This is a genomic window from Pseudomonas pharyngis, from assembly GCF_021602345.1.
Lineage (GTDB): Bacteria > Pseudomonadota > Gammaproteobacteria > Pseudomonadales > Pseudomonadaceae > Aquipseudomonas > Aquipseudomonas pharyngis.
In genome coordinates, this window is record NZ_BQID01000010.1 from 113,961 (window position 1) to 167,813 (window position 53,853).

Annotated in this window: 63 protein-coding genes (2 of these 63 running past the window's edge); 9 read left to right on the top strand and 54 right to left on the bottom strand. The window is 60.7% G+C overall.

Features of this window, described 5'->3' with window-relative positions:
• From L6D74_RS20840 to tsaA, 4 genes are all read left to right on the top strand, one after another.
• A protein-coding gene (locus L6D74_RS20840) for an rRNA pseudouridine synthase (protein ID WP_236190228.1) crosses the window boundary here: on the top strand, positions 1 to 656 show its 3' portion. The gene continues 55 nt to the left of window position 1, outside the view; the window shows 656 of its 711 coding nt (coding positions 56-711); its start codon lies beyond the left edge, outside the window; the stop codon is at positions 654 to 656.
• Positions 657 to 730: 74 nt separating this feature from the next.
• On the top strand, positions 731 to 1,198 hold the full coding sequence (locus L6D74_RS20845; RefSeq protein ID WP_236190230.1) for a YehS family protein: 468 nt from the start codon (positions 731 to 733) through the stop codon (positions 1,196 to 1,198).
• 127 nt (positions 1,199 to 1,325) lie between these two features.
• Complete coding sequence (locus L6D74_RS20850) at positions 1,326 to 2,096, top strand: SDR family oxidoreductase (protein WP_064593878.1); 771 nt, start codon at positions 1,326 to 1,328, stop codon at positions 2,094 to 2,096.
• Positions 2,097 to 2,254: 158 nt separating this feature from the next.
• The gene (gene tsaA / locus L6D74_RS20855; RefSeq protein WP_236190233.1) at positions 2,255 to 2,953 is read left to right on the top strand and encodes a tRNA (N6-threonylcarbamoyladenosine(37)-N6)-methyltransferase TrmO; all 699 of its coding nucleotides are present in this window, start codon (positions 2,255 to 2,257) and stop codon (positions 2,951 to 2,953) included.
• Positions 2,954 to 3,022: 69 nt separating this feature from the next.
• Here tsaA and fpr read toward each other — a convergent pair whose 3' ends face one another.
• On the bottom strand, positions 3,023 to 3,802 hold the full coding sequence (gene fpr / locus L6D74_RS20860) for a ferredoxin-NADP reductase (protein ID WP_007908723.1): 780 nt from the start codon (positions 3,800 to 3,802) through the stop codon (positions 3,023 to 3,025).
• A 144-nt stretch (positions 3,803 to 3,946) separates the two neighbouring features.
• On the opposite strand from fpr, the gene L6D74_RS20865 reads away from it, so the two are divergent.
• Entirely contained in the window at positions 3,947 to 4,873 is a 927-nt protein-coding gene (locus L6D74_RS20865; RefSeq protein WP_011332748.1) for a LysR family transcriptional regulator, read from the top strand.
• Here L6D74_RS20865 and L6D74_RS20870 read toward each other — a convergent pair.
• The 3 genes from L6D74_RS20870 to L6D74_RS20880 form a co-directional block, all read right to left on the bottom strand.
• A complete protein-coding gene (locus L6D74_RS20870) occupies positions 4,870 to 5,232 on the bottom strand; it encodes a diacylglycerol kinase (RefSeq protein ID WP_236190235.1) in 363 nt (120 codons plus the stop codon). The genes L6D74_RS20865 and L6D74_RS20870 overlap by 4 nt on opposite strands.
• 75 nt (positions 5,233 to 5,307) lie before the next feature.
• Positions 5,308 to 5,958, bottom strand: coding sequence for a response regulator transcription factor ErdR (gene erdR / locus L6D74_RS20875; RefSeq protein ID WP_007954938.1), 651 nt, complete (start codon positions 5,956 to 5,958; stop codon positions 5,308 to 5,310).
• A gap of 224 nt (positions 5,959 to 6,182) precedes the next feature.
• Positions 6,183 to 6,926: a tRNA-uridine aminocarboxypropyltransferase gene (locus tag L6D74_RS20880; RefSeq protein ID WP_064593874.1), complete on the bottom strand. Its 744-nt coding sequence runs from the start codon at positions 6,924 to 6,926 to the stop codon at positions 6,183 to 6,185.
• 189 nt (positions 6,927 to 7,115) lie between these two features.
• Here L6D74_RS20880 and L6D74_RS20885 point away from each other — a divergent pair, with 189 nt between their 5' ends.
• A complete protein-coding gene (locus tag L6D74_RS20885) occupies positions 7,116 to 7,541 on the top strand; it encodes a PA3611 family quorum-sensing-regulated virulence factor (RefSeq protein WP_064593873.1) in 426 nt (141 codons plus the stop codon).
• Here L6D74_RS20885 and L6D74_RS20890 read toward each other — a convergent pair whose 3' ends face one another.
• Positions 7,542 to 7,736 (bottom strand): hypothetical protein, encoded by a 195-nt coding sequence (locus tag L6D74_RS20890; RefSeq protein WP_011332745.1) that lies wholly within the window; start codon positions 7,734 to 7,736, stop codon positions 7,542 to 7,544.
• 352 nt (positions 7,737 to 8,088) lie between these two features.
• Between L6D74_RS20890 and L6D74_RS20895 the strand changes: the two genes are divergently transcribed.
• Positions 8,089 to 9,207 (top strand): LOG family protein, encoded by a 1,119-nt coding sequence (locus L6D74_RS20895; RefSeq protein ID WP_236190237.1) that lies wholly within the window; start codon positions 8,089 to 8,091, stop codon positions 9,205 to 9,207.
• An 80-nt stretch (positions 9,208 to 9,287) separates the two neighbouring features.
• On the opposite strand, the gene recX is transcribed toward L6D74_RS20895, so the two are convergent.
• The 44 genes from recX to L6D74_RS21115 all read right to left on the bottom strand — a co-directional run bounded on the left by recX (position 9,288) and on the right by L6D74_RS21115 (position 45,492).
• Positions 9,288 to 9,758, bottom strand: a complete 471-nt coding sequence (gene recX, locus L6D74_RS20900) for a recombination regulator RecX (RefSeq protein ID WP_039771298.1) — start codon at positions 9,756 to 9,758, stop codon at positions 9,288 to 9,290.
• A gap of 8 nt (positions 9,759 to 9,766) precedes the next feature.
• Complete coding sequence (gene recA / locus L6D74_RS20905; protein WP_003222269.1) at positions 9,767 to 10,825, bottom strand: recombinase RecA; 1,059 nt, start codon at positions 10,823 to 10,825, stop codon at positions 9,767 to 9,769.
• An 83-nt stretch (positions 10,826 to 10,908) separates the two neighbouring features.
• Positions 10,909 to 11,409, bottom strand: coding sequence for a CinA family protein (locus L6D74_RS20910; protein ID WP_085605305.1), 501 nt, complete (start codon positions 11,407 to 11,409; stop codon positions 10,909 to 10,911).
• 68 nt (positions 11,410 to 11,477) lie between these two features.
• Positions 11,478 to 12,008: a lysis system i-spanin subunit Rz gene (locus L6D74_RS20915; RefSeq protein ID WP_064593867.1), complete on the bottom strand. Its 531-nt coding sequence runs from the start codon at positions 12,006 to 12,008 to the stop codon at positions 11,478 to 11,480.
• Entirely contained in the window at positions 11,990 to 12,553 is a 564-nt protein-coding gene (locus tag L6D74_RS20920; protein ID WP_236190238.1) for a glycoside hydrolase family 19 protein, read from the bottom strand. The genes L6D74_RS20915 and L6D74_RS20920 overlap by 19 nt, the downstream gene beginning before the upstream one ends.
• Positions 12,554 to 12,609: 56 nt before the next feature.
• Positions 12,610 to 12,852 (bottom strand): hypothetical protein, encoded by a 243-nt coding sequence (locus L6D74_RS20925; RefSeq protein ID WP_064593864.1) that lies wholly within the window; start codon positions 12,850 to 12,852, stop codon positions 12,610 to 12,612.
• Between the two features lie 11 nt (positions 12,853 to 12,863).
• Positions 12,864 to 14,066, bottom strand: coding sequence for a carbohydrate binding domain-containing protein (locus L6D74_RS20930; protein WP_236190239.1), 1,203 nt, complete (start codon positions 14,064 to 14,066; stop codon positions 12,864 to 12,866).
• Between the two features lie 29 nt (positions 14,067 to 14,095).
• Positions 14,096 to 14,536, bottom strand: coding sequence for a phage tail assembly chaperone (locus L6D74_RS20935; RefSeq protein WP_064593860.1), 441 nt, complete (start codon positions 14,534 to 14,536; stop codon positions 14,096 to 14,098).
• Between the two features lie 2 nt (positions 14,537 to 14,538).
• Positions 14,539 to 15,459: a gp53-like domain-containing protein gene (locus tag L6D74_RS20940; RefSeq protein ID WP_011332735.1), complete on the bottom strand. Its 921-nt coding sequence runs from the start codon at positions 15,457 to 15,459 to the stop codon at positions 14,539 to 14,541.
• Positions 15,460 to 15,473: 14 nt separating this feature from the next.
• The gene (locus L6D74_RS20945) at positions 15,474 to 16,040 is read right to left on the bottom strand and encodes a tail fiber assembly protein (protein WP_064593856.1); all 567 of its coding nucleotides are present in this window, start codon (positions 16,038 to 16,040) and stop codon (positions 15,474 to 15,476) included.
• Positions 16,041 to 16,047: 7 nt separating this feature from the next.
• Positions 16,048 to 17,127, bottom strand: coding sequence for a phage tail protein (locus L6D74_RS20950; protein ID WP_064593854.1), 1,080 nt, complete (start codon positions 17,125 to 17,127; stop codon positions 16,048 to 16,050).
• Between the two features lie 128 nt (positions 17,128 to 17,255).
• Positions 17,256 to 17,771 carry a hypothetical protein gene (locus L6D74_RS20955; protein WP_064593851.1) on the bottom strand — a complete coding sequence of 172 codons (516 nt, stop codon included), beginning with the start codon at positions 17,769 to 17,771 and terminating at the stop codon, positions 17,256 to 17,258.
• On the bottom strand, positions 17,768 to 18,919 hold the full coding sequence (locus tag L6D74_RS20960; RefSeq protein WP_236190240.1) for a phage tail protein: 1,152 nt from the start codon (positions 18,917 to 18,919) through the stop codon (positions 17,768 to 17,770). Before L6D74_RS20960 ends, L6D74_RS20955 begins: the two co-directional genes overlap by 4 nt.
• A 111-nt stretch (positions 18,920 to 19,030) precedes the next feature.
• Positions 19,031 to 19,432 carry a hypothetical protein gene (locus tag L6D74_RS20965; protein WP_064593847.1) on the bottom strand — a complete coding sequence of 134 codons (402 nt, stop codon included), beginning with the start codon at positions 19,430 to 19,432 and terminating at the stop codon, positions 19,031 to 19,033.
• A 2-nt stretch (positions 19,433 to 19,434) separates the two neighbouring features.
• Positions 19,435 to 20,370 (bottom strand): P1/P2 acidic ribosomal protein, encoded by a 936-nt coding sequence (locus L6D74_RS20970; protein ID WP_064593845.1) that lies wholly within the window; start codon positions 20,368 to 20,370, stop codon positions 19,435 to 19,437.
• 14 nt (positions 20,371 to 20,384) lie between these two features.
• Complete coding sequence (locus tag L6D74_RS20975; protein ID WP_011332730.1) at positions 20,385 to 20,984, bottom strand: YmfQ family protein; 600 nt, start codon at positions 20,982 to 20,984, stop codon at positions 20,385 to 20,387.
• Positions 20,972 to 22,015, bottom strand: a complete 1,044-nt coding sequence (locus tag L6D74_RS20980; protein ID WP_236190241.1) for a baseplate J/gp47 family protein — start codon at positions 22,013 to 22,015, stop codon at positions 20,972 to 20,974. The genes L6D74_RS20975 and L6D74_RS20980 overlap by 13 nt, the downstream gene beginning before the upstream one ends.
• Positions 22,005 to 22,403 carry a phage GP46 family protein gene (locus tag L6D74_RS20985; RefSeq protein WP_007954906.1) on the bottom strand — a complete coding sequence of 133 codons (399 nt, stop codon included), beginning with the start codon at positions 22,401 to 22,403 and terminating at the stop codon, positions 22,005 to 22,007. Before L6D74_RS20985 ends, L6D74_RS20980 begins: the two co-directional genes overlap by 11 nt.
• Positions 22,403 to 22,912, bottom strand: a complete 510-nt coding sequence (locus L6D74_RS20990; protein ID WP_236190242.1) for a phage baseplate assembly protein V — start codon at positions 22,910 to 22,912, stop codon at positions 22,403 to 22,405. Before L6D74_RS20990 ends, L6D74_RS20985 begins: the two co-directional genes overlap by 1 nt.
• A 158-nt stretch (positions 22,913 to 23,070) precedes the next feature.
• Positions 23,071 to 24,114 carry a phage baseplate assembly protein gene (locus L6D74_RS20995; protein WP_236190243.1) on the bottom strand — a complete coding sequence of 348 codons (1,044 nt, stop codon included), beginning with the start codon at positions 24,112 to 24,114 and terminating at the stop codon, positions 23,071 to 23,073.
• Between the two features lie 3 nt (positions 24,115 to 24,117).
• A complete protein-coding gene (locus L6D74_RS21000; RefSeq protein ID WP_039771262.1) occupies positions 24,118 to 25,353 on the bottom strand; it encodes a DNA circularization protein in 1,236 nt (411 codons plus the stop codon).
• Positions 25,340 to 27,325 carry a phage tail tape measure protein gene (locus L6D74_RS21005; RefSeq protein WP_236190244.1) on the bottom strand — a complete coding sequence of 662 codons (1,986 nt, stop codon included), beginning with the start codon at positions 27,323 to 27,325 and terminating at the stop codon, positions 25,340 to 25,342. Before L6D74_RS21005 ends, L6D74_RS21000 begins: the two co-directional genes overlap by 14 nt.
• A gap of 130 nt (positions 27,326 to 27,455) precedes the next feature.
• The gene (locus L6D74_RS21010; RefSeq protein WP_003222226.1) at positions 27,456 to 27,752 is read right to left on the bottom strand and encodes a phage tail assembly protein; all 297 of its coding nucleotides are present in this window, start codon (positions 27,750 to 27,752) and stop codon (positions 27,456 to 27,458) included.
• The gene (locus L6D74_RS21015; protein ID WP_085697365.1) at positions 27,749 to 28,096 is read right to left on the bottom strand and encodes a phage tail tube protein; all 348 of its coding nucleotides are present in this window, start codon (positions 28,094 to 28,096) and stop codon (positions 27,749 to 27,751) included. The genes L6D74_RS21010 and L6D74_RS21015 overlap by 4 nt, the downstream gene beginning before the upstream one ends.
• A gap of 67 nt (positions 28,097 to 28,163) precedes the next feature.
• Entirely contained in the window at positions 28,164 to 29,660 is a 1,497-nt protein-coding gene (locus L6D74_RS21020; protein WP_085683329.1) for a phage tail sheath subtilisin-like domain-containing protein, read from the bottom strand.
• On the bottom strand, positions 29,660 to 29,839 hold the full coding sequence (locus tag L6D74_RS21025; protein ID WP_039771254.1) for a DUF2635 domain-containing protein: 180 nt from the start codon (positions 29,837 to 29,839) through the stop codon (positions 29,660 to 29,662). The genes L6D74_RS21020 and L6D74_RS21025 overlap by 1 nt, the downstream gene beginning before the upstream one ends.
• A complete protein-coding gene (locus L6D74_RS21030; RefSeq protein WP_064593834.1) occupies positions 29,836 to 30,420 on the bottom strand; it encodes a phage tail terminator protein in 585 nt (194 codons plus the stop codon). Before L6D74_RS21030 ends, L6D74_RS21025 begins: the two co-directional genes overlap by 4 nt.
• Before the next feature lie 59 nt (positions 30,421 to 30,479).
• Positions 30,480 to 31,508, bottom strand: coding sequence for a phage tail protein (locus L6D74_RS21035; protein WP_085647814.1), 1,029 nt, complete (start codon positions 31,506 to 31,508; stop codon positions 30,480 to 30,482).
• Between the two features lie 9 nt (positions 31,509 to 31,517).
• Positions 31,518 to 31,730, bottom strand: coding sequence for a tail protein X (locus L6D74_RS21040; RefSeq protein ID WP_236178364.1), 213 nt, complete (start codon positions 31,728 to 31,730; stop codon positions 31,518 to 31,520).
• Positions 31,723 to 32,106, bottom strand: coding sequence for a phage tail protein (locus L6D74_RS21045; RefSeq protein WP_064379038.1), 384 nt, complete (start codon positions 32,104 to 32,106; stop codon positions 31,723 to 31,725). The genes L6D74_RS21040 and L6D74_RS21045 overlap by 8 nt, the downstream gene beginning before the upstream one ends.
• Positions 32,103 to 34,400, bottom strand: a complete 2,298-nt coding sequence (locus L6D74_RS21050; RefSeq protein ID WP_236190245.1) for a phage tail tape measure protein — start codon at positions 34,398 to 34,400, stop codon at positions 32,103 to 32,105. Before L6D74_RS21050 ends, L6D74_RS21045 begins: the two co-directional genes overlap by 4 nt.
• Positions 34,401 to 34,528: 128 nt before the next feature.
• Complete coding sequence (locus L6D74_RS21055; protein ID WP_064593827.1) at positions 34,529 to 35,110, bottom strand: phage tail assembly protein; 582 nt, start codon at positions 35,108 to 35,110, stop codon at positions 34,529 to 34,531.
• 100 nt (positions 35,111 to 35,210) lie between these two features.
• Entirely contained in the window at positions 35,211 to 35,717 is a 507-nt protein-coding gene (locus tag L6D74_RS21060; RefSeq protein WP_007954868.1) for a phage major tail tube protein, read from the bottom strand.
• A complete protein-coding gene (locus tag L6D74_RS21065) occupies positions 35,717 to 36,883 on the bottom strand; it encodes a phage tail sheath protein (protein WP_074691321.1) in 1,167 nt (388 codons plus the stop codon). The genes L6D74_RS21060 and L6D74_RS21065 overlap by 1 nt, the downstream gene beginning before the upstream one ends.
• Positions 36,884 to 36,885: 2 nt before the next feature.
• Positions 36,886 to 37,071: a hypothetical protein gene (locus L6D74_RS21070; protein ID WP_064593825.1), complete on the bottom strand. Its 186-nt coding sequence runs from the start codon at positions 37,069 to 37,071 to the stop codon at positions 36,886 to 36,888.
• Between the two features lie 101 nt (positions 37,072 to 37,172).
• Positions 37,173 to 37,718, bottom strand: coding sequence for a DUF4376 domain-containing protein (locus tag L6D74_RS21075; protein ID WP_236190246.1), 546 nt, complete (start codon positions 37,716 to 37,718; stop codon positions 37,173 to 37,175).
• A gap of 9 nt (positions 37,719 to 37,727) precedes the next feature.
• Positions 37,728 to 40,718, bottom strand: coding sequence for a phage tail protein (locus L6D74_RS21080; RefSeq protein WP_236190247.1), 2,991 nt, complete (start codon positions 40,716 to 40,718; stop codon positions 37,728 to 37,730).
• Positions 40,719 to 41,354, bottom strand: a complete 636-nt coding sequence (locus tag L6D74_RS21085) for a phage tail protein I (protein ID WP_236190248.1) — start codon at positions 41,352 to 41,354, stop codon at positions 40,719 to 40,721.
• Complete coding sequence (locus tag L6D74_RS21090) at positions 41,351 to 42,346, bottom strand: baseplate J/gp47 family protein (protein WP_085612308.1); 996 nt, start codon at positions 42,344 to 42,346, stop codon at positions 41,351 to 41,353. Before L6D74_RS21090 ends, L6D74_RS21085 begins: the two co-directional genes overlap by 4 nt.
• The gene (locus L6D74_RS21095; RefSeq protein ID WP_007954853.1) at positions 42,343 to 42,675 is read right to left on the bottom strand and encodes a hypothetical protein; all 333 of its coding nucleotides are present in this window, start codon (positions 42,673 to 42,675) and stop codon (positions 42,343 to 42,345) included. Before L6D74_RS21095 ends, L6D74_RS21090 begins: the two co-directional genes overlap by 4 nt.
• Positions 42,676 to 42,689: 14 nt before the next feature.
• On the bottom strand, positions 42,690 to 43,298 hold the full coding sequence (locus L6D74_RS21100) for a phage baseplate assembly protein V (protein ID WP_064593819.1): 609 nt from the start codon (positions 43,296 to 43,298) through the stop codon (positions 42,690 to 42,692).
• A 3-nt stretch (positions 43,299 to 43,301) separates the two neighbouring features.
• Entirely contained in the window at positions 43,302 to 43,823 is a 522-nt protein-coding gene (locus L6D74_RS21105) for a hypothetical protein (RefSeq protein WP_236190249.1), read from the bottom strand.
• Positions 43,824 to 43,896: 73 nt separating this feature from the next.
• Positions 43,897 to 44,235 (bottom strand): phage holin family protein, encoded by a 339-nt coding sequence (locus tag L6D74_RS21110; protein WP_064593815.1) that lies wholly within the window; start codon positions 44,233 to 44,235, stop codon positions 43,897 to 43,899.
• A gap of 522 nt (positions 44,236 to 44,757) precedes the next feature.
• The gene (locus L6D74_RS21115) at positions 44,758 to 45,492 is read right to left on the bottom strand and encodes an XRE family transcriptional regulator (protein WP_041475154.1); all 735 of its coding nucleotides are present in this window, start codon (positions 45,490 to 45,492) and stop codon (positions 44,758 to 44,760) included.
• A gap of 210 nt (positions 45,493 to 45,702) precedes the next feature.
• Between L6D74_RS21115 and mutS the strand changes: the two genes are divergently transcribed.
• Positions 45,703 to 48,285, top strand: a complete 2,583-nt coding sequence (gene mutS / locus L6D74_RS21120) for a DNA mismatch repair protein MutS (protein ID WP_236190250.1) — start codon at positions 45,703 to 45,705, stop codon at positions 48,283 to 48,285.
• A 163-nt stretch (positions 48,286 to 48,448) separates the two neighbouring features.
• Positions 48,449 to 48,772, top strand: coding sequence for a ferredoxin FdxA (gene fdxA / locus L6D74_RS21125; protein WP_007908827.1), 324 nt, complete (start codon positions 48,449 to 48,451; stop codon positions 48,770 to 48,772).
• Between the two features lie 489 nt (positions 48,773 to 49,261).
• Here the strand turns inward: fdxA and rpoS are convergent, their stop codons facing one another.
• The 5 genes from rpoS to truD form a co-directional block, all read right to left on the bottom strand.
• Positions 49,262 to 50,269 carry an RNA polymerase sigma factor RpoS gene (gene rpoS, locus L6D74_RS21130; RefSeq protein ID WP_007954831.1) on the bottom strand — a complete coding sequence of 336 codons (1,008 nt, stop codon included), beginning with the start codon at positions 50,267 to 50,269 and terminating at the stop codon, positions 49,262 to 49,264.
• Between the two features lie 106 nt (positions 50,270 to 50,375).
• Complete coding sequence (locus L6D74_RS21135) at positions 50,376 to 51,257, bottom strand: peptidoglycan DD-metalloendopeptidase family protein (protein WP_085647803.1); 882 nt, start codon at positions 51,255 to 51,257, stop codon at positions 50,376 to 50,378.
• 211 nt (positions 51,258 to 51,468) lie between these two features.
• Positions 51,469 to 52,104 carry a protein-L-isoaspartate(D-aspartate) O-methyltransferase gene (locus tag L6D74_RS21140; RefSeq protein ID WP_170844894.1) on the bottom strand — a complete coding sequence of 212 codons (636 nt, stop codon included), beginning with the start codon at positions 52,102 to 52,104 and terminating at the stop codon, positions 51,469 to 51,471.
• Positions 52,105 to 52,145: 41 nt separating this feature from the next.
• The gene (gene surE, locus L6D74_RS21145; protein WP_236190251.1) at positions 52,146 to 52,895 is read right to left on the bottom strand and encodes a 5'/3'-nucleotidase SurE; all 750 of its coding nucleotides are present in this window, start codon (positions 52,893 to 52,895) and stop codon (positions 52,146 to 52,148) included.
• A protein-coding gene (gene truD / locus L6D74_RS21150) for a tRNA pseudouridine(13) synthase TruD (RefSeq protein ID WP_011332702.1) crosses the window boundary here: on the bottom strand, positions 52,883 to 53,853 show its 3' portion. It continues 88 nt past the right edge of the window; 971 of the gene's 1,059 nt are visible here — the last part of the coding sequence; its start codon lies off the right edge, out of view; the stop codon is at positions 52,883 to 52,885. Before truD ends, surE begins: the two co-directional genes overlap by 13 nt.

Here is a 53,853-nt window from a genome sequence, read left to right on the forward strand (position 1 = left end):
GCCGGGAGGCCGAGCTGTTCATCGAGGGCGGCTGGGTCACCGTGGACGGCGAAGTCATCGACGAGCCGCAGTTCAAGGTCGGCGACCAGAAAGTCGAGCTCGACAAGGACGCCAAGGCCACCGCGCCAGAGCCGGTGACTATCCTGCTCAACGTGCCGGCGGGCATGGATGTCGATAGCGCCATGCAGTCGCTGAACGCCGAGACCCTCAGCGAAGAACACCGCTACGGCAAGCGTCCGCTGCGCGGGCATTTCCTGCGCCTGACCGCCAGCGCCGACCTGCAACCCAAGGCCAGCGGCCTGCTGGTGTTCACCCAGGACTGGAAGGTGTTGCGCAAGCTCACCGCCGACGCGGCCAAGATCGAGCAGGAATACGTGGTCGAAGTCGAAGGCGACATGGTTGCCCACGGTCTCAATCGCCTGCAGCACGGCCTCACCCACAAGGGCAAGGAGCTGCCGCCGGTCAAGGCCAGCTGGCAGAACGAAAACCGTCTGCGCTTCGCCATGAAGAACCCGCTGCCGGGGATCATCGCCCAGTTCTGCGAAGCGGTCGGCCTGAAGGTCATCGGCATCCGCCGCATCCGCATCGGCGGCGTGTCCATCGGCAAGGTGCCGGTCGGCCAATGGCGCTACCTGTCCGGCAAAGAGAAATTCTAAGGCTCGCAAGCCACCCTACATTTCCGGCATCGCGCCCGTGTGATGCCCACAGCGAAAAGATCAGGATTGCACACATGGTTCACAACGACGTTCTGCGCAGCGTGCGCTACATGCTCGACATCAGCGACAAGAAAGTTGTCGAGATCATCAAACTGGGCGGCCTGGACGTCACGCTGGCTGATGTCGTGAAGTACCTCGACAAGAAAGAAGAAGACGAAGAAGGTTTTGTACGCTGCCCGGACGAAGTCATCGCGCACTTCCTCGACGGTCTGGTGATTTTTAAGCGCGGCAAGGACGAAAGCCGTCCGCCGCTGCCGATCGAACTGCCGGTGACCAACAACATCATCCTGAAAAAGCTGCGTGTGGCCTTCGAACTGAAGGAAGACGACATGCACGCGATCCTCAAGGCCGCCGAGTTCCCGGTGTCCAAGCCTGAGCTGAGCGCGCTGTTCCGCAAGGTCGGCCACACCAACTACCGCCCGTGTGGCGATCAGTTGCTGCGCAATTTCCTCAAGGGCCTGACCCTGCGCGTTCGCGGTTGACCCATTCGATCACGGCGACTTCGGTCGCCGTTTTCATGCATGCCCCTCCATTCCCTCGAAAAATAGTGGCTCCGCTTTTTGCGGGCGGCGACTAGGGTGTACTGAACCCTAGCCCTCAGGATTCGCCATGCACCCGTATTTCTCCCTGCAAGGCCGCACCGCCCTGGTGACCGGCGGCACCCGCGGTATCGGCAAAATGATCGCCAAGGCCTTTGTCGAAGCCGGCGCCCGCGTGTACGTCTGTTCCCGTGACGCGGAAGCCTGTCATCAAACCGCTGAAGAACTCAGTGCTCTGGGCACTTGTCAGGGCATGGCGGCGAATCTGGCGACCGAAGAAGGCGTGAAAGAGCTGGTTGCGCGAATGGGCGAGCAGATCACTCATCTGGACATTCTGGTGAACAACGCCGGCACCACCTGGGGCGCGCCGCTGGAGAGCTACCCGGTCAAGGGCTGGGAGAAAGTCATGCAGCTCAACGTGACCTCGGTGTTCAGTTGCATCCAGCAATTTCTGCCATTGCTGCGCAAATCCGGATCGGCGGCCAATCCGGCGCGGATCATCAACATCGGTTCGGTGGCGGGGATTTCTTCCTTCGGTGAACAGGCCTATGCCTACGGGCCGAGCAAGGCTGCCCTGCATCAACTGTCGCGGATTCTCGCCCGGGAACTGGTGAGCCAGCACATCAACGTCAACGTCATCGCACCGGGGCGTTTCCCGAGCAAGATGACCCAGCACATCGGCAGCGACCAGCAGGCGCTTGCCGAAGACACCGCGCTGATCCCGATGAAACGCTGGGGCCGCGAGGAAGAGATGGCGGCGCTGGCGATCAGCCTGGCGAGTACAGCCGGGGCCTACATGACCGGGAATATCATTCCGCTGGATGGAGGGTTCAGCCTCTGATATCGGCGGTGCGGCTATCGCGAGCAGGCTCGCTCCCACATTTGGAATGCGCTCCCCTGTGGGAGCGAGCCTGCTCGCGAAGAGGCCACAACTGTCGGCACCAGACTTGAAGCCTGCCGGGTTATCATGCCCGCCCTGCTCCGCTTCGAATGCACACCATGACTTACAGCGTCTCCCCCATCGGCTTCGTCCGCTCCTGCTTCAAGGAGAAGTTCGCCATCCCGCGCCAGCCGCAACTGGCCCCCGCCGCCCGTGGCGTGCTGGAACTGGTGGCGCCGTTCGATCAGGGCGACGCTGTGCAGGGGCTCGAGCAGGTCAGTCATGTCTGGCTGCTGTTCCTGTTCCATCAGGCGCTGGAAGAAAAACCACGCCTCAAGGTCCGCCCTCCGCGCCTGGGTGGCAACAAGTCCATGGGCGTGTTCGCCACCCGCGCCACGCACCGGCCGAATGGCATCGGCCAGTCGGTGGTGAAGCTGGACAAGGTCGAGGCAAATCGCCTGTTCATCTCCGGCATCGACCTGCTGGACGGCACGCCGATTCTCGACATCAAACCCTACGTGCCGTACGCCGACATCATTACTGACGCCTCCAACAGCATCGCCAGTGCCGCGCCGCACCTGATCGACGTGCAGTGGATGGACGCGGCGCTGCAACAGGCGCACACGCACGCTCAGCGCCTGGCCGAGCCCCTGGTCGAGCTGATCGAGCAATGCCTGGCCCAGGATCCGCGCCCGGCGTATCAGACGCCCGTGCCAGAGCGCGAATACGGCGCGCAGTTCTGGGATCTGGACGTGCGCTGGCACTATCCGACGCCCGAACAGATCCGCGTCCTGGAAGTTATTCCCGCCGCTGACTGAATCGCGAAAACGAAAAAGCCCGCGCTGCCTTCTCAGGCAACGCGGGCTTTTCTGTCGGCATCGTCGGGATTACTTCTCGACGAATGCCCGCTCGATCAGGTAGTCACCCGGCTCGCGCATCCGCGCCGAGATCTTCAGGCCGAAGCTGTCGAGCACTTCGCTGGTCTCGTCGAGCATGCTCGGGCTGCCGCAGATCATCGCGCGGTCGTCCTGCGGGTTGATCGGTGGCAGGCCGATGTCGCTGAACAGCTTGCCGCTGCGCATCAGGTCAGTCAGACGGCCCTGATTTTCGAACGGCTCGCGGGTCACGGTCGGGTAGTAGATCAGCTTGTCACGCAGCGCTTCGCCGAAGAACTCGTTCTGCGGCAGGTGCTCGGTGATGAATTCGCGGTAGGCGACTTCGTTGACGTAACGAACACCGTGAACCAGGATCACTTTCTCGAAGCGCTCGTAGGTTTCCGGGTCCTGGATCACGCTCATGAACGGCGCCAGACCGGTGCCGGTGCTCAGCAGGTACAGGTGCTTGCCCGGGTTCAGGTCGTCCAGCACCAGGGTGCCGGTCGGTTTTTTCGAGATGATGATCTCATCGCCTTCCTTCAGGTGCTGCAGCTGGGAGGTCAGCGGACCGTCCTGCACCTTGATGCTGAAGAACTCGAGATGCTCTTCCCAGTTCGGGCTGGCGATCGAGTAAGCGCGCATAAGCGGGCGGCCGTTTGGCTGTTGCAGGCCGATCATCACGAACTGACCGTTCTCGAAGCGCAGGCCCGGATCGCGGGTGCACTTGAAGCTGAACAGAGTGTCGTTCCAGTGATGAACACTGAGGACACGCTCGTGGTTCATGTTGCTCATGTACGTGGGACTCCTGGAGATTGATCTGCGCCTGCCCGGCTGGTGTTGAAGAATGCCGACGGTGCGCAATTGCATCGCATTCTAATAGCGCCGACAATATCTGTTAACTGGATTATTAAGATAAGGGTTATCGGTTATATCGATATGCGATTTACTCTTCGTCAACTGCAAGTCTTCGTCGCTGTCGCCCAGCAGGAGAGCGTGTCCCGTGCTGCGGGTCTGCTCAACCTGTCGCAATCGGCCGCCAGCACGTCCATCACCGAATTGGAGCGACAGTCCAGCTGCCAGCTGTTCGATCGCGCCGGCAAACGCCTGAGCCTCAACGCCCTCGGCAAACAGTTGTTGCCGCAAGCGGTGGCCCTGCTCGATCAGGCCAAGGAAATCGAAGACCTGCTCAACGGCAAATCCGGTTTCGGCTCACTGTCGGTGGGCGCGACCCTGACCATCGGCAATTACCTGGCGACGCTGCTGATCGGCGGTTTCATGCAGCGCCACCCGGAAAGTCAGGTAAAGCTGCATGTGCAGAACACTGCCAATATCGTGCAACAAGTGGCGCATTACGAAATTGATCTGGGTCTAATCGAGGGCGATTGCAGCCACCCGGACATCGAAGTGCAGAGCTGGGTCGAGGATGAATTGGTGGTGTTCTGCGCCCCACAACATCCGTTGGCCAAACGCGGCAGCGCGACCATGGAGGAACTGACCCATGAAGCGTGGATTTTGCGGGAACAGGGTTCGGGGACGCGCCTGACGTTCGATCAGGCGATGCGGCATCACCGCAGCGCGCTGAACATCCGGCTGGAGCTGGAACACACCGAAGCGATCAAACGCGCGGTGGAGTCAGGTCTGGGGATTGGCTGTATTTCGCGTCTGGCGCTGCGTGACGCCTTCCGGCGCGGCAGCCTGGTGCCGGTGGAGACGCCGGATCTGGATCTGGCGCGGCAGTTCTATTTCATCTGGCACAAACAGAAGTACCAAACCTCCGCCATGCGCGAATTCCTCGATCTGTGCCGCGCCTTCACCGCCGGGGTGCAGCGCAGCGACGAGATCGTTCTGCCGAGCATCGCTTAAAGCAGAATCACCGCCCACACCAGCGCGATCATGCTCAGTGCCACGAATTGTGCGGCACTGCCCATGTCCTTGGCGTTCTTGGACAGCGGGTGCAACTCCAGCGAGATGCGGTCGATAGCCGCCTCCACCGCCGAATTCAACAGCTCGACGATCAGCGCCAGCAGGCACACCGCGATCAGCAGCGCCCGCTCGACCCGGCTGACATTGAGGAAAAACGTCAGCGGAATCAGCACTACGTTGAGCAGCACCAGTTGGCGGAAAGCCGCTTCGCCGGTGAAGGCGGCGCGCAAGCCGTCCAGCGAATAACCGGAAGCGTTGAGGATGCGTTTCAGGCCCGTCTGGCCCTTGAAAGGTGACATAAAGTAGATAACCGACCGAAAGGAAGTGGGGAAGCTAGATCAACGAAAGTCAAAAAAGCGTGAAGACGCCAGTGCTTACTGGCTCGGAATTGACTCAAGTTGTTGCAGCAGTAAAGCTGCCTGGGTCCGGGTCCGCACGTTCAACTTGCGGAAAATCGCCGTGACGTGGGCCTTGATGGTCGCTTCCGACACACTCAGCTCGTAGGCGATCTGCTTGTTCAGCAAGCCTTCGCAGACCATGGTCAACACCCGGAACTGCTGCGGTGTCAGGCTCGCAAGGCCATCGCTGGCGGCCTTGGCTTCATCCGAAACGCTGACCGCCTCGAATGCCTGGGGCGGCCAGAACACGTCGCCATCCAGCACTTTGCGCACCGCTTCCTGAATCACGCTCAGGTCGCTGGATTTGGGAATGAAGCCACTGGCGCCGAATTCCCGGGACTTGACCATCACCGAGGCTTCTTCCTGGGCCGAAACCATCACCACCGGAATCTGCGGGTATTGGCCGCGCAGCATCACCAGCCCGGAAAACCCGAAAGCACCCGGCATGTTCAGGTCCAGCAGCACCAGATCCCAGTCAGCCTTTTCGGTCAGGCGGGTTTCCAGCTCCGCGATGCTCGCCACCTCCACCATGCGCACGTCCGGGCCAAGGCCCATCGTCACCGCTTGGTGCAGTGCGCTACGAAAAAGAGGGTGATCATCGGCAATCAGGATGTCGTATGTGGCCATTTTTCAAATGATCCTGTTTTTGATGGCAGGCCCGCGCATTCGGGCCGTGCCAAAGCAAATCCAGATACCGCCCGGCAGCGGCATCCACAGGGGCACGTTCAACGCCAATCACGAACAAAAGCGGCGTTTCAAACCTTGGCCGCACCCCAATCGGCGCCAAGCATGACCAGCGAAGCCGGGGTGGTCAAGCCGCACGGCCACTGCTTTAGCAGTATGGGCCAGGATCAGGCCGGTACTGGCGCCGCGTTTCGGATATAGGGCAGCAATTCGGCGTGGGCCGGCGTCGACACATCGACGTCCAGTTGCTGCTTGGCCCCCAGGTAATGCTGGCTGAACACATCGAAATAGGCATCCAGCGCCGACGCCGCGTCCGAATCGCCGGCCAGCTCCAGGCACAGCGCCGCCACTTCGGCGGTGCACAGGTGCTCGCTGCGGGTCGAGCGGCGCAGGCGATAGCGCGACAGTTTGTCGGGCAACAGGCTGAGGATCGGCAAACGGTCGAAATACGGGCTCTTGCGGAAAATCTTCCGGGCTTCGGTCCAGGTCGCGTCCAGCAGAATGAACAGCGGGCGCTTGCTGCTATCGAGATCCACGGTGTTGGTCACCCGCGAAGGTTCGACGTACTCGCCGGGAAACACCAGATACGGCTGCCATTGCGGGTCGTTCAGCAGCGCCAGCAGTTGCTCGTCGGGCTCGGTCCGCGACCAGATAAAGGCATGGTTGTCGCGCACGATGTCGGCGATCAACCAGCCGGTGTTGCTGGGTTTGAACACTTCCTTGCCGGTCATGATCAGGCAAACGCCCGAGCGCGCATCGACCGTGGGCCGCCAGGCACACAGGCAATGGCTGATGATCACCCGGCAATCGCGGCAGCGCGGGGAGCGAAAGCCACGGGCCTGGATCGGCTTGATGCCTTCATCCTCGCGCTGGTCGCGCAGGCGGGCCACGGCGTTGGGGGCATGATTCATCGCAGGCGGCACCGGCAGACAGGAAAACTCGACACGAACGACACTCGGCAGGGCAATAAAGGGCGGCAGTTTACCAGAGCGACGGGCACAAGCCTGTACCCTCCCGACCGGCTCCCCTATAATTCGCCGCCACTGAACGCACAGTCACGTGGCTGGTCGAACCACCAGTCACTGAACCAGGAGAGTTTCATGCTGCGCCTTATCGTTCCCACCGCTGCCATTCTGCTGGCTTCGTCCTTCAGCGCTCAGGCTGCATCCCTGAGTGAGCAGAATCTGAACCGAGAGCTGCGCAATGTCGCCGCACAAAGCAGCGTCGGCACGCCACGGGCGATCAACGAAGACATTCTTGATCAGGGCTACACCGTCGAAGGCACCACGCTGGTCAATCACCTGAGCGTGCAAAAGAGCCACGCCGACAAAATGCGCGCCGATCCCAAAGCCGTGTATTTCCAGTTGGGCGCCTCGGTCTGCAACAATCCGTCGTACCGTAAGCTGATGGCCAAGGGCGCGATCATGCGTTACGACTTCACCGAAGTGAAAAGCAACAAGGCGATCGGCTCCGCCAGCTACCAGGAATCGGATTGCCCGAAAGCGGCTCCAGCGAAGAAGAAGTAATCATCTCGACGTGGCGCGCCGCTGTTCATCCTCGGCGCGCAGTTCGGCCAGCAAGGCCTGCAAGTAACGCGAGCGGCGCTCCCCTCCCGCCAGGCGTCGGCAGCACTCCTCTTCGAGACTCACATGGTTGGTCTCGGCTGATGCTTTCAACAATCGATACAGCTGCGCATCGATCTCCAGAATGACTCTGGTCATGTGTCCCGCCTCCTTGCCAACCGCAAATCCTTGAATAGCGTGCACCTTGCGTACGCTCGTTGACGCAAAGTTGTCGTACGGCGCCTTTAACTTAGTAAATCAGAGCATTCAGCCCTCGACGCTGCATCGGACGAGCGGTGAAAACACTTCGCAAAGCGGCAATAAGCAGTTGCCAGCAAAGACTTTGCGGCGCGATGCTCAATGAGCGAAAAATGCATTGAGGGTCTAGATTCAACGTATTCCCGATCTTTTATTAACGGCAGGAAAGGAGCTGCCGGCTGATTGTTTTCTTGCAGCGCGGCACTGACGTCGCACGTCAGGGCCGGAAGCTCTGTGCAGAAGGAGAAGTTGCATGCCTTACCAACCGAATGACCTGCTCAGCCGTCATTTTCAGGAAAGCGGCCACGACCTCATCAGCAAGGTCGAAGAACAACTCAACCTGGTGTCACCCAACAGCCCGAATTCCCCCATCTACCGCGACATGATCCTGACCGTGCTGCGCATGGCCCAGGAAGATCACAACCGCTGGAATGCCAAGATCACCCTGCAAGCCCTGCGCGAACTGGAGCAGGCCTTTCGCACGCTCGAACAGTTCAAGGGACGACGCAAGGTCACGGTGTTCGGCTCGGCTCGTACACCGGTCGAACATCCCCTTTACGCCATGGCTCGGGAACTCGGGGCATCGCTGGCTCGCTCGAACATGATGGTCATCACCGGTGCCGGCGGCGGAATCATGGCCGCCGCCCATGAAGGGGCCGGCCGCGATCACAGCCTGGGCTTCAACATCACCCTGCCCTTCGAACAACATGCCAACCCCACCGTGGACGGCACCAACAACCTGCTGCCGTTCCATTTCTTCTTCACCCGCAAGCTGTTCTTCGTCAAGGAAGCCGATGCGCTGGTGTTGTGCCCGGGCGGGTTCGGCACCCTGGACGAAGCTTTGGAAGTGCTCACGCTGATCCAGACCGGCAAAAGCCCTCTGGTGCCGGTGGTGCTGCTGGACGCACCGGGCGGAACGTTCTGGCAAGGCGCACTGGATTTCATCCGTCAGCAATTGGAGGAAAACCGCTACATCCTGCCGACCGACCTGAAGCTGATGCGCCTGGTCTACAACGTTGAGGAGGCGGTGGAGCAGATCAACCAGTTCTACGGCAACTTCCACTCCAGCCGCTGGCTCAAGCGCCAGTTTGTCATTCGCATGAATCACAAACTTAGCGATCAGGCCCTCGACCATATGCAGGAGGCTTTTGCCGATCTGTGCCTGAGTGATCAGTTCCATCAACACGCCTACGCCGGCGAAGAGCACGACGAAGCTCAATTCAGCCACCTGACGCGCCTGGCATTCGCGTTCAATGCCCGAAACCACGGGCGTCTGCGGGAGCTGGTGGACTACATCAACCAGCCGGAAAACTGGGCCCAGTCAAAACCCCAGACCGCGCAACGCACCCGCGAACCGTCGAAGGTAACGTGAAGGCAAAAAAAAACGGCCCGCTATCGAAATAGCGGGCCATTTTTACTTTTTAGATGAAGCTGAGCTGAAGCTGGAGCGATTTAATCGTCCATCCCTCTTCCGCTGAACAAACGGTTGATCATCTCCATCGAGAATCCCCGGTACGCCAGGAATCGACCTTGTCTGGCGCGTTCCTTGGCATCACCGGGAAGCTGTCCGGAGAACTTCCGTTGCCACGTGTCCGTTAGCTGCTCCTGCCAGTTGATACCGCTCTCACGCAAGGCGAGTTCGATATCGGCGCGTTGCAAACCGCGCTGGCTCAGTTCTTCGCGAATCCGCAGTGGGCCGTAACCGGAGCGGGCGCGATAGGAAACAAAGCTTTCAAGATAGCGGGCTTCGGAAAGCAGCCCTTCCTCCGTCAAACGGTCGAGGGCGGTTTCGATCATCTCGGGGGGAGCGCCACGCTGACGCAGTTTGCGCGTCAGCTCGACTCGACCATGCTCGCGGCGTGCGAGCAGGTCCATGGCGGTTCGCCGCACCGCGACGAGGGTATCGAGTACGGCGGTTGTCATCGGTGCAATCAGATGTCGGCGTCAGCCAGGTCGTCTTCGGTCTCTTTGACCGCAGAAGCCTTGGAATCAGCAATCACAGCTGGCGACAGCAGTTTGTCACGCAGTTGCTTCTCGAGCTTGGCCGCGACTTCCGGGTTGTCCGCCAGGAACTTGGCCGAGTTGGCCTTGCCCTGACCGATCTTGGTGCCTTCGTAGGCATACCAAGCGCCGGACTTCTCGACGAAACCGTGCAGTACGCCCAGGTCGATCATCTCGCCGTTCAGGTAAATACCCTTGCCGTAGAGAATCTGGAACTCGGCCTGACGGAACGGCGAAGCAACCTTGTTCTTCACAACCTTGACGCGGGTTTCGCTGCCGACCACTTCGTCGCCTTCCTTCACCGCGCCAGTACGGCGGATGTCGAGACGAACCGAAGCATAGAACTTCAGCGCGTTACCACCGGTGGTGGTTTCCGGGCTGCCGAACATCACGCCGATCTTCATGCGGATCTGGTTGATGAAGATCACCAGGCAGTTGGCGTTCTTGATGTTGCCGGTGATCTTACGCAGCGCCTGGGACATCAGACGGGCTTGCAGGCCCACGTGCATGTCACCCATTTCGCCTTCGATTTCAGCCTTCGGTACCAGCGCGGCCACGGAGTCGACGATGATCACGTCAACGGCGTTGGAGCGCACCAGCATGTCGGTGATTTCCAGGGCCTGTTCGCCGGTGTCCGGCTGGGAAACCAGCAGGTCGTCGACGTTGACGCCCAGCTTGCCGGCGTACTCAGGGTCGAGGGCGTGTTCGGCGTCGACGAAGGCGCAGGTCGCACCGGCTTTTTGAGCCTGGGCGATCACGGACAGCGTCAGCGTGGTTTTACCGGAAGATTCAGGACCGTAGATTTCAACGATACGGCCTTTTGGCAGGCCGCCGATGCCGAGTGCGATGTCCAGACCCAGAGAGCCGGTGGAAATGGCCGGGATCGCCTGACGGTCCTGATCGCCCATACGCATTACGGCACCCTTGCCGAATTGACGTTCGATCTGACCCAGGGCCGCAGCCAAGGCTTTCTTCTTGTTGTCGTCCATTAAAGTCCTCACGTAATCAATAAGGCCTGACGGCCAACACCTGTATAAGTAGCCAGTATTATTCCACAGCGTTCACGGATCGCCTACCCCTGATTTTCGATTTCTCGTGCCGCTAGTCGCAGCAAGCCCTCTAGCGCGGCCTTCACCGTTTGTCGGCGGACTTCGTCGCGGTTACCGGGGAAGTGCTGGACCTCGCTGGAAACCTGGTCGCCCACGCCCCACGCCAGCCAGACGGTACCCACCGGTTTGTTCGGCGAACCACCGTCCGGCCCGGCCACGCCGCTGACCGCCACGGCAAACCGCGCCAGGCTTTTTTCCTGGGCGCCGCGCACCATGGCCTCGACCACTTCGCGACTGACTGCACCCACGGTGCCGAACAGCTCCGTCGGTACATTCAGTTGCTGGGTTTTCTGGCGGTTGGAGTAGGTCACGTAGCCCGCCTCGAACCACGCCGAACTCCCAGGAATGCGGGTGATGGCTTCGGCAATCCCGCCACCGGTACAGGACTCGGCCGTAGTGACGTGGGCATTGAGCAATTGCAGACGTCGGCCAAGTTCGGCCGCCAGTTGAGTGATTTCTTTCACGGCGCGCTCCGGATCGGATGGAATGGGTACCACCGTACACGAGCCGGTTGCGCTTTCAATACACAAGCTTATTCAAAATGTGCAGGCGCCAGCGCTCTGATATAGGCCTGACAAGCCTGCAAGGCGATCAGTCCGCGGTCGCCTTCGCCGGTGATGGCGACAATTCGTCGAGCATGCGCCGGGTCAAGTCGGGCGCGTACGGTTGCATGATCCACGCCGCCGGTGCCGGAGGCGGCTGGCACACCACAGCCTTGGGCAGCGTCGCCTGCGTCGATGAGGACTGACAGGCGCAGATCAGCAGTGGCAAGACGATCGCGCAGGCGATCCTGATCACGTTGGGCATCGTTCAGTGCTCGATAATGGGTTTGTTCACTGGCCGTGAGCCGTTGCTCCAGGGCCAGACGCTTGTCCTGTTCGGCCTGTTGCGCGGTGGCGGCCGTCAGGGTCAGTTGATTGAGGATTTCGGTGTGCAACCGCGCCTGTTCGGCCAATTGGCGACCGTAGCGCCAGTCCTGAAACTGCCAGGCCAGCGCCGCCGACCCTGCGGCCAGCAGCATCAGGCCGATCAGCCGCCAGACGCTCAGACCGAAGGCAGGCATAGCACCGCCCTCGCCCGCCCCCAGAGTTCCAGGCGATCCTGCAAACCGTTCAACCCGCCGTTGATCCGCCGGGTGATGCTGTTGAACTGATCCTGATCCGCCAGCTCGTTCAGGCCGTTCTGCGCCCAGAACCACGCGGCGGACTCGGCCGCCCATTGCGGTTGCTCCAGCAGTTCCGGCAGCGCCAGCAGACGTTCATCGCCGAACAGCCCGAGACTGCACTGGCGGTAATTGCTGCGACCGGTGATCTGGATCAGTCCACGACCGCGATACTTCTGCCCGTCGCCATCGGCCTCGGGCGTGTTGCCCAGACGCAACGCCAGCGTACCGGTGTCATATTTGCTCAGGTATTGGTTGTTGCCCAGTTCACGCACGTACTGCAATTGCCCCGACTCGTGGCCGATTTGCGCCAGAAACGCAGCAACTCGCTTGGGCGTGTCGATGCGATGGCGCGCCATGGCGTCGTTGAGCGCAGAAACAAAAACGCCCGCTTGGCGGCGGGCGTTGGGCATGATGGTGAGTAGATTGTCTTCAGTGATTTGCATAATGCTCGGTCCTCCCTGGATGCGCCGATTGAATCACGGTTGGCGACCAAAGCTGATCAGCCATTGTTTACCTCAGTTTTCAGCGTGCTGTCCGGGGAAACCTGGATCATTCGCTTGAACAACCCCAGCATGCCCTGGCTGGCCGTCGCACTCTCGAGCGGCAGATCCAGAGGCAGTACCTGTCCCCCGGAAACCAGCCACTCCTGGTACTCGAGCCAGTCACGGTTGGTCGGATCCTGTGGAATGAACGCTGAATCACCCAGGCGCAGAACGCCAGACGATGTGAGCTGATAGCTCATGGACTTGCCTCCTAGATTTCCGCGTCCGCGGTCCATTCGATCTGCAAAATCTGCCCGGGAACACTGCCGACAGGAGTCACAGTGGCAATGGCAAAGCTTCTCTCGGTCACGCTTTGCAAAACGGTTCCCGTACACGCCTTCATCAGGCCCTGATGCCAGACTTGATTGCTCGCATCTCCCGGGCAATACAGCACGATGGTAGGTTGTACGCGCTTGAGCACCTGCATATCGATGCTCATACCGTACTGACCGGTATTGGCTACCGCAGCCTGGGTGAAGTTACCAATGCAGGTTGCGGCACCATTGTTCGAACGGATCTGCAGACGGTTAGCAAAAGACTTCTCAAAATAACGCTGGCAAAGGCTCAGCTCTTCCGCCGCCGGACGGTATTCAAACGCTGTCGCAACCGGCCCCTCCTCCAATTGCATCTGTGCCAGATCGACGGTCTGCAACACGTTGAGCGGCAGATCGAACGACAAGGTCAGGCAGTCATTCACGCCAAGCATTTTCCCGGCGATGGTTGGCACCTGAAACGTTGCGCTGTATTTCTTCCACGACGTACTCAGTTGAAAGACGTCGACAACCTTAACCACACCCTCCGAACCACCCGTCCCGAACTGCTGGGCAATCGTGACGCGCAAAGGACGCGTCGCATCGGATCGCGCCCAGAAGCTGACCGTAGCCGTTCGCCCGGCCAGAGTCCTGACCGATTCAATGCTCTGGGCGACTTTATGCACCGTTGCTCCCGTGCCTGCGGTGGCCTGCTGCCAGCGCAAGAAATAAGCGGGTTCACCCACGACTTCCGTTTGACCGAGGGCAAATTCCTGGCGCGAAATGCTGACACCCGCGTTGCCGTTCCAGTCGCATCGAAAACGATCCGCCACATAGCCACCGATGTTCGGCCCTTGATTGGTCGTGCCGCGTTGCCAGATATTGAATCCACCATTGATCAACAGATTCTTGCGATACACCTGCACAGGAAACTGCTGCAGCGGATCGGGCTTGGCCAGTTGCCGAATGGCCTGTGCCAGTTGATCGGTCTGCTCCTCATCCGGCGTCAGGCCGGCGGCCGTGATCGCGTTGAGAATTTCCTGGGTCACACTGTTGCCCCAACTGGCCGGGATCAACGATCCCGGTTTTCCAGCGATGGGGTCCTCATCGACGAACCGGCCATTCTCCAGGCCTGAGCCGGGAATGCGTTTCGGATAATCCATATTGATTCCTCATTGAATGAGTCAACGGCTCAGCCGTTCGACCGCAGCAAGCCTTCAAGCCAGTCGGGCTCTACAGGGCGAGCCTGGGCATCCGGAAATTCCGGATCATTGGGCCAGTCGCGCATTGCCTGCCGATAGGCAAGAAGCTGTTTGAATTCTTCGGTACGCAGCGTCGTGCCCTCGCCGACTTCCAGCTCTTCAGCGTCACGCCACACCAGCCATTGAGTGTCTTGCAGGACGTTGTCGCGCCACGCGCGCTCCCGGGAAGCCAGTGCCTGCGGGGAGATGACCGGGTCGTTCAATACGGGCTGACCGCTGGCACTGGCGCTGATGACCTTGCCGCTTGCCTGCCCGGCAAACAGTTCGGCGTATTGGGCGCGGGTGATTTCCACGGCGCCTTCAGGTGGTTCCGGATAGGGGCTGTCGACCAGTTCAAAGCCGCGTGTCTGTGCATGAAAATAAATAGCCATGGTTATCGTCCCCAAACCAATATGCGCCCCGAAATTCCAGGTTCAGCCTTCACACTCGACGCCAGGACATTGCGAACCCTGGCAACAACCGTCGATGTCGTGGAGTTGGCCCCGTCGAATGCCCAGACAGTGACGTTGGAACTGCCCCAGCCTGCCGGATAACCCTCATTGGCGATCCCGCCGAGGACAGCATTGGGAAACATCATCGGCAACGACACCGTCATGACTCCATTCGCATCGGAGCCCCCGGTCACCCACTGCACGATCAAGCCGCTGGGAAGTTTCTGATATCCGGCCGTGGCGAACTGCGACGCATAGAGCGCCGAATACTTCAACGCTGCGGTGCCGTAAACGACCCAGACACCCGACTCCCGGACGAAGGTTGCGCTCTCGCCCGCGTTCATCGTGATCGAACCCAGATAGGCCCCCTGGGGGCTGATCTGCGTACCGGTTTTACTGGCAACCGTGACCGCTGCGCTGTTTCGGCAATGCAGGCTGATCGTCGCGCCGCTGGGCACTGCAGTGGCGTCCGGCAAGGTCACGGTGTACGCAGCGTTACCGCCCATCCCGATCGAGCAGCCGATATCGGCCAGGGTCAGTTGGGTCGAGCCGGAGATGCCGCGAGCGCTGGCGTAGTTGCCCAGCGCCCGCTGGACAAACTCGGCCGTTGCAGCCGATCGGCTGACATCGAATTGCGCAGCCGTCGTGAACAACCCCGGACTGCGCAGTGCGTCGAGCAGTTGATGAGTGTTCGCCTCGTTGGGCGTCATGCCGGCGGCCTGTACGACACTGAGAATTTCCTGCGTGACGCCGTTGCCCCAAGCGGCAGGAATCAGCGAGCCGGGTTTTCCGGCGACGGGATCCTCATCGACAAATTGCCCGTTCACCAGCCCGACGCTGGGTACGCTTTTGGGATAGTCCAAGATTCATCTCCTTATCAATCTGCTGTGCGGGTGCCAGGCACTGAAGGCCAGGTGATTTGCTCCGGGAAACCGGCCTGTTTTTCGATACGGTTCAGCTCCACGCTGTAGAGCTTCCACTCGAGCAATTGCAGTTGCTCTTCGTGGCTGGCGTCGCCGATGTCCTCGGCGTATTGCAGGGGAGCGATGCGCAGGATGGCGTCGCGCAGCAGCGTGTCGCGCTTGTCGACAAGGACAGACTTGATCGCGGACAAGTGTGCCGCTTCATCGAGCTTCCATGCCTGACCGTTCCAGATATACCCCTCCCCAGGCCAGAGCTCGGCAGTGAGGTAATCCGGTAATTCACCTGGTTCACCCCACATCTGTTTCGCCCCACTGTCCGTTCTGTAAACCACTCCTCGGTGATCGCTTACCTCACGAGGAATGTTGTTCACCAGAGCCCAGACACGACCACTTCCAGCCGATGGCAATTCAAAAGGCAGTTGCACCGAATTACTGGGCAACTGGACGCCAAGACCAGGAGTTTCGACAAACTCAACGGGACCAGACAGACAGCCCACGTGATCAAACAAGTAATTAAACATGAGCACCTCAGATAAGTTTGATCCGACCCGGATAGGCGATGTTTCGAGGACGCGTGATGCCGCCATGATTCAACAGGTCTGCGTCCGAAATCGGCGAAACAGTCTCAGAAGGGGTGATGTATTTGACGGTGGAGCCCGAGTAATCGGTGTAATTCCCCATATCGAACCCCAACTGGGCCTTTTGGGTACTGATGTGCGTAGCAAACAAGATATTGTCGCCAATGCCATTGTCGCCCTGGACCAACGAGCCTTTTTGCCAAGAGCCCGGCATACGTCCCGGATCAATCAGGCCACCCTCAGCCAGTACCCTTAGAAACTCGCCACGGGCTTCTGGTAATCGGAAGTTTGTAGCTCCATCCCCCAAGGACCATGCACCGGCACGATCAGCTTCGGAACGCAACATGCCGGACTGTTGCGCGTGGTCCCAAAGCCAAGGCCAGTCCGAGCGGCTGAGTAACGAGCCATTCAAAGCGGCATAGCCACCCGGTAAGACCGAGAGAGTTGTCTCAAAGGCAATGTGGCCCAGTGACGAACCGTCCAAACGTCCGACCGGCCACCAGCTACCCGCGCCGTCGCTGCGCAAATGCCACCAGTCACCGCCACCCATCAGCACCAGAAACGGGTATCCGCTAGCAGACAAATGCGTGTGAAAACGGATCCGGTCGGTTCCGGATGCCTGCACCACCATTCGATTGCCGCTGTTGTCGACACGACGAACAATCACGTCGCGCACACCCAACCCGACATTAGCGCCGGGCAAGGTGATCGTCGTGGCACCGGGGCTGCCATCGATCAATACCAGACCCAGCTCCTGGTCGCTCAGAGCCTTCGAAGCGACAAGCCGCGTTACCACCGAGCGCATTGGGCTGGTAGCACCGATGATCGATTGAATGGCTTTGAACAACTGACCGGTATCCGCCTCGGCAGCCGTCATTCCGGCCCCCGTGATCACGTTCAGGATTTCCTGGGTTACGCTGTTGCCCCACACCGCCGGTATCAATGAACCCGGCGTTCCCGCCACCGGATTTTCATCGACGAACCGGCCATCGACCAAGCCGACGCTGGGGACGCTTTTTGGATAGTCCATTGGTGTTCGTTCCTCTGTAATGACAAATCAAACGCAGCAGCGGGCAAGCCTTCGCGACGGTGCCGACGTTTCTGTTCCTGAAAATAAAAAGCCCACAATGAAGTGGGCCTGGATAACGCTGACTGCGGTTACGAGGTCGGATTGGCGATCAGTTCACGAATGGCCTGCAGCGCCTCATCGGCAGCAGCGCGGGCCTGATCCATCTGACTGTTGGTTGCTAAGGTGCGGATCCGGGTCTTGGCTTTCAGGCGCAAGGTGCGCAGGGTCAGCAGGCTGTTGCTGAGCCGGGTCGCCTTGTCGAGAATCTGATCGGCTGCCTGCCTGGCACTGCGCCCTCTGGCGACCCAGGCTGCGACGGACAGTGGCACATCGTTTCTCGGGTAGCCCGCGTCCTGAAAGGACTGCGCGTCGACAGCCGCTTGAGCGTACTCCAGCGCCTTGAGCGGATCGCCGGCCAGCACCGCACGGGCGCTGTCGGCGGCCGCATCGACCCGAACGCAAAGCCCTTCGCCTTCCTGCTGATCCAGCTGACTGCCTCGTGCGCTGTCCATTACCCAGGTTTTTCCATCCCAGTCATGGGCAGCGGACGGCTGAAGTGGACGCAACCCCTCTTCGAATTGATGCAGTTCCTGAATGATGTTCATCGGATCAATTCCCATGAAAAATTGACGTTGACCGCAGAGCTGAAATTGATGGCGATCCCATTGGAGTAGTCGCCGGGTGACAGGTTTTTCAGACCCATGCTGAACAGCAGTTCATCGCTGGAAGCATTACTGGCGCCCAAAGTGTGCTCGGCCTGATAGACCTGCCAGAGAGAGCGCAATTCGTTGTGGTCGAAGCTCGCTGTCAGGGTCGATACGGTTGTGTCGTTGAGCACGTTGCTGGTGAAGATGCACGCCATCGCACCTGCAGTGGACCAACCGTCCCAGTTGCCCGAAGTCCCCACGGTCGGATTCAGGTAGCAATAGTTGCCGCCCAACCAACCGCCCGGTGCAAAGGACACGCCGGTAATGCCTGTAGGATGCGGTGTCGGGTTGCCCACCACCAGTCGAGCCGCTCGGGTGTGGGGATCGACAGGCAAATAGACCACGCCATTGCCGTTGACGGTCTGGCTCCATGCCAGATGCTTGCGGTTGTAGACCGGTCTGACGATCGGTACCGAGCCGGGCCCGGCAGTCACCACCCAGGCCAGGCACATATCCAGCGGCGTGGATTGAAAACCACCCCCTGCTGCACTGTTGACGGTGCCCTTCAATCCTTCAGGTGCCGGGTCATAGATCGTTCCGCGCTGCATGTAGAACGTCAGTGCACCGCTAATGACCTGTGCCCTCAGGAAGTAGCCGGTGGCCGGCAACAGATCCGCACTGCTCCAGGCCTGAGTGGTGAACGTGCGAGACCTGCCCAACTGGCCTGAAACCACCTCCTGGCCAATGCTCACAAACACGCCCGCAGGAATCGACACACGTCCGCCGCTGGTCAACACCGCCGTTGGCGTGATCGGCAAGCGCCCATCAGGCGTCGCGACGGTCGGCAACGGCAATGAGCCGACGGGCAATGCTGAATCCAGACTCCAGCCCTTGGCCGAAACGCTCTGAATCGCTTGCAGCAGTTGATCGTATTTCTTCTCGTCCGGGTTCAGATCCCCGGCCTTGATCACGTTGAGAATTTCCTGCGTGACGCTGTTCCCCCAATCCGCCGGAATCAACGATCCCGGCGTCCCGGTCAGCCGGTTCTCATCAACAAATTTCCCATTCACCAGACCGGCGCTGGGGACACTCTTTGGGTAGTCCACTGTTCAATTCCTGTAGGTATTCGCTGTGGCTCCAGCGATCGGCTGTCAGCTTGCGCACCGATGAAAAACGCCCGCACAGGGCGGGCGTCGGGCCAGAGGTGGAGCGCTTGTTCACTGTGCCCGAAGGGGCAACCGCGCCAGCCACTTGGGCGGTTCGGGGCGCGACGGGTTATCCGGCGTGTCGCTGGAGGCCGGCCAGTTGCGCAGCGCCTGACGCCAGGCCTGCAATTTCGAGAACTGTTTGTTGCTCAGGGACGGTTGCGCCCCGACGTCCAGCTCGTCGCGATGACGGGTCACCAGCCAGTCAGTGGCCATGAGCTCAGCCATGCGCCATTGACGCTCTGCCTCGATTTGCGCATCCGGCGAAACATCGACTTGCGGCGGCGCACTGAAGCGCTCGTTGTCGAACAGCCATCCGGTGGAAACCGGGAGGCCGACCGGCACCGGAATGCCGCAATCGACGTCCCCCGTCATCAGCGCCGTCACCACTCCATTTTCGATAATGGCCTTCATCCTCATACCTCCCATCTGACGCGAGCGTTGATTCGGCCTGAAGTGCTCAGGTTCTGTGACCACGCAGCGATCGCTACACGCGCCGTATAACGGTCAGTAAAACCACCCTCTGGCATGAACTGAGTACCGACAAAGTTGACCCCGATCTCCTCACTGATCACGCCATAGTCGGTTTTGACGTTGTCATCAAAATCATAAATCCCTGCAATGTACGCGCGAGGTTTGCGCGCCCAGTTCAACGGGACCGAGTAATTGCCATTGGCACCGGACCAGACACCGACCGCTTCCATGCGGGCCTTGTTCGCCAACAGCGTGAGCTTGGGTAAAGTCCCGGCTCCTGCGGTCACCACTCTGGCCACCAGCATGTCGATGCAGGTGGAGTCGAAACCACCGCCACTGCTCCCGGTTCCCGCCTTCATCCCTGCCGGGATCACATCGGTATCGAGACCTTTTTGCGTGTAGCAGACCAGTGCCCCGTTGCGGATCTGCATCCGTAGAAAATAGGTGCTGTTGATATCCAGTCCGGCGGAGGTCCACGCAGAGGTCAGCAACGTACGCGGGCGGGCCGTCATGCCAGCGCCAATTTCTTCGCCGAGGCAGACCAGCACACCGCCCGGCACTGACACGGTGCCGCCAGCGGCAGCACTCGCAGCACTGACCGGAATGCGCCCGTCGGCAGTGGCCACTGTTGGAAAAGCCAATGCGGCGAACGGCATCGCATCCTGAGACAAGACATTCTTCAGTGCCTTGAGCAACTGATCCGACTCGCTTTCGGAGGGGACCATCCCCGCCGCACGGATCACGTTCAGCAGCTCTTCCGTTACACCATTACCCCAAGTTGCGGGAATCAACGAGCCCGGTGTTCCGGTCAGCGGGTTTTCATCGACAAACCGTCCATCCACCAGCCCGGAGCTGGGCACACTCTTCGGATAATCCATCCCGTCACTCCTTCCTAGTCATAGTTGATATGCACCTTGGTGTGCGCCGGTGCCGCCCGATGAATCAGGCACTCCAGCGCCGAGCCCGGATTCACGCCGAAGCGTTCGCCCCAGTAACTCGCGCCATAACGCCGGCCGAGCAGCAAGCGGCCGCCGGTGTTGAGCGTCCACATGAACTGCGCTTCCCAGGTGCCCCAATGCGCTGCGCCGAAACGCGAACGGCCCATGCGCGGGGCTTCGAGTTCGGTGATGGTGGCGTTGGGGTAACCCTGGCTTTTGGCGATTTCCAGGTAGTAGCCGACGGCCTGGCTGCCGACCGCCAGCAAGCGGCGGCGCACGGCGAGGCGACGGTCGTCGAACAGCGGCGTGGCGCCGAGGCACGGGTCGGGCAGGTTCATCACCTGTTCCCAGTCCGGCACCAGTTCGCTGACGCCGGCCGGGTCCATCTCGTTGAGCAGGTCGGCGGCGCGGGCGTCGAGGCGCGCCAGTTCGACGGCGACGCCTTGCAGCACTTCCTCGAGTTCCGGCACGCGCTCCGGATCCCACGCCGGACCGCTCGGCAGCAAGGCGCGCAGTTGCGCCTGGTATTGCGCGGCGGTTCTTATGGCAGCCATACGCAACCCCCGAAGGTGAGCAGTTCGCTGTCACCCGCGGCTACGTTCGCCAGCGGCGCCGACAGCACGTGATCGGTTTCACCCGCCGCGCTGCTGATCGCTTCGCGGATGTGGCTGATCAAAAGATCTTCGCCCAGGTCGGCTTCACGGTTATGCAGGTCGCGCAACTGGGTTTCGACGGCGGCGCGCACGGCGGTGGTGTCGGGGGTCAGCTTCAGTTGATAGGTCACCGGTTTCTGCACCGGCGGACGTACATGCACTTCGGCGGTCACCGGGCGCAGCGGCTCAATGTAGGCCTGCACTTCGGCCAGTTGATCGGCATTCGGCACCGGTTGCGGATCATCGTCGCGCATGATGTAGACGCCGACGGTGCCCGGCCCGAGGAAGCCGCCACGGCACCACGCGCGGGTCACACCCGGCACTTCCAGCGCCCAGGTCTCGTAGTCGCTGGCCGAACCGCCGTGAGGGATCACGCGATAAGAACGGATCACCCGCGAGCGCAACGACTCCAGGCTTTCCCGCGCCACACCACCGTTCAGTCCCGGCGCCAGCACCACAAAACTGTTGCCGACCACGCCGGTGATCGGCTGCACCGGCGTCAACGCCAGCCCGGCCTCGGCATTGCCCAGGCTGCCGGCCTCCAGCGCGGCGATGCTGGTGCTGTTGACGCCATTGACGGTGGTGCGGGTGGCGGTGACTTTGAAGGTGCGACCGTCACTCGACTGCAGCAACGTATCGGCGTCCAGCACCGCGCCCGCCGTCGCGTTGAAGCTGACGTTGCCGGTGGCGACCTGCGCCGGTTTGCGCGGCTGGTTCAGGCGCAGTGCGGCGATGCGTTCCAGGGTCGATTCATCGGCGGTGTCGGGCAGGATCTGCTCGGCAATCCAGTCGAGGTAGCCGTACAGGCCATAAGCGGCGCCGCCGAGTGTGCGGGCCAGGACTTGCGCATCGGACTGGCGCAGCGAATCGCCGGCCAGGTCGCTTTGGGTGCGCTTGATCAGCACCGGCAGCGAAGGGGTTTCAAACGGCATAGATCACCTGCCAACTGTTATCGGGGTTGATGTCCAGGCGTTCGCCGTCGGCCAGAGTCAGGACCGTGCGCAGGTTCAGGCGCTGGGCGTCGAGGCGTTCGCTGATGATGTCGATGGCGCTGCAATGGCCGTCGTCGATCAGCCATTGCAAGGCTTCGCGGGCATAGAACTCGGCGTCCATCTGGGTCTGGCGGGTCAGCTTGACCCGGCGCAACAGCCACAGCCGCGAGCCGATGCGATCGTCGGCCACGGTGGGAAAGGTGTCGCCCCACCAGCCGAAACGCTCCTCGTCATCGAGGGCATCGTCGTCGGCGGCACGACGCCAGGTGAACAGGCTGATCAGCACCGCACGGGTCAGCGCGGCGTGGAGGTTCTGACTGAACAGCATCACTGACCTCCCGCCGGCGCGCCGGTCTGGCCACTGCCCGCCTGCACGCCAACGTGCACGTGTTTGATCTGGCTGATGCCGCCGGCCAGCTGATCGCCGGTGGAGACGATCTTGCCGGTCTGGTTGATCACCGGCGTGTCGAAGTTCACGGCGGTGCTGGCGCGGATGTTGAGCGTGGCGGTTTCGATGTCGATGATCCGCCCGCGCTTGAAGTGAATTTTGTCACCCTCGTCGGTGTAGATCGCCACCTCGCCGGCCGCCAGCGATTGCAGGCGGTAACGGCGATCGGCGACCACCAGGGCGATGGCGTGGGAACGGTCGCCGCCGAGAAACGTGACGACGCCTTCGGCACCGGCCAGCGGATGGCTGGTGAAGCCGTAGGGTTCGAAGTGCTCCATGTCGTCGTTCACTTCACCGGCGGTGAGGCGCATTTGCAGCGATTGCAGCTTGGATGCCGAATTGGCGAGCACGATAGTGCCGCGCGCCAGCAGGCGTGTCAGTAGGCTCATGAATTGTCCTCAGGACTTTGCCAACACAAAACCTGTGGGAGCGGGCTTGCCCGCGATGGCGGTGTGTCAGGCAAAGTAGTGTTTGCGGTAACCACCGCTATCGCGGGCAAGCCCGCTCCCACAGGGCCAGGTGATGCCAGTCAGGTTCGGCGTCAGGCTCAGGTTTTTTTCGGGGGCGTCGGGTCAGGATCGAAGGTATGCGGCGGCGCCACTTGCAGCGTGGTCACCGAGCCTTGTGCCGACAGCGAATACGTCACCTTGGAGATCAGCATGTCGCCATCGAAACCGAGTACTGGATCCTTGACCTTCACCAGCGTGTTGTGGCGCCACAGATCGCCGTTGGACTGGCGCCAGCCCTGCACCTGATAAGTGGTGGTCAGCGCCCGGCCCATGCGCGTGGCGCTTTCCCACTGGGCCCGCTGCTGGGCCAGTTCGAACGTCAGTTGCGAACCTTCGTTGATGATCGTGGTGCGCCGACGCTTGAAGCTCAGGTCGGTGGCGCTGGATTCAACCTCGCTGACCGCCGCCCCGCTCTTCTTGTCGTTGCCCTTTTGCTGGCCGATCACCTTGTATTCGGAGAACACCTGGCTGTGATCCATCGGCGCATTGGCCGAGAGAATGTTCTTGCCCAACTCCAGCGCATCACTGGCGCGGCCGCCGCTGCCCGGTTTGGCCAGCACCAGCCGGCCCTCGGCGTCATCGGTGGAAAACACCCGGTACAGCGAGAGCAGACGGTCGATCGACTGAAACACGGTTTCACCCGGAACGATGGTGTGTTTGCTCAGGCGTGCGGTCTCGGGAATCTCGTTGACCACAAACTGCGAGTATTCCCCGGCCAGGGCCTGGACGATGTTCAACAACGGCTGCTCCTGCCATTGGCCGGGAATGTTTCGCGCCGCACAGTCGACCAGATCCTGGGTCTTGGAACTGCCTTCGATGCTCAGGCTGATCTGCCGCCCGTCATAGCTGATCGGGGCCTTGAACACATAACCGGTGAGCACCAGATCCTGGCCGATCCGCACTTCGCACGGGTCGCCGGCCTTGATCCGCTGATCCACGGTCTGCCCCGGCCATTGCCAGGTGATGTCGAGTTTGAAGGTGCGGAACTGACGCTCCAGGTCCGCGGTGATCTGCACGCTTTTCCAGCCGCCGTATTCCATGTTGTCGACGGTCAGCGTGACGCGGTTGTCCATCTCGCTCATGGCTCACTCCCTGGAAACTTTGACTTCGTTGGGTGGGAAGCTCGGATGAGACAGACCGTTGCGCTGAATGACCTCGGTCACACGGGTGGCGTCGCCAAACTGTTTGTAGGCCACGACCACTGCCGGAAAGGTTTCCTGAAAGGTTTTGCTGACCAGTCGCACTCCGGACGAAGCCACGGCCTTGAGGTGCGCGATCAGCGCTTCCTTCACATCGGCGATGGCCTGGTAGTGCGCGGGGTCGGCCTTGTCCTGAGCCTTTTGCAGCGCTTCGTTCAACTCTTTCTGCAGCGTTTGCAGATCGTCGGTGACCGGCACTTCCTGACGCGTGACCGGCTGCTTCGATTGCTGGTCCAGCGAGGGTGTCGAGGTCAGTTTCACCGGCGTCGACGCCACCGGCATCGAGGCCACCCACTGCGCCACTTTGACGATCAGCGTGTCCTGCACCAGGTTGGCCATCGCTTGCGCGGCGGCGTTGGTGTCCTTGCCGGTGGTGATTTTCGGCGCATCGGCCTTGCGGATGGCTTCGATCTGTTGGGACACGTCGGCAATCACGCCACGGTAGCCCTCCTTCGCGAATGCCTTCAGCTCCTTGATATCGCCGAGCAACCCCTTGAACTCCGCCGCCACTTCCTTGGGCAGCTCCTTCACGGCCCTGACCAGCTCGGTGATCTGCTTGTACTGCGCGATCAGCGGCTTGAGCTGCTCCTTGATCACGTCGTACACGCCGGTGAGGCTGTTGCGCAGATTGGCGATGCCGATACGCGCGGCCTTGATCAGGGTCATCGCCTGTTCGAAACGCGCCACCGCCGAGCCGAGTAAACCTTCGGCCTTGATCAGCAGGACTTTTTGCGTGCTGACCGTCGCAGTCGGAAACGGCAGCGGCCGGTCGGGGTAGAACTTCAGGCTGAACGTCACCATCCCGCCGTCCTGGCGGGTGTGGGTCATGTCGCACTCGCCGACCTTGACCTGCAAGCGTCCCAGCCACGGATGCACCAGTTCGCCGCTGCCCTGCTCCAGGGCCTGGAGCAGCTTGTCGCGCTGCTCCAGGCAATCGGCACCGATGATGAACGCCGTCAGATCGTGGGTCTTGGCCTGCTGGCCGAGGTCCTCAAAAAACGGCAGGTCGCGTTGCGGATATTCGTGCAGCTGCCCCTTGCGACCGACCGGGGTTTTCGCCTGGTCGATCCAGAAACCGACACCGCGAAAGGATGCCGGCAACAAACGGTCACGCCAGTTCATTGGAACCTCCCATGGAGAGCGAGCGATAGCCGATGCGCGAACTGAGCGCCAGCCCCGGTTGATTGGTTTGCGGTTGATCGGTGCGTAGCCCCGCCGGCGCGTTTTCGAAGCGTACTGTCAGGCCGCCTTCGAGTTGCGTGCGGTTGTTGGCGGCGCTTTGCTGGATCAGGGCGCCTGAGGATTGCGGCAACGAACTGGTCATTGCCGACGAGCCGGAAGCAGCCGCCGGGGACTGTCCGGTAATCGTCGCCACAACGCCGGAAAGATTGCCATTGAGCAATTCCCGGATGGGTGCGACGACACTTTGCAGTTTTGCCCACAGTTCGCTGAACCAGCCGAGAACCGGCTCCCAGGCTTGCTTGATCGACTCCATCGGCGATTGGCTGAACAGCGTGCCGAAGGCGTTCGCGACCGATAGTGCCTCTGTGGTCAACGATGCCCACAAACCGGAAAAGTAGCCTTTCAAACCGTCCCACTGCGCGATCGCCGATTCCATCGGCGAGAAGTTGAACAGGTTCTGGAACTCGCTTTTCAGCGTCAGCGCACTCGCCCGCAGCACATCCCAGAGCGCAGAAAACACCTCGCCCAGCGGTTGCCAGTTACTTTGAATCAGGCTGAACGGCGACCAGGAGAACGTTGACTTCAGTTGTTCCCAACCGGCTGAAGCCGTTGCTCTCATGTTGTCCAGCACACCGGAGAACATCCCCAGAGCCGAACCCCACACGCCGGAAAATCTGTCGGCCAGCGAGCCGTCGAACGTTGCCTTGAGCGTGGCCCAACCGGTGGTCGCGCTGGTAGCTGCACGGTTCCAGAACCCGCTGAACACCGTTTGCGTGGAATCCCAGACTTCGGCCAGTTTCGCCTTCGGCGAGGTGTACAGATTGGCCCTTAGCGCTTCCATGCCGGTCGCGGCTTTTGCTGCCGCGCTGTCCCAGAACTCACCGAATACCGTTGCCGTCGCACCCCAGACCTCGGCCAGTTTCGCCTTGGGCGAGGTGTACAGATTGGCCTTCAGCGCTTCCAGGCCGGCGACGCTACCGGCGACGGCGTCGTTCCAGTAATCCTTGACGACAGCGCCAGCCGAATCCCACAGCTCGCCCATCATCGCCCCGAACGCATTCAGGCGCGCGGTCGCGCCCTCTGCAAGACGACTGGCACCGGCAACGGCGTCAGCCTTCATTTCTTCCCACTTCTGTTTGGCCGAGGCTTGCATCGAGTCGAATTTCAGCTTCGCGCCCGTGGCCATCTCGTTCCAGCCTTTTTGAACCTTGTCGATACCGCGATGGGTCGCATCGCTGACCGATTGCCAGGTCTTGCTGAAGAATCCGCTGATCGACGCCCAGTTATCGGTAATCAGGCGCGCGCCAATCACGATCAACGCCACCGCCGCAGCGATAGCCGCAGCAATCAGGCCGATCGGTGACGTCAGGATCCCCAACACCGCGACCAGCCCCATCGCACCAACCGTCACCACCGTGAACGCCACCGCCGCTGCCGCCAGTCCTTCGACGAGGTAAGGGTTGTTCGCGACGAACTGGCCGATCGAGGTGATCACCGGCGTCAGCGCCGTGACGATGCCGTTGACAGCCGGCAGTAATGCCTGACCGATATTCAGCGAAATCTTGTCCAGCGCCTCGTTGAACTTCTCGAGGTTGGCCGAGGTTTCGCCGTGGACCACCTTGGGGACTTTCAGGTGTTTGTTCGCCAGGGCTTTTTTCGCCAGCGCGTCCTGCGCCTCGATGGCTTTCTTGATGCCGTCCTGAAACGGCTTGAGCAAGCCACCTTCGGAGATGAATCCGGCGACGTCCAGCGGCTCGAGGCCGCTGTCTTCCATGCTTTTCTTGAATGCTGCGACCTTGCCGCGCAGCCCCTTCATCTCGGCCTCCATTTTCTCGGCGCCCTTGAGCACCACGAGCATGTTGACCGTGACGGGGAAGTTCTGCGGGATCAGGCTCAATTGTGTATTAGCCATCACTGCACCTGCTGCATCGCATTGATCCGTTGCGCGTGCTCCAGCGATTCGCGAAGCACATCCAGTGGCCTGGCCATCATCTGTTCGGGGTCAACCTTCCAGAACCAGGCCAGGTCATAGGCGACCGAAATCAGGTCGGTGATGGCTCCGACGCCGCACTCATGAAAAAACTCGCAACGGCCCAGCTCAGCGCATTGAGGTCAGCCAGGTCCAGCTGGTTGACCGACGACGGCGGAATGCCGGCGCACACGGCGATGTATTTGGCCGCCACGTCCATGTCGAGGCTGACCTCTTCGCTCTTGTCGATCTTGTACGGCAGCGCCTTGATCGCTCGCACTTCCTGCACCGTCGGGCGGCGCAGGACGAGTTCGGTCAGGGGCTCGCCGTGAGCTTCGATCGCAACCTGAAGCTTCACGGCGCCGCTCATTGCCAGGTCCCCTTGATGCCTTCGAATTTCAGTTCGATGGTGGCATCATCGCCTTTGGAGACTGGCTCTTCGACCAGGTAGGCACCGGCCAGTACGTAGACTTTGCCGTTGCTGAATTCGCAGGTGACGGTGATGTCGGTGCCTTCGATCAGCTTCTTCAACGGGAAGTCGGCGGTGTGCAGCGCGGTCACCTTGAACGACGGCGCGACGTCGGTTTCCTTGTAGAAACCCGGCACGACGGTTTCGCGTTTGACGGCCATCAGCGGGGCTTCGCAGCCGCCATTGATAGTCAGTTGTGCACCGTCGACCTTGACGTAGCAGGTGCCTGCAATCAGTTGACCCATGGTGTTACTCCCTTCAAATAAAAAGCCCACGCAAGGTGGGCTGAAATCACAGTGTCAAACGCGCCGATCAGGCGACGTCGTCGTACTGCAGACGGAACTGGTTGAGCAGTGCGAACACGCGCAGACCGTTGATGTAATCCGGCGGGAACAGCACGTTCACGCGGCTCGGGTCCTGCACGTCGCGCTCGACGATCAGGTGCTCGGCGAACAGCTCGGCGTTTTCCACGTGGCCTTCGAGTTCGAGCTTGGCGTACTGGGCGATCAGCTCACCGCGAATGGTCGCCGGGGTGACGATCGGCTGGCCGGCGCCAAAACGGGTGCCGTCGGAAGCCAGTTTGTGGCGACCGTACTTGCTGGTGATCACGCTTTGCAGACGACGCACGATGAACGCCGACTGGTGCATGGTTTCGCTGTCCAGGTACGAGTTGTCGGCCTGGCCGTAAGCGTTCTTCTGGTAGGTGGTGATCGAGCGCTGGATGCGCACGTAGCCGCCTTCGTAGTACGCGGTGGCGATGCCGTAGTTGAGCAGCGACTGACGCTCGGTCAGGGTGAAGCGCTCGCTCGCCGGCGCCGGATCGACACCCGGCAGGCTGCCGCTCTGGGTCGGACGGCTGGCGTCGGCGGAGATGAACACCGAAGTACGCGCAGCCAGTGCAGCGGCCTGCACCCACACAGGTTGCGGAACGCCCGGCTCCAGCGCCTGAATGGTCATGTGCTGGTCGTTGCGAGCCTGACCGGCTGCCACCAGCGTGCCGACGGTGCCGCGCTTGGCGCTGTAGACGTGACCGAACAGTTGCTTGGCCCACGACCAGCGACCGGTGCTGTCGTCCATCACCGCTTGCCAGGTGTTGAGGGTGGCCAGGTCGGACCATGGCAGTGCGATGAATTCGAACGGCTCATCACCCAGTGCGGCAACCGCTTCAACCTGGTCAGGCACACCGACGCCGCCGGTCATGGCGGTGATCGCGGTGGTCAGGCCGGCCGGGGTTTCTTCGCCGTTGCTCTTGCCCAGGCGATTGAATTGCAGGCTGATGTCGTTGCCGCTCTCGCCGGTCCATTTGGCGTTCAGAGTGACGACGCCTTCGGCCGCTGCTGCGCTCACCGGCAGATCGGCGGTGGCATTGATTTTCTGTGCCAGGGCGGTGGCCGCCTGGGCAGCGGTGGCACCGTTGACCACGGTGGCCTGGACGCGGACGCCGCCGACATACAGGTTGAGCACGCCCGCCTGAGTCGCGGTGCCGGTCAGAGTCAGCACGCCTTTGGCGATGGCGCCGGTGGCGTTGTGCAGCGGCAGGCACCAGATCTCACCGATCGGGTCAGCCTTGCGGAAGGTCTCGTACATCGAGGCGAGCATCGAGCCCTGGCCGCCAATGCTCTTGGCCAGCGCCACGCTGGAGACCAGCACCAGTTTGCCGACTTCGCTCGGGGCGATGTTGTCGTTGACCTGCGCCACGATCAGGCGACGCATGGACGAGGACGCGCTATTGGCGGCCGAGTTGTCCATTTCGGCATAGAACAGCGGTACACGAATGTCCGCAGGGATGTTGCTGAATCCGATCGCCATTATTTGGCTCCCTTTTGTTTGGCTGTTGCGGTTTTGAGGGTGATATCGCCGTCGGCCAGACGCCGGCGCCACCAGGCGCTGTCCAGCACTTCACGGCCTTCCAGTGGCAGCAGGTCGCCGGCTTCCGGGTCCGGCACGGCACGGCCAGGGGCCGGCACTACGGTGATGCGGTTGCTCATGGGGTTACGTCTCCAGAGAAAGTCATTTCCACGCGCCCGTCAGGGCCCGGGCGTTTCAGGTTGGGGTCGGCCGGGTCGATCGCATCGACCCGCACGGTGGCCCCGGTAAAGGACGACAAACCGTCCAGTTCGCGTTCGTGCCAACTCTCCGCAGGCTGACTTGGCAGATTGCGGCCCAGCTGGAACTCGGCAAAAAAGCGCAGCCGGTAGAACGCGCGGCTGCTGTTGATCGAGACCGTTTCGCCGCCGTCGTAAACGATGGCGCTGTAGTTGGAATCGGGTTTGAAACCCACCAGCGCACGCCACAGTTCGGCGCGCAGGTCGTGCAACAGATCCAGCGCTTTTGTGGCGTCCGTGGCATCGAGTGCCAGGATGATTTCGAAGCGGTCACGGATCGGTTGGCTGTAGGAGTTCTGTGCGGTGCTGGCGCTGGCTACGTCGGCCAGCGGTGAAACATGGGCCGAGGGCATCGGCAGATTCGGGTCGCCTTGCAATAGCGCCAGGTCGACACCTGTCGCGATATGGCCGGCAAGGCTTGGGCATTGCGCACGCAGCTGCGTGAGGATCGGGGAGATCTTCATGGGGAGCGTTCCAGGTTTTGTGAATGACCACAGAGAGGTGTGGCGGTGAGACCGGGGGATCAGTCCTTGGCTTTTGCCTCGGGATCCCGGCCGGTCGCTTCGATCAGGCAGCGATAGCTTTCCTCGCGCTTGCCGCTGGCCGTGACCTTTTCAATCGACCAGCGACCGCGCATGAAGTCCGGCCAGGTATCGTCGAGTACCAGCAGACCTTCGGCTGCCAGCAGTGGATCGCCCGGGCAGGTGACCTTCAGCTTGTATTTCTCGCGCAGCATCTTGCGCACTTCGGCCTCGCCGATGGCTTTGGCTTCTTCTTCGCTGGCCAGTTTCTGGCGGATGACCTTGTAGGGTTCGGAACCGGTGATCACCTCCCGCAGCTTGCCGAGAGCACCGTCCCAGAATGAGGTTTTGCAACCCTGATTCTGGGTGCGGGCGGTCTCTTCCAGCGTGGCGCTGATGAAGGCGTGATCGCCCGGCCGGTTGTTGTGGGTCACCGACAGCCTGACGTCCGGTATCACCTGGCCCGACAGGTTTTTGAGCTGCGCCGGTTTTGCCAGTACGTAAAGGTCGTTGAACGGTTTGGCCACCGCGTCGTACTTTTTCGCCAGGCGTGTGATGAAGCTCATGTCAGTTTCGTTCGACTGGTCGACATGCGCGATCCTGATCAGCGCCAGTTCGGGATCGACCCGTGGCGAGAATCCGTGTCTCGAGACCAGCTCGCGAAACAGTCCGCCAAGGGTTATAGGGCCATGACTGGCCGTGCGCCGCTCCTTGAATCCGGTTTCGTCCTTGCCGCTGAAGGGGGCTGCGGTTGCGACCAGTGTCAGACGCAGCGGGAACAGCGTCGGTGTCAGTCGAGTGACCTTGAACTGGCCTTTTTCCACCAGCCCGGTCTCCAGATAGCCCACCCGCAGGCCGATGGTGCCGCCAAGGGTCGGCAAGCCTTCAAGGCCTTCCAGGTCGAGCACCAGCGTCAGTTGATCGGACTCCATTCCAGCGGCATCGATGTGTTCCCAACTGATCAGGCGCTGGTTCAGCAGGTCCTTGTTGGCGCCGTAGATTTCAATCGCCGGCGTAAATCCCTGTGCCATGCAGCCTCCTTAATCCCAGGCCAGAACCGGTTTGATTGCGGCCGGTCTGCTGTCGAGTTCCGGCAGCGTCACCCAGACACCTGCCGGCAGGATCGGGCCGTGCTCGGCCAGGGTCGGGTTGAGTGTCCACAGGGCTTCTTCGGCGCTGTCATCGCTGCGACCGGTTTCGCGGTACAGCAACAGATTCACCGAGTCACCGGCCATGCTTCGTACCTTACGCATTGTTGAACTCCGACAATCCGATGACCCACTTGATTACCATCGCGGTCCCGTCATCAATGACCTCGCTCTGGTTTTCGTCGATGCTGTTGATCCGCCACAAACCCCAGTTGCGGCCAATGCCGTCAATCAACGGCAACGGTGCACGCAGTGCTTGCAGCGCACGCAGTTCATCGAGCCGTTCCATCCCCACGGCGTACATCGAGGTGCCGGAGATGGTCAGGGTTTCAGGCTTCTGCCCTGTCTGATGGGATCTGGGTTTGCTGTTGAGGATCTGCAACTCGGTCCAGCCACCCTCGGATTTTCGCGACAGCGTGCTGTACGCAAAATCCCGGGACAGACCGAAGATGAAACTGCCCAGTGCCATTTGTTGTTTCATCGGGCGACTCCATCGGTCAGGGCTGCGTCGCGGCGTATGGAGAGGGCATTGCCGGCCACACCTGGGACAAATTGGGACGTAAAGTGCGACTCAAGCACCTGCGAAAGCATCGCGCCGACTTTCTCGGAACTGAGCATTTCGCTGCCGCTGACATGAACTGAAGGTGCGTAGGTGAATTGCGGAAGTGGCGTTGGTGTTTGCATTTGCGCCGCGGACAGGTCCTTGGCGACTTCCGCTGGCGGGGAGAGCTTGTCTTCAGGCGGCGTCGCCTGATGCTCCCCCACATAAGACCCGATTATTCCACCCAGTGTGCCACCAATGAAGGTTCCGATGCCGGGCGCAATGAAAGTACCGATCGTAGCGCCAATCGCCGTTCCGGCCAGTTCACCGGCCGCGCCCTTTACCGCTTTGTCATCACCTTCGCGCCAGCCTTTCAACCCTTTATAGGCAGCGTGAGCAATGGCCAGAGGTGCACCAAGCTTGATGGCAGGCAATGCCTTGACAACCGACGGCATGAGCTTGCCCCCCAAACCCTCTGCCAATGACATGACTTTCGCGCCAGCCCCGCTCAGCCGGCTCGGCATGGCGCTTTTGACAACATCGCCAACCATTCTGAATCGGGTGAGCGCATCGTCGAACATGGGTGCGATTCTGGCCGTCACACCACTCAAACGACCGCCCCCACGAGCCCTGGAAGCGGTGCTGCGCTGTCGTGCAGCAGAAGATGCGCGCCGGCCAGATCCACGCCCCGCCTTTCCTTTTTTGCGGCCGTCGCCAACGTTGTCATCACCGGCTATTACGTCGGCAATATCCGAAGGCATTCGCGCGGTAGCCAAGCGTAATAGCTTCGTGGAAACCACGTCGAGTACCGAAGCCACACCGGACTTCAACGCGCCTCCCACAAACGGCATCGCTGCTACGCCGAGCAAGGCCAGCCCTGCCGTGAGGGCCGGGAACGTTTCTGCCGCTGTGCTCACACCGTTGACCAGTGCGGTGAGCACTACGGCGGCACCGTCAGCCAAGGGCGCAAGCGCCGTGCCGAATGCAGTGGTCAACCGGGTCAGACTTGCGTCCAGCGCATTCCAGCGACCCTGCGAAGTATTGCCGAACGCCTCTGCAGACTTCGCCGCAGCACCTTCGCCCGCGCCAAGCTCCGTTGTTGCGTACTTGTGCTTGTCGGCTACCAGCGAGAACGCGTTTTTTACATCGTCCGGCTTCTTCAGCAGTTCGAGAACTCGGGTGTCGTTTTCGCCGAACAGCGTCTTCGTCAGTGCTGCCCGCTCTTGCACAGGCTGCTCGTTAAGTGCAGCAAGAACCGAGTTGATTACAGCAGGTGCATCCTTCCTCATACCCTCGGACAGCGATTGAGGATCAAGCCCTAACTGAGTCAAGGCTCTTCGCTGCTCAGTCGATACCGCCCCGCCTTTGGCCAGCATCGAGGTGATGCCCTTGAGCGCGGCGCTGGCGCCCTCCTTGTCCGCACCACTATTGAGTAGAGCCGCCGCCAATGCGGCGACCTGTTCGGGCGTCAATCCGGCGGCAATCGCACTCTCGCCGGAACGTTGCACCACCGAACCGATGTCGGCGGCCTTGGCATCCAGACCGCTATTGCCGAGGTAGGTCGTTGCATCCGCAAGATCCTGGCTTTGATACTGATCCAGCTTCAGCGAGGAACGCCACGCGGCGAGCATTTCGCCAGCCGTCTTGACGTCCATCCTGAATGCCGATGCGTTGATTGCGGCATCATGGGAGAACCACTTCAGTTCGTTCGCCCGCTGGTCACCTTTGGCACCATCGGCAATGCCGGATCTGGCTCCGGCAAGCTGCACTTGCAACAGATCCGCGTTGGTCGCACCACTGGCGGATATCTGTTTCTCGCTGGCGAGTTCCAGAGTGCTCTGCGAGTGCGCTTGAAGCTGATCACTGCTCAGTTTGAGCAACTGATTGAGTTCGACAAGCGCCGTCTCGTTGGCCATGGCTGATTGCATGAGCTTAGGAGGTGGACGCTGCTCGATCTCGGCCTTGAGTTTTGACTTTGGTTCGGCGCTTGCAGCCGGGGATGCAGCACTCACCTTGAACAGCGATTGCTGATTGGCCAACAGCTCTCGAAGCTTGATCTGCTCCTGGGTCAGTAAACGAATATCCGCACTGGCCATAGCCAGTGCCAAACTCAAATCCACCAGCGGTGTGCCGAGGCTGTCGGGCGCTATCGATCCGCCCGCCAGTCTGGCGTTGCCGAACGCCATGCTTCCAGTCTCGCTGGCGAGCATCGGCGCGTACTTCGTGTCTGCCATGCCGCTCTACTCCTGTTTCACGCCAAGGCGAGTGATCGCTATGTCGTAGCGGCGCAACGCCTTTTCGGCGTCCCACTCCAGAATTTCCGCCTCACTTACCGGGTAAATGAGCGGCACGATATCGAGGATTACTTCGATGTCGCGTTCTGAAAGAAGGCCGCCGGCTGGTTTAAAAAATCGTCGATGCGCACCTGCAATTGCGTCCAGTCCGGCACGCTCAACAGGGCCAGATCGGGGATCATCAGACCGGTGCAATGGGCGGTGATGAACTCGGCGCGTTCCTTGGCCGTTTTCAGTTTCTTCATCACTTTGGTGGCCCGCAGCGCCGGCATTTCCAGGCTCAGCGAGGTCACGGTGCGACCGGTGACGGCGAGCGGTTGCAGCAGTTGCACCTGGTCGGGATCGTCGGATTTTTCCGCGTCTTCGACCTGTTCGAGAAAGAACGATGCCGGACGGGTCGAGAATTCGTGCACGTACTGCGCGATGGTCACGTAGTCCGGGCGCTTGAGCTGGTCGAGTTCCTTGACCGACAAGCCGGTGGCCAGCAGCGCCAGTTCGAAGAACTGGTCGTCTTCATCGTCGCCTGCGCGTTCCAGCGCTTCTTTCTGGGCGGCGTAGAACAACGGCTTGAGCTGGATCGATTCGATCTGCGAGCCGTCGTCGCCGGTAATCGGCGACAACAGGTCATGCTTGGGTGGCATCCACGACATGTATGAATTCCTTGGTAATTCTTGAGGGGGTGTTGCAGTCCCTTGTGGGAGCGGGGTTTGCCCACTCCCGCAGGGTTTTGTGATTGCCTTTGGCCGAGGCTTACGGCATCAGCACCGCACGACGGGCATCACCGAGGATGTCGACGCCGTTGAGCACGAACTTCTGGGTGCGCACGTCGATGTCGATCACCGGCACGCCGTTTTCCAGGCGGTTGTAGGTGCGGCAGGAGAGCTCCAGGTTGGTCTTGGGTTTTTCACCCATCTTCACCGCGGTTTCCTCCAGGGATTTCAGCTTGCCGCCGACGGTGTGGTAGGTGAACCAGGTGTTGCCATCCTGATCCTGACCGCCTTCACGCACGTTCAGCAGGATGTCGTCGCCCAGCTTCACACCCAGTGCGAGCATGACTTCGGTGCCCATGCCTTGCAGGGTCAACTTGGCATTGAGCGCTTTGCCGCCCTTGGCCATTTCTTCGACGATGAAACGGCCGCCACGCATCTCTTCCACATCGAATTCGATCTTCGGCGGAGTGAATTCCTCAACGGTCGCCGACAACGGCAGGCCTTGCAGGGTGGCCGCGATGGCCTGTCTTACGCGGTTGGTAAACATTAGAGAACGTCCTCCAGGAACTGCTCGATGATTTCATCGCGGGCGTTGAGTTGATAAACCATGTGTTCGTTCGGCGCGTAGCGACCGTAGTCGATGACCACGTACCAGGTGCCGTTCTTATACTTCTCGACGCTGTTCAGTTCCGGGTGCAGGTACACGCTGCCGCCGGGAATGGTTTCGTCGGCGACCAGGGTTTGCAGCCAGTCGTTGATGCGTTTGACTTCCTGATCCATGAACGACTTGGTCAGGTTCTTCGCCATGGCTTTCTGGCCGGCCTTCACCAGCTTGCGGCTGATGGCGTCTTCCAGACCGACGTAGCTGATGAACTTGCCGGTGATCGAGCGGTTGCCCAGCAGCGAGAAGCCGCCAAGGATGGTGCGGGCGTAGTAGCTGACGCCGTAGCGGTTGAGCAGATCGCCTTCGGTGGAGGTGTCGAGGATGTTGTACTCAACGACCCGCGACACGTCTTCGGCGTAGGTCACCTGGTTGCCCGGGCTTTCCCATTGCTTGACCTTGGCCAGCGCGGCGATCGCCAGGCTGGATGGCGCGAGGAATACGTTTTTCTTCGCGGCTTTCGAGTACACGGCCGGCATGTTGTGCACCACCAGGCAACGGTCGAAACCGAGGTCGGCACCGCCCAGTTCCTGGCTGTACAGCACCTGATCGGCGACCGAGGCGTCCTTGCCGTCCAGCACCACACGGGCCTTGATGCGCTTGCCGAACGAGGCGAACTCGCTGGCCACCGCCTTGGTGCCGGTGAAGCCCGGCGCGCCGATGATGGTCAGGTCTTCCGGGACGCTGCCCAGTGCCGCCAGACCAAGCTTGCGGCCGGTGGCCGGTTCAACGCCGCCGATTACCGCGTTGACGGTATCGGCCGGGGTCGCGCCCGCTTCGACGATCACCACGTACACCGGCACCTTGACCACTTTGAGGATCTGGTAAACGGCGTGGTACAGGGTGCCCTCTTCCGAACCTGTCGGATCGAGCAGCGCGTGGGTGGTGAAGCTGTTGATGCGAAACGGTGCGTTGCGCGGAATCAGCGGATCGGCTTTCGGCGCGGTGCCGACCAGACCGATAACGTTGTCACCCAGGCCACCCATGGCCTCGGGGGATTCGGTGGCATTGACGGTAATGCCGTTGTGCTCGAAGTTCAGAACCTCAGCCATAGTCAGTCAGCCTTCTTGGCAGCGGCCTTCACGGCCTTGGTGGTAGTTGTTTTCAGCTCCAGTCGACCGGCGCTGTGCAGCGCACTGGCCTCGACATCGAGCAGATCGAGTTCCTGGCCGACGCTTGACCAGTGCCCACCGCCGGTGGGGAATGGAACGAGCACGGTGTAGGTTTGGCGGGTTGCCATTTTTCGTTTCTCCATAAACGGGAAAGCCCCTCGTTGGGAGGGGCTTGGCGGGTGTTGAATGTGTTGGGCGGACAAGAAAATGCCCCGGGGTGCGGGGCGTTTTATTGAGGCTCGGAGGTCGGTGAAACTGGCATGGAATCGGGCCAGCCTTCCTTGAGCATTTCATCGGAGTACGTGCCATCCTCGATTGCCTGAAGCAATTCCAGTTCGCGGTCGAAACAAGCCTGCACGTGTGCCCTGACAGCTTTGGCAATCGCGAGAATCTGCTGCGCGCCGATCTCGACGAAACCCTCGAGCGTTTTGAAGTTGCAGCGGTAATCAGGATCGAGGATCGCCGAGATGCCAGCGCCATAGATCATCCCCGCGCTGTCACGGGAGGTTGCAACAGTTAGACCTTCCACAGAAACGACCGCGTCCTCCCGCTCATAGCGCTCATCGGCGACCCGTTGCGCATAATCAGGAGTTACTTGTGGGAAAGGCGTTTTGACAATTTCATCGCCTACTCGACGCCAGATGCCGTCGGCTTCCTGGGTCAACCTGATAAACAACTTGTCATCGACTTTGACTGCCGACGCGGGGATCGGGTGAACCCCTTCAATCAGGCAGGTTTGCAAGTTCGAATTCTCGTCAAACAGTGCGTATTTCATGATCTCTCCTTAACTGCCCACCGCGACCCAATGAAAGACCGTGACCCCGGGAAAGGTATGTTTTCCATAAAACGAAGTGAGATTTGACACACCGACATCCACATACCCGTTCACTGCCGACCCTGGTGTGTAGTTCAACGTCGCGTTCAGGCTGTACATGCCATTTGGAAAAGCAATCGGGAAGGCAGTGGCGATGTCCGTACCACCATTTCCGGAGACCCTGCCCCACTGAATGATCAGGCCACCGAGCCAGGACGGGAAAATGATGTACCCGTTGATTTCCTTGAGAATCTGAAATCCCCAGCGGAGTTTTTTGGGTGTCACGATTGTGGTGTCGTCAGCCCCGGCATCGGTCAGCGCCTGAGTGGCGAGTTTGGCTGTGCCTTGTTTGATTTCGGTCGCTTGCTGGGCCAGAGGAGCCAGCGCTGCGACATCAATGCTTCCCTGATTGACCGGTGCGTTCCAGGCTTTGATGCACCACATGACGGCGAGGTTGCGCGGACGGGTGCCAACTAGGTGCCCATCAGTAAACAGCGCCGCCTGATTCAGCGATACAGGGGAGGTGATTTCGCCAGAAGAGAAAAATGCGGAAGGATAGTCGGCCGCAGAGGCAACGTCGCCTCCAAGTACCGGGTGAGACTTCCCACTATTGTCTGGATTGAGTTTCCAAGATGAGGCGGCAGCTTGGATAGCCTGCGCTGTCGAGGTCACCGCATCGTGCGCAACCAACGTCGCTTTTTGCCAGCTACCGATTGTCCGACCAGCGTCAACACCGCGACCATGATCCCAACCACGCAGAAACTCACCGCGAGATTCCGGCAACCGGAAGTTGCCCGCACCTTCGTCCCCCTTGTTGAACTTTGTGCCGAGATAACCCGCCAGATCCGGATAGGTCGCAATGCTTTGCACACTGCCGTCCAGCTCCAGATAACCGGCAGGAACGACGCCCGTTGGAAACGACAGGACAGCACCGACCGGAACGGAAGATTTGAGCTGTGCGACTTCATTGGCCAGTGCGGCGACGTCGATGTTTCCCTGATTGATCGGCGCGTTCCAGGCCTTGATGCACCACATGACTGCAATGCTGCGCGGACGGGTTTCCGAACCGCCAGTGGCAGTCGTCTGTGGTGTTCCGTTGCTGTCGGAGCGGTTGCCACGAGCGACCTTGTCCTGGCCAAATCCGCTCGGATTGGCAGGCGCGTCAACTTGGTGAACGTGAGACTTCAGCTCATCAGGTGCCCAACTGCCAATCGCCCGACCCGGGTCTACACCACGACCATGATCCCAGCCTCGCAGGAACTCACCACGCGATTCCGGCAACCTGAAGTTTCCGGCACCCTCATCACCTTTGTTGTAAGTGGTGCCGAGATATGCCGCCAAATCCGGATAAGTCGAAGTGCTCTGCACACTGCCATTGAGTTCAAGAAAGCCGGGCGGCACGATACCTGTCGGGAACGCCATGACGGCACCCACCGGAACGGCAGATCCCAACCGGGAAACTTCCTTGACCAGTGCCGCTACGTCGATGTTTCCTTGATTGACCGGGGCGTTCCAGGCCTTGATGCACCACATGACGGCGATGTTGCGGGGGCGGGTTTCTGTAGCGGCGCCGAAGTTATAGGTTCTTACACGACCGATACTCAGCTCAGCATTGTCACCTTCCGTACGCAATACCCAGTCAGCAGCCGTATCCTTCAACACTACTGTCGGAATCTCTCCGTTCGGGTCAACGGCCTGTCCACCTCCCGAGCCTGTCGGAAGAAAATGGTAGTGAGCCTTGAGACTGTCTGACTGACTACTGCCAGATGCACGCCCCGCATCCACCCCACGCCCATGATCCCAACCACGCAAGAATTCCCCACGCGCCTCCGGCAACCGGAAATTCCCGACACCCTCATCCCCCTTGTTGAACTTGCCACCCAGATAGGCGCTCAAGTCCGGGTAAGTCGCGCTGCTCTTGACGCTGTTGTCCAGCTCGAGAAAACCCGGTGGCGGCGTATCGACAGGGAACGCCACAATCGAACCCACCGGCAAAGCGGACGCCTTGGCAATCAGCGCTTCGACTTCAGCCTTGGTGTATGAGTCCTTGATGCCAAAACCGGCCAGCGTGTCGGGATTCGAGCCGGCCGTTGCGCGGCCATATTCGTCGACGCTCAGACTCTTGTAAGTCCCGGCAGCAATCCCGGTGCGCCCTGCCAGCATCTTGAATGTCAGCGCAGTAGTGCCGAGGGTGATCGGCGCATTGGTGGTCAGGTGCCACAGCGAATCGCCGTTGAGCGCTCCCTCCTCCACCATCACCGTCAGGCCCGGGGTGACCTTGGCGCTGACGTTAGCATCGTTGGCCCGAACCCAGTCACCGTTGGCGACGATCCACAGGCCGTTGTCCTTGGCCAGGGTCTGGTTCGGCAGCAGCACGCGATCACCGGCGATCACCGCCACGCCGTCGATCTGCTGCGCGCCGTTCAACACCACGTTGGCGGTGGCGGCGACTCGTACCGATTGTTTGCCGTCGAGTTTGCCGAGTTCTTCGGCGAGGTAGCTCATGACCCAGGCGCGAGTGGCCTTGACCACCGTGTCGTCGATCAGCAGCGTCACCAGCGAGGCATTGCTGGTCTCGAAAATCGAGCGGATGTAGAACTCTTTGCCCGAGCCGGATGTGGCCAATACCGGTTTGAACGATTCCGGATATTTGACGATGGCATAGAGAATGCCGGTGTCGGTCCACAGACCCGCTTCACGCACATACCAGCCGCCGACGTCCGGCGGGATGGTGACTTCAGCGAGCAGCCAGCTCGGATTCTTCTCGTCCTGGAACAGCGCATTGAGCGGACCGCGCCAGACTTCGCGTTTCAGCGCGGTAGCCGTCGCGGCCGGGTTGTAGACCGAGCCACCGCCGTCGCCGACAGAAATCTGCGTCAGCTTGATCGGTACGCCCGCCGCCTTGCAGGCGGTTTCGTAGGCAATCCCTGCGTTGGTGAGCAGGGTGTAATAGTCAGCCATTCAGGCCCCCTGAGGATAAATAGTGGATGTTTCGACGGTGTACATGCCTGCGCCCATGAACGCCTCTCCCGAGGTTTCGAGCCCTTCGAGGAACACCGGATAAACCGTGGTCAGCTCACCGCAGAAGGTCGCGGCGCCGATGACGTGATTGCCGAAGGCGCTGAGGCCGACCGACACCGACAGCACGTCCCGCTCGCTCTTGGCATCAGCCAGGCGTCGGTCGAGACGGGTGTCGATTTCTTCGCTGTAGGGTTGTTCGCTGAAGGCTCGCACGGAAAAGCTGTAGGGCTCGCCGGGCGGTGTCTGCTCGTACCAGGCGCGGATTTCCGGCCTGAGCTGCAAACCCTTGGCGGCGTTCTCCAGCGCCTTGCGAGTGCCGGCCTGGCGCGCGGTGGGCCAGGCCAGTTCGACGGTCAGGCGTTTTTCCGCTTCCGGTGCGTCGGTGCTCCATTCGGCAACGCCACGATCTGCCGCGAGATACGGCAGGAACGCGACGGGTGTGGAGGCCGGGTTCATCAGCTCGGGAAACGGCGGCGCGACGCGATCAAGCAATGCGCCGAAGCCGATGTCGAGTGCCCGTTCCAGCGCCGAGCTGTTGGCTGGCAGCAGGGTCGGACGCGGTGTCTGATCGGTCATAGCGTCTGTACCTCGACCTCGACCGCCGTGCAGTACGGCGCTTGAAATGCGCTGCAGACGATGGGCGTCAGCGGTTCAAGAATCTGCAATTGCACGGCACCGGCGCTGTGCAGCGTGTAGTCGATCCAGCTCGGATCGACCCGGCCTTCCAAACGATGGCAGCTGTCGGCGTAGGCCTGCAGGTGTTGCTGCGCAGCGACCTTGGTCAGGCCCGAATCCGGGCCGGAATTGATCTTGGCCACGACGCGGATTTTGTAGCGCTGAATCTCGGCGGCCTGCACCGTCACCCTGTCCGTCTCGGGACACACATCAGGCCGAGCAAAGTGTCGGCGCACGCCGTCGAGCAACGTCGGGGACGGTGTACCGTCGCCCTCGCGGGCAAGCACGGTAACTTGCACTTCGCCAGGCGCGGTGCGGCGACCATTGCCGTCCTTGACCTGTGCGGCGAGGCCGTCCGGGTCGAAGGTGTAGGTGACGTTCACGACACCCGCATCGGTGGATTCGACTTTCACCGTCGGCCGTTCGCCCAGGGTGAACACCTCGCGGCGATACTGCATCCGCGACCCCGCCGCCGGCGCATGGGGCGCCAGGTAATAGCGCAGCCGGGCGTCGTCATCGCTCTCGTAGATCGCCGGCACCGGCGGGAATGCCGCCGGGTCGCCCGGATCGAGCAACTGTCGCTCCAGGCCCATGTCCGCCAACCGCGCATCTAGATTGCTGCCGGTGGCCCACCACGCCAGCATCTGCTTGATGCGGGCGTTGTATTTGCGTTCGTGGGTTTGCAGGCGAACGCAAAAGGCCTCCAGAGCCAGGGTCAGCAATTCGCTTTCGTTTTCCAGGCTGGTCTTGAGTTTTTCCGCGCTCTGCGGCGAGCGCGCGCCGACGTACTCGACCACGAAGGTCTTGAACTCGGCGAGCAGATCCTCGAAGGCATCGACCTTGATCAAGGAGGGTTCGGCCAACTGATTCTGGCCGGGGATCAACATGCTCATGTCACGACCTCGAAAGTCTGTTGGCGGTTTTTCCAGGTGCCGGCGAAACGCAGCAGCAAACCGGCGCCCTGTCGGGTGGCGACGATCACGCCGGGCTGGAAATCGCCGATGCCGTTTTGCGGGTTATAGAACGCCTGGGCCGCGTGGCTCTGGGCGAGTAACAGGATGTCGTCGCCCAGGTTCTGCCCCAGCAGCGTGGGGATCAGCGAACCGTACAAGGGCCGTTTTTGCCGGGTGCCCAGCGGCGTGGTCAGGGCCCGGGTCGCGCGCTGCACGAATTGCAGCCAGTCGTCGACCGTGGCCCCGCTGTCTCTATCGATTCCGATCATGGGAAGCTCTTGATTCAGGGGCTGATGACGCGGCCCTGGTGATCCACCAACGGGCCGCTGAAGTGCACGCCTGAGGCGTCGATGGTCAGGCCGACCGCGCCCAGTTGCAGGTTGATCGCTTGCGGGGTCATCGCCAGACGTGCCGGCCCGATGCTCAGCTCAAGCGACTCGCGAGAACCGTTGAAGGCCGCTGGACCGTTTTGCCAGTGCAGCGTGTGCGTGGCGTCGTCGTAGCCGCTTTCACTGCCGTCCTGATGGACGCGACGAGTCAACGTCGGCACCGTCGAGGTCGGTGGAAAACGGTCACTGTTGAGGCCGAACAACGCCACGCTCTGCGCGCCGCTTTCACCACTGCCGTAGTTGAACAGCAGACACTGTTCGCCCACCGTCGGGATCCGCGACTCGCTCTGCGCGCCGGCACTCGGGTTGAAGAACTTGATGGCCGGGGTGAGCAATCCACCGTGGCTGACCCTGCAGGTGTTACTGGCGGCGTCGACGTCCTGACAGATACCGATGCGGCAATAACTCTCGGCGCGCCGGTGCAGGTCTTCGATCTCCGCTTCCATCTCCGCCAGGCGCTCGATGATCGGACCCAGCTGCATTCGAAGTAATGCGTCGAACATCGATCAGGCCTCCAGCGAGGTGTATTGGTCGGGATCGTCGATGTCGCTGACCTCCCAGGTACGGGCGAATTTCGGTGTGCCGAGCGGGTCGTCCAGCAGGGTCGGACCGAGGTAGAGGGTCTGGTTGAAAGTCAGCGTCCAGGCTTTGCTCGGCTGATCGGCGCGGATGAGCACTGACGGCAATCCATCAATGTTCATCGGCAGATCGCATTGATCGCCGGACAGGCCCCAGCGGTTGTCGGTGACCAGATTCTTCAGGGCGGCGATCAGGTCACAGGCGGCAAACGCCGTGGCCGACAGCGCCGGAATGACTTGCAGCGACAGCGTCAGCACATGGGCAATCCGCCCGTTGGCGGCGCGCTCTCCCGGTGCATTTCGCTCGATGTCGATCAGCACCCAGGCCTTGTCGCCGGGTGCGGTGAAGTCATCGTGATTGCCGACCTGCACGTTCAGCTCGGAGCTGTTGCGCAAGGCTGTCGCCATCGCCGTGAACAGCTGCGAAGGCTGCTGGATCGGTGTGGGCATGCTTGACCTCCTTTTCTGATGTCCACGCGAAGTCCCGCCGCACGGCGTGCAGCGAGACAGGAAAGTGAAGGGGTTACTGTGAGTCGCGGGGCGGGATTTCGCAGACGCCAATGCGCTTGGCAGCCCAGCGTTCATAAAGACCGATGGCCACGTCGGCGCCGGCCATGGCCGTCAGGCAACCGATCGCGCACGCGGCCCAGATGGACATACCGGCGGCATACAGCAGCATGATCGCCGATACCCCGCAGATAACGCAGGCCCCGGAACGCAAAGCCAGACGCCGGATCAACGCCCAGCCGCGGGCGCCCTCCTTGTCAGCGCGCCACATTTCGCCGGATACGCCGCCCACCAAGGCGAGCAGAATGACCAGCCAGATCGGCATGTCCGCCAACGCTTGTTGCTCGTTTGTCATGTCACGCCTCCTGGTGTGATGGATGAATAGTGTGTGTTGGGTTCAATCGGTTTCTCTTGAGGTAGGCATTCCAAAAAGCCCGGCAGCTCGCCGGGCTTTTCAGTAATGCGCTCCTTCGCCTTCCTTCAATTCTGTGTACGTGAAGGAAGCTGACTTTTCGGCGCTACTGGCGCGGTACGAGTCCATTCAAATTGTTTTTCCGACCGCGGTCCCTGCCCGCCGGATAACTGCTTCTGGTGCTTTACGCTGCACACCCGGGTCAGTTGCCAACCCTCTGAACCGTTGAGGCCGGTTCATCGCTGCCTGTTCTTGTGGAACTAAAGAGCTGTTGTTGCCAGCCGCTTTGTCGAGCGGCTTGGTGGCAAGAATATGCATGGATGCATATACAGTCAATGCGTAAATGCATTTATTTATGCACAAGAAATGCGCGAATGCATGAAAGCCCCGCCGCTCAAGGGTTGGCCGGTTTTCTACAGGCGAAAAAAAACCCGCCGAGGCGGGTTTTGTCAGAAAGGAATCAGGTTACCGGGCGTACATGCCCCACCAGAAGACGTGACCGAGGATGACGATCTGCTCTTCCTGCATATCCTGGAAGCTGTAGTCCTCGTCCGGGTGTTCATCGCGGTTGAAGCTGCGCAGACGGATACCGGTAGGCAGGCGATAGAGCTGCTTCACCCGCAATTGACCGTTGTGGTTGATCGCATAAAGGTCGCCATCGATGATGTCGCCAATCCCGCACTTGCCGGCGTTGACCCCGACCGTGGCGCCGTCGCGCAGCACCGGCAACATGCTGTTGCCCCGTACTGTCACGCATTTGGCCTGATCGAACTGCACACCGTTATGGCGCAGGCTGCGCTTGCCGAAGCGCAGGCTGGAGCGTTCGCTCTCTTCGATGACGAATCTTCCTGATCCAGCAGCCAATTCAACCTCGCGAAGAAAGGGCACCGACACCTCGTCGTCATCGACTGGCGTGTCGTCGTCCCACAGGCTTATGTCCTTGAGTTCGGAATGTAACTCGTCGCGTCCGGCGTTGGCGGCGGGCGCAACATCCGCGCGCCCGCGCAACTGATCGGTGCTCACGGCGAAGTATTCGGCGATCTTCGAGATGTGTTTGTCCGAAGGATCGACGATCTTCCCGCTGAGAATCCGCGAGAGCGTGGATTGAGGCACGCCGGTGCGACGGTGAAGCTCCGTGGGGGAGATCCCGTGCTGGTCGAGCAGTGCTCTTAAGACGGTAGATACGTTGCGTTTTTGCATAACGCGCATAGTGCTTGAAGTTTTTCGCGAAGACAAATGCTGATTTGCATAAATCGTGCATAGTCGACCTTTTTAAGCCAGATCGCTGTCACCCGGCCGCGATGCCTGCGTCCGACAGACCGCCCATGGTAACCTTGCGCCCATCGCGGAAAAGCCCGGCCACTGCCGCGCTTTTGCCCCACACCTTCCAACGAGTTACCTGACAATCCGATGAATAAAGCCGTCTCCGACCTGTCCTCCCACACCCCGATGATGCAGCAGTACTGGCGCCTGAAGAATCAGCACCCGGACCAGCTGATGTTCTACCGCATGGGCGACTTCTACGAGATCTTCTACGAAGACGCGAAGAAGGCGGCCAAGTTGCTGGACATCACCCTGACCGCGCGCGGGCAGTCGGCGGGTCAGGCGATTCCGATGTGCGGGATTCCGTATCACGCGGCGGAAGGCTACCTGGCGAAACTGGTCAAGCTCGGCGAGTCGGTGGTGATCTGCGAACAGGTCGGCGACCCGGCCACCAGTAAAGGCCCGGTGGAACGTCAGGTGGTGCGGATCATCACCCCGGGTACGGTCAGTGACGAGGCGTTGCTGGATGAGCGTCGCGATAACCTGATCGCGGCGGTGCTGGGCGACGAGCGCCTGTTCGGCCTGGCGGTGCTGGACATCACCAGCGGCAACTTCACCGTGCTGGAGATCAAGGGCTGGGAAAACCTGCTGGCGGAGCTGGAGCGGGTCAACCCGGTCGAGTTGCTGATCCCGGATGACTGGCCGAAGGATCTGCCGGCGGAAAAACGCCGTGGCGTTCGTCGCCGCGCGCCGTGGGATTTCGAGCGTGATTCGGCGCTGAAAAGTCTCTGCCAGCAATTCTCCACCCAGGACCTGAAAGGTTTTGGCTGCGAAACCCTGACTCTGGCGATCGGTGCCGCCGGTTGCCTGCTGGCGTATGCCAAGGAAACCCAGCGCACCGCCCTGCCCCATCTGCGTAGCCTGCGTCATGAACGGCTGGACGACACCGTGGTGCTGGACGGCGCCAGCCGCCGTAACCTGGAACTCGACACCAACCTGGCCGGTGGCCGCGACAACACCCTGCAATCGGTGGTCGACCGTTGCCAGACCGCCATGGGCAGCCGCTTGCTGACCCGCTGGCTCAACCGTCCGCTGCGCGACCTGACCGTGCTGCTGGCTCGCCAGACCTCGATCACTTGTCTGCTCGACCGCTATCGCTTTGAAGACCTGCAGCCGCAGCTCAAGGAAATCGGCGACATCGAGCGGATTCTGGCGCGGATCGGCCTGCGCAATGCCCGCCCTCGCGACCTTGCACGCCTGCGTGATGCGCTCGGTGCGTTGCCTGAACTGCAAGTGGCAATGGCTGACCTGGAAGCGCCGCACCTGCAACGCCTGGCGACCACCACCAGCACTTACCCGGAACTGGCCGCGCTGCTGGAAAAAGCCATCATCGACAACCCGCCGGCGGTGATCCGCGACGGCGGCGTGCTGAAAACCGGTTACGACAGCGAGCTCGACGAGCTGCAGTCGCTGAGCGAAAACGCCGGCCAGTTCCTGATTGATCTGGAAGCCCGGGAAAAGGCCCGCACCGGCCTCGCCAACCTGAAAGTCGGCTACAACCGCATCCACGGTTACTTCATCGAACTGCCGAGCAAGCAGGCCGAGTCGGCGCCCGCAGATTACATTCGCCGTCAGACCCTCAAAGGTGCCGAGCGCTTCATCACACCAGAGCTGAAAGAGTTCGAAGACAAGGCACTGTCGGCCAAGAGCCGTGCCCTGGCCCGCGAGAAGATGCTTTATGAAGCATTGCTGGAAGATCTGATCAGCCAGTTGCCCCCATTGCAGGACACCGCTTCGGCTCTCGCCGAACTGGACGTGCTGAGCAACCTCGCCGAGCGTGCACTGAATCTCGACCTGAATTGCCCGACGTTCGTCAGCGAACCGTGCATGCGTATCACCCAGGGCCGTCACCCGGTGGTCGAGCAAGTGCTGACCACGCCGTTCGTGGCCAACGACCTGAGCCTGGACGACAACACCCGCATGCTGGTGATCACTGGTCCGAACATGGGCGGTAAATCCACCTATATGCGCCAGACTGCACTGATCGTGCTGCTGGCACACATCGGCAGCTTCGTGCCGGCGGCCAGCTGCGAACTGTCGCTGGTGGACCGGATCTTTACCCGGATCGGTTCCAGCGACGACCTCGCCGGCGGGCGCTCGACCTTCATGGTGGAAATGAGCGAGACCGCGAATATCCTGCACAACGCCACCGAGCGCAGTCTGGTGCTGATGGACGAAGTCGGTCGCGGCACCAGCACCTTCGACGGTCTGTCCCTGGCGTGGGCGGCGGCGGAGCGTCTGGCGCAGCTGCGCGCCTATACTCTGTTTGCGACGCACTATTTCGAACTGACCGTGTTGCCGGAAGCCGAACCGCTGGTGGCCAACGTGCACCTTAATGCGACCGAACACAATGAACGCATCGTGTTCCTGCACCATGTGTTGCCAGGCCCGGCAAGCCAGAGTTACGGCCTCGCGGTCGCACAGTTGGCCGGTGTGCCAAGCGAAGTGATCGTACGTGCTCGTGAGCACTTGAGCCGCCTGGAAGATACCGCGCTGCCGCATGAGGCGCCAAAACCGGCCGTCAAGGGCAAACCGGCGACGCCGCAGCAGAGCGACATGTTCGCCAGCCTGCCGCACCCGGTGCTGGATGAGTTGGCCAAGCTGGATCTGGATGACGTCACACCGCGTCGTGCACTCGAAATGCTCTATGCACTAAAGAACCGGATCTAAGCACCGACGAACCGGATATAACGCAAACGGCTTCAAGCTGTTAGAATCTCGCGCGGTTTGGGATGCTGCTGGCTAATAGCCTGGCTGGCAGACATCGCTCCCGAACCTGGCGACCCCAACCGTGAAGGGGCAACGCTGCCGCCGCCTGAGGAGAAAATTAGAAATGACCTTCGTCGTCACCGACAACTGCATCAAGTGCAAGTACACCGACTGCGTAGAAGTCTGTCCGGTGGACTGCTTTTACGAAGGCCCGAACTTCCTGGTGATTCACCCGGATGAGTGCATCGACTGCGCCCTGTGCGAACCGGAATGCCCGGCCGTGGCCATTTTCTCCGAGGACGAAGTTCCGGAAGAAATGCAGGAATTCATTCAGCTGAACGTTGAGCTGGCCGAAATCTGGCCGAACATCACCGAGAAGAAAGAATCGCTGCCGGATGCCGAAGAGTGGGATGGCGTCAAAGGCAAGATCAAAGACCTCGAACGCTGATCTGTCCCGCGTTCGAATGAAAAGGCCCCTCGCGGGCCTTTTTGTTTTTGCGGGTTTGGCTTTTCTTCAGGCAAAAAAAGGGGCGGTTTGACCCGCCCACATTTTTTCCCTATTCCCTGTGTTCCTTTTCATCGTCCTGATGAATCGCGTCCTGCGATGTCCATTCCCCTCTTCCTTGAAGGGCGTGTCTATCCGTCGACACAACCCAGATACTAGCGAGTTCCCCGCAGGGGGCAACCGGCTCTCAGCGCATGAGCCTGTTGTCATAAGCCCTTAACATTCAAAAATAACCATATAAATCAATATCTTATTGATCATCGATGAGCGCAATCGCCTTCGGCAGCAGTGTAAAAATAACGAACACTTACGATACAGTCAGCAAAGGCTTACAGCGCAAACCTACAAGGTGGGAATGCCTCCCGCTTTCAGCACACAAACAAAAAGCCCCGAACCAGTCGGGGCTTTCTGCATAGCGGTCAGGCGGGCGGCTTATTGAAACAGCGACTCGCTCGACAGGCCGTTTTTCTCGAGAATTTCCCGAAGGCGTTTGAGGCCTTCCACCTGGATCTGTCTCACCCGTTCCCGTGTCAGGCCGATCTCCAGGCCTACATCCTCCAGCGTGCTGCTCTCGTGACCGCGCAGGCCGAAGCGGCGTACCACCACTTCGCGTTGCTTGTCGGTCAGCTCCGAGAGCCATTGATCGATGCTCTGCGACAGGTCGTCATCCTGCAGCAGTTCGCACGGATCGGTCGGACGGTCATCCGTCAGGGTGTCGAGCAGGGTTTTATCCGAATCCGGACCCAGCGAGACGTCGACCGAAGAAACCCGCTCGTTCAGGCCCAGCATGCGCTTGACCTCGCCCACCGGTTTTTCCAGCAGGTTGGCAATTTCTTCGGGTGAAGGTTCGTGATCGAGCTTTTGCGTCAGCTCCCGTGCAGCCCGCAGGTACACGTTGAGCTCCTTGACTACATGGATCGGCAACCGGATGGTCCGGGTCTGATTCATGATTGCGCGTTCGATGGTCTGACGGATCCACCAGGTCGCGTAGGTCGAGAAGCGGAAGCCGCGCTCGGGATCGAACTTTTCCACCGCGCGGATCAATCCGAGGTTGCCCTCTTCGATCAGATCCAGCAGCGACAGCCCCCGATTGACGTAACGCCGAGCGATTTTGACCACCAGCCGCAGGTTACTTTCGATCATGCGCTTGCGCCCGGCAGGATCGCCACTTTGCGACAAGCGCGCAAAATGAACTTCTTCTTCCGGGGAGAGCAGAGGGGAAAAGCCGATTTCGTTGAGGTAGAGCTGCGTGGCATCAAGTGCCCGAGTGTAATCGATGTACTTATGTTGTTTAAGTGAAGCGGAGTGTTTGGATTTGGCACGAACGGAAGGTGGAGCAGCCCCTTCATCATTCGACATCGAATCCGAATCGATGCCGGTCTCCATCAGGAGAACCTCATCGTCGATGTCAAACTCCGGCACTTCTTTACTGAGAGCCATTGTTATAGTCCTTTGGTGAGTTCGACCCCAAGCTCAAGCGACGCCTTTATCCTTGGCAACGCTGGAGCCTGTCCCCTCTACGTGACGGAACAGGCTGGTCTGCAAATCAACGTCTTGGCAGGAACTGCAGCGGATCTACAGGTTTACCTTGTCGGCGAATCTCAAAATGCAGTTTCACCCGGTCTGTACCCGTTGACCCCATTTCGGCAATTGTCTGTCCGACCTTGACCTGCTGCCCCTCCCGTACCAACAGCCGACGGTTGTGTCCGTAAGCACTGACGTAGGTTTCGCTGTGTTTGATGATGACCAATTCGCCGTAGCCCCTTAAGCCACTCCCGGCGTATACCACCGTCCCATCAGACGCAGCTAAAACAGGCTGTCCCAAATCTCCGGCGATATCAATTCCTTTATTCAAACTACCGTTTGAAGAGAATTTTCCAATGAGAATGCCATTAGATGGCCATCCCCAGCCGGTCGGGGCCGGGCCCGGTGGAGGCAGTGGAGCGGGTGTTGACTTGTTGGCGACGGACGGTACAACCGTCGTCGAAGCCGCACCGGAACCCGTGGTTGTGGTGGTTGTCGTGCCATTTGCCTGGCGCCGGATAACCGTGGTTTTGCTGGACGAAGACGCTGAAGAACCGGAGTTGCTGACGACCGCCGTCGACGTTGAACCGGTACGGCCGTCGAAGCGAATCGTCTGACCCGGATGTATCGTGTATGGCGTAGGAATATTGTTCCGGGCGGCGAGGGCTTTGTAGTCCCAGCCGTAGCGAAAAGCGATGGAAAACAGGGTATCGCCCGGACGGACTACATACTGCCCGGTCGTCACGACCGGACGCTGGGCCACCGTATTGTTGCGATCGACGACCCGAACGTTGCTCGATTTTGTGCTGGAGCAACCGACCAGCAAGGTGCTCAAGACAAGGCCAGTCACCAGGCGCTGAAAGCTCGTGTTACCCATACGCTGCGCAATGACTGTGAGACTCACCCGCCGCTCCCTTTGTGGTGGCTGAAAAATGTGGAATACCGATTCCGGTATGAAACTTCGCAAGTATAACGGGCGCAACCGGCTTTAACTTTATAGAAGCGCTATCGCTCGGCGCACACGTTTGCTTGTAGACGATCCGTCCTGTTTAAACACTCGCTGCCGCTGTAAGACAGGCACGCGCGAAAGGAATTCAGCGGCTTCGAACAAATGCTCAGGCCAGCGGGCCATTAAGCAATGGCACGAAACGCACCGCCCCCAGAACGTGTCGGGAGAAGCCGTTTTCTTCACGCACGATCAGCATCAATTGCTGCACTTCACCAGAGCCGACCGGGATCACCATCCGCCCGCCCGGTGCCAGTTGGTCGAGCAACGCCTGAGGCACGTCGGTGGCGACTGCCGTGACGATGATGCCGTTGTACGGCGCCAGCGCCGGCCAGCCTTCCCAGCCATCGCCCCAGCGAAACACCACGTTGCGCAAGTTGAGCTCGACCAGGCGTTCCTTGGCCCGATCCTGCAGCACCTTGATGCGCTCGACCGAGAACACCCGCTCGACCAGTTGCGATAGCACCGCTGTCTGGTAACCGGAACCAGTGCCGATCTCCAGCACTTTATCCAGCGGCCCGGCCTCCAGCAGCAGCTCGCTCATGCGCGCCACCATATAAGGCTGGGAAATGGTCTGGTTGTTGCCGATCGGCAGCGCGGTGTCCTCATAGGCCCGGTGCGCCAGCGCTTCATCGACGAACAGGTGCCGCGGGGTGCGACGGATCACTTCCAGCACGCTGGCGTTGGAAACGCCCTCTTCATACAGACGCTGGATCAGGCGCTCACGGGTTCGCTGGGACGTCATCCCGATGCCGCTGCGCAGCCTGTCGTCTTGTTCACGAGCCATTAATTGAGCCCCTCCAGCCAGCCGTCGAGACCTCTGAAGGCATCATTGAAGGTGCGATCGAGCAACAACGGAGTGATGGATACGTAACCCTGCATCACCGCGTGGAAATCGGTGCCCGGCCCGCCGTCTTCCGCATCACCTGCCGCTGCAATCCAGTAACCGGCCTTGCCGCGCGGGTCCACGACTTTCATCGGCGCCGCCGCACGGGCGCGATGGCCGAGACGGGTCAGTTGAATGCCGCGAATGTGATCGATCGGCAGATTCGGAATATTCACGTTCAATACCGTGCGCGGAGGCAGATCGAGCCCGGCATGGGCTTCGACCAGTTTGTGCGCAAAGTAGGCGGCCGTGGGCAAGTTGTCGACCTGCCGCGAAGCCAGCGAGAAGGCAAACGACGGGCGCTCGAGAAAGCGGCCCTCGAGGGCGGCTGCCACGGTCCCGGAATACAGCACGTCATCACCCAGGTTGGCGCCCAGGTTGATCCCCGACACCACCATGTCCGGCTCACGTTCAAGCAAACCGTTGAGGCCCAGATGAACGCAGTCGGTCGGCGTACCATTGAGGCTGATAAAGCCGTTGGCCAGGTATTGCGGGTGCAACGGACGATCGAGTGTCAGCGAACTGCTGGCACCGCTCTTGTCCTGTTCCGGGGCGATAACCACGCACTCGGTGTAATCCGCCAGCGCAGCATAAAGCGCGGCAAGACCGGGCGCAGTCACCCCATCGTCGTTAGAAATCAGAATACGCATGGGCTGTCCGTCTGCCCCACCGGCACCAGATCAACGAGTTCGCGCACCAATACGGTGGCGAAGCATCCGGCCGGGAGGACGAATTCCAGTTGCAGAATGTCAGGCTCGGGATAATGCCACGTCAACCCGCCAATGGGCAGCCGCAGGATGCGACGTTCGTGGCTCATACCGGCATTAATCAACCAATCGCGCAGATCCGCCTCGCGTGCGGCAATCCCCTGCTCCAGATCATGGACAACCCCGGCCGCCGGCGAGTCACCTTCGCCCCACTGCGGACCGGTCGGGTGCAGGTCGAGAATCGCCAGACGCGGATCACTGCACTCGGCTTCACCGGCCGGGAAAAAGCTGCGGCTATCGGTGAACGCCAGCAGATCGCCGACCTGGGCACGCTGCCAGGTGCCATCGGCGACCCGTGCTGCGAGCACCTGATTGAACAGAAAACTGCGCGCGGTCGACAGCAGGCGCGAGCGCACATTGCGCTGCTCCGGCAGTGCCTTGCGCGCGGCCCAAGAGCGGGCATCGACAACGTTGCCACCGTCATGGCCGAAACGCTGGGCGCCGAAGTAATTCGGGATGCCCTGTTTGGCAATCAGTTGCAGACGCTCGTCGATGGCGGCCTTGTCGCCATTGAACTGAGTCAGACGCAGCGTGAAACCGTTGGCCGAATGCGCACCGCGTTGCAGCTTGCGCTTGTGGCGAGTGGTCTTGAGGATTTTCAGCGTGTCGTTTTCCGCCGCCGACAGATCCGGATCGGCCTTGCCCGGCAATTGCACGCTGAACCACTGCCGGGTCAGCGCCTGACGGTCTTTCAGACCGGCGTAACTCACCGTGCGTAGCGGCACGCCGGCGGCCTTGGCGATACGGCGTGCGGCCTCTTCCGTATTCAAGCCGCGCTTCTCGACCCAGATCCACAGGTGCTCGCCGTCACCGCTGAACGGAATGTCGAGGACTTCATCGA

Excerpts from the sequence above, each read along its gene's own strand:
- fdxA (WP_007908827.1), top strand. The coding sequence starts at position 48,449 with ATGACCTTCGTCGTCACCGACAACTGCATCAAGTGCAAGTACACCGAC.
- L6D74_RS21100 (WP_064593819.1), bottom strand. The coding sequence starts at position 43,298 with ATGTTCGACGCATTACTTCGAATGCAGCTGGGTCCGATCATCGAGCGC.
- L6D74_RS21055 (WP_064593827.1), bottom strand. The coding sequence starts at position 35,110 with ATGTCGTGGATGCCACCCAAGCATGACCTGTTGTCGCCGATTACCGGC.
- L6D74_RS20930 (WP_236190239.1), bottom strand. The coding sequence starts at position 14,066 with ATGGATTATCCGAAACGCATTCCCGGCTCAGGCCTGGAGAATGGCCGG.
- L6D74_RS21050 (WP_236190245.1), bottom strand. The coding sequence starts at position 34,400 with ATGGCAGACACGAAGTACGCGCCGATGCTCGCCAGCGAGACTGGAAGC.
- L6D74_RS21090 (WP_085612308.1), bottom strand. The coding sequence starts at position 42,346 with ATGAGCATGTTGATCCCCGGCCAGAATCAGTTGGCCGAACCCTCCTTG.
- tsaA (WP_236190233.1), top strand. The coding sequence starts at position 2,255 with ATGACTTACAGCGTCTCCCCCATCGGCTTCGTCCGCTCCTGCTTCAAG.
- L6D74_RS21020 (WP_085683329.1), bottom strand. The coding sequence starts at position 29,660 with ATGGCGATCGGATTCAGCAACATCCCTGCGGACATTCGTGTACCGCTG.
- L6D74_RS20975 (WP_011332730.1), bottom strand. The coding sequence starts at position 20,984 with ATGGCTGCCATAAGAACCGCCGCGCAATACCAGGCGCAACTGCGCGCC.
- L6D74_RS21040 (WP_236178364.1), bottom strand. The coding sequence starts at position 31,730 with ATGCGTAAGGTACGAAGCATGGCCGGTGACTCGGTGAATCTGTTGCTG.
- L6D74_RS20980 (WP_236190241.1), bottom strand. The coding sequence starts at position 22,015 with ATGCCGTTTGAAACCCCTTCGCTGCCGGTGCTGATCAAGCGCACCCAA.
- L6D74_RS20920 (WP_236190238.1), bottom strand. The coding sequence starts at position 12,553 with ATGCAAATCACTGAAGACAATCTACTCACCATCATGCCCAACGCCCGC.
- L6D74_RS21025 (WP_039771254.1), bottom strand. The coding sequence starts at position 29,839 with ATGAGCAACCGCATCACCGTAGTGCCGGCCCCTGGCCGTGCCGTGCCG.
- L6D74_RS21065 (WP_074691321.1), bottom strand. The coding sequence starts at position 36,883 with ATGGCTGAGGTTCTGAACTTCGAGCACAACGGCATTACCGTCAATGCC.
- L6D74_RS21095 (WP_007954853.1), bottom strand. The coding sequence starts at position 42,675 with ATGATCGGAATCGATAGAGACAGCGGGGCCACGGTCGACGACTGGCTG.
- L6D74_RS21015 (WP_085697365.1), bottom strand. The coding sequence starts at position 28,096 with ATGGGTCAACTGATTGCAGGCACCTGCTACGTCAAGGTCGACGGTGCA.
- L6D74_RS21035 (WP_085647814.1), bottom strand. The coding sequence starts at position 31,508 with ATGGCACAGGGATTTACGCCGGCGATTGAAATCTACGGCGCCAACAAG.
- L6D74_RS20885 (WP_064593873.1), top strand. The coding sequence starts at position 7,116 with ATGCTGCGCCTTATCGTTCCCACCGCTGCCATTCTGCTGGCTTCGTCC.
- mutS (WP_236190250.1), top strand. The coding sequence starts at position 45,703 with ATGAATAAAGCCGTCTCCGACCTGTCCTCCCACACCCCGATGATGCAG.
- L6D74_RS20990 (WP_236190242.1), bottom strand. The coding sequence starts at position 22,912 with ATGAGCCTACTGACACGCCTGCTGGCGCGCGGCACTATCGTGCTCGCC.
- L6D74_RS21080 (WP_236190247.1), bottom strand. The coding sequence starts at position 40,718 with ATGGCTGACTATTACACCCTGCTCACCAACGCAGGGATTGCCTACGAA.
- L6D74_RS20935 (WP_064593860.1), bottom strand. The coding sequence starts at position 14,536 with ATGGCTATTTATTTTCATGCACAGACACGCGGCTTTGAACTGGTCGAC.
- L6D74_RS21110 (WP_064593815.1), bottom strand. The coding sequence starts at position 44,235 with ATGACAAACGAGCAACAAGCGTTGGCGGACATGCCGATCTGGCTGGTC.
- L6D74_RS21030 (WP_064593834.1), bottom strand. The coding sequence starts at position 30,420 with ATGAAGATCTCCCCGATCCTCACGCAGCTGCGTGCGCAATGCCCAAGC.
- L6D74_RS21045 (WP_064379038.1), bottom strand. The coding sequence starts at position 32,106 with ATGAAACAACAAATGGCACTGGGCAGTTTCATCTTCGGTCTGTCCCGG.
- L6D74_RS20880 (WP_064593874.1), bottom strand. The coding sequence starts at position 6,926 with ATGAATCATGCCCCCAACGCCGTGGCCCGCCTGCGCGACCAGCGCGAG.
- fpr (WP_007908723.1), bottom strand. The coding sequence starts at position 3,802 with ATGAGCAACATGAACCACGAGCGTGTCCTCAGTGTTCATCACTGGAAC.
- L6D74_RS20965 (WP_064593847.1), bottom strand. The coding sequence starts at position 19,432 with ATGAAGGCCATTATCGAAAATGGAGTGGTGACGGCGCTGATGACGGGG.
- erdR (WP_007954938.1), bottom strand. The coding sequence starts at position 5,958 with ATGGCCACATACGACATCCTGATTGCCGATGATCACCCTCTTTTTCGT.
- L6D74_RS20955 (WP_064593851.1), bottom strand. The coding sequence starts at position 17,771 with ATGAACATCATTCAGGAACTGCATCAATTCGAAGAGGGGTTGCGTCCA.
- recA (WP_003222269.1), bottom strand. The coding sequence starts at position 10,825 with ATGGACGACAACAAGAAGAAAGCCTTGGCTGCGGCCCTGGGTCAGATC.
- L6D74_RS20915 (WP_064593867.1), bottom strand. The coding sequence starts at position 12,008 with ATGCCTGCCTTCGGTCTGAGCGTCTGGCGGCTGATCGGCCTGATGCTG.
- L6D74_RS21075 (WP_236190246.1), bottom strand. The coding sequence starts at position 37,718 with ATGAAATACGCACTGTTTGACGAGAATTCGAACTTGCAAACCTGCCTG.
- L6D74_RS20985 (WP_007954906.1), bottom strand. The coding sequence starts at position 22,403 with ATGCTGTTCAGTCAGAACCTCCACGCCGCGCTGACCCGTGCGGTGCTG.
- L6D74_RS20865 (WP_011332748.1), top strand. The coding sequence starts at position 3,947 with ATGCGATTTACTCTTCGTCAACTGCAAGTCTTCGTCGCTGTCGCCCAG.
- L6D74_RS21060 (WP_007954868.1), bottom strand. The coding sequence starts at position 35,717 with ATGTTTACCAACCGCGTAAGACAGGCCATCGCGGCCACCCTGCAAGGC.
- L6D74_RS20925 (WP_064593864.1), bottom strand. The coding sequence starts at position 12,852 with ATGAGCTATCAGCTCACATCGTCTGGCGTTCTGCGCCTGGGTGATTCA.
- L6D74_RS21070 (WP_064593825.1), bottom strand. The coding sequence starts at position 37,071 with ATGGCAACCCGCCAAACCTACACCGTGCTCGTTCCATTCCCCACCGGC.
- L6D74_RS21010 (WP_003222226.1), bottom strand. The coding sequence starts at position 27,752 with ATGAGCGGCGCCGTGAAGCTTCAGGTTGCGATCGAAGCTCACGGCGAG.
- L6D74_RS20970 (WP_064593845.1), bottom strand. The coding sequence starts at position 20,370 with ATGGATTATCCGAAGAGTGTGCCCAGCTCCGGGCTGGTGGATGGACGG.
- L6D74_RS21005 (WP_236190244.1), bottom strand. The coding sequence starts at position 27,325 with ATGGCTAATACACAATTGAGCCTGATCCCGCAGAACTTCCCCGTCACG.
- recX (WP_039771298.1), bottom strand. The coding sequence starts at position 9,758 with ATGACAACCGCCGTACTCGATACCCTCGTCGCGGTGCGGCGAACCGCC.
- surE (WP_236190251.1), bottom strand. The coding sequence starts at position 52,895 with ATGCGTATTCTGATTTCTAACGACGATGGGGTGACTGCGCCCGGTCTT.
- L6D74_RS20950 (WP_064593854.1), bottom strand. The coding sequence starts at position 17,127 with ATGGACTATCCAAAAAGCGTCCCCAGCGTCGGCTTGGTCGATGGCCGG.
- L6D74_RS21140 (WP_170844894.1), bottom strand. The coding sequence starts at position 52,104 with ATGACGTCCCAGCGAACCCGTGAGCGCCTGATCCAGCGTCTGTATGAA.
- L6D74_RS20945 (WP_064593856.1), bottom strand. The coding sequence starts at position 16,040 with ATGTTTAATTACTTGTTTGATCACGTGGGCTGTCTGTCTGGTCCCGTT.
- L6D74_RS21105 (WP_236190249.1), bottom strand. The coding sequence starts at position 43,823 with ATGCCCACACCGATCCAGCAGCCTTCGCAGCTGTTCACGGCGATGGCG.
- L6D74_RS20895 (WP_236190237.1), top strand. The coding sequence starts at position 8,089 with ATGCCTTACCAACCGAATGACCTGCTCAGCCGTCATTTTCAGGAAAGC.
- L6D74_RS20890 (WP_011332745.1), bottom strand. The coding sequence starts at position 7,736 with ATGACCAGAGTCATTCTGGAGATCGATGCGCAGCTGTATCGATTGTTG.
- L6D74_RS20870 (WP_236190235.1), bottom strand. The coding sequence starts at position 5,232 with ATGTCACCTTTCAAGGGCCAGACGGGCCTGAAACGCATCCTCAACGCT.
- rpoS (WP_007954831.1), bottom strand. The coding sequence starts at position 50,269 with ATGGCTCTCAGTAAAGAAGTGCCGGAGTTTGACATCGACGATGAGGTT.
- L6D74_RS20845 (WP_236190230.1), top strand. The coding sequence starts at position 731 with ATGGTTCACAACGACGTTCTGCGCAGCGTGCGCTACATGCTCGACATC.
- L6D74_RS20850 (WP_064593878.1), top strand. The coding sequence starts at position 1,326 with ATGCACCCGTATTTCTCCCTGCAAGGCCGCACCGCCCTGGTGACCGGC.
- L6D74_RS21085 (WP_236190248.1), bottom strand. The coding sequence starts at position 41,354 with ATGACCGATCAGACACCGCGTCCGACCCTGCTGCCAGCCAACAGCTCG.
- L6D74_RS21000 (WP_039771262.1), bottom strand. The coding sequence starts at position 25,353 with ATGAACTGGCGTGACCGTTTGTTGCCGGCATCCTTTCGCGGTGTCGGT.
- L6D74_RS20995 (WP_236190243.1), bottom strand. The coding sequence starts at position 24,114 with ATGAGCGAGATGGACAACCGCGTCACGCTGACCGTCGACAACATGGAA.
- L6D74_RS21115 (WP_041475154.1), bottom strand. The coding sequence starts at position 45,492 with ATGCAAAAACGCAACGTATCTACCGTCTTAAGAGCACTGCTCGACCAG.